The following is a 57,671-nucleotide window of genomic DNA, read 5'->3' as shown; positions in this document are numbered from 1 at the left end:
TTATGTCGACACACAAGAGGACCGTCTTTAGTTTCTACATAATAACGGGCACCCTGTCTTTTAAGAAGGAGATGCTGATTTCCAGGAGCAATCAATGCTCTTCCAGGATAAACAACATCATTATTCTCTGCTTCTTTAACCTCAATTCTGCAAAGAGAATTCAGTCTTTGTGCAAAAGATTTTGTAAAATGTTCAGGCATATGCTGAACTATTACGATTCCGGGAGAGTTTGCTGGCATCATCTCAAGAAAGATTCTGAGAGCTTCTGTACCGCCTGTGGATGCACCGACGGCTATAACTTTTTCAGTTGTAGCGATAGCCAGGGGTCTATTTGATTTTGAAAGAATTGCATCAGCTGTTAATTTTGGGGCAACGAGACCCTGGGAAACAGGTTTTCTGACCCTGGCTTTAGTTGTTGCGGCAGCACGTATAACATCGCATATTCTTATACTCGATTCCTGAAGGAATTCCTTGGTACCGACTTTAGGCTTTGTTACAATATCTACAGCACCCAGGTCTATTGCGGTGAGTGCATTCTGCCCGCCTTTATCTGTTGTACTGGAACAGATAATGGTGGGTATAGGGTTTTCCGCCATCAGTTTTTTCAGGAAAGTAAGTCCGTCCATCTGAGGCATTTCAATATCAAGGACAATAACATCGGGCTTCTGCGCGGCTATTTTCTTTTCACCGATAATAGGATTCGGCGCTGTGTTGATCACCTCAATATCTCTTTCTGCATCGATGATCGAAGACAATGTCTGACGTACAACCGCAGAATCATCAATTATAAGTACTTTTATTTTTTGTGCTGCCATAGGGATGATCCTTTAATCAGTTTTTTCTATAAATTGTCGGAGCCACCGACAGAAAGGGTAAATTCAATCCGGTTATAGTTTCCGAATGACCCAGAAAAAGGGTTCCGTCGGGTTTGAGATGACTGTGCAGATTAAGGAGTATCTTTTTCTGCTTCTCCTGGGAAAAATAGATAAGGACATTTCTACAGAATATGATATCAAATGTTTTTTTAATATCGTATTTGTCATGCATCAGATTCTGCTGAACAAAACTTACATTTCTTTGAATAATCGGTTTCACTTTGACCAGCTCTTCCGATTTATTTTTACTTTTCAGGAAGTATTTCTTTTTAAGATTCATAGGGATAGTTTCAATGCGGGAATTGTGATAAACCCCCTTTCTTGCTTTTGCAAGAACCTCCTGAGAGATATCAGAGCCGAGAATAGTATAATTCAATGCACCGAAATCCTCTCTGATCCCCTCCAGAACCATGGCCAGAGTGTAAATCTCTTCTCCCGTAGAACTTGCTGAAGACCAGATATCAAAGGATCCGCTTCCATGACTGCGGTCCAGATACGGACGTACGATACTATTCTCAAGATAGACAAAATGGTCGGGTTCCCTGAAAAAATCGGTCTTGTTTGTAGTTACAACATCAATCATAAAGGGGAATTCCTGGCGCATTCCCGTATCGCTGAACAGATAGTCACAGTATTCAGCAAAATTATTGAGTTTTAAGACACGCAGGCGTTTATGTAACCTGGATTCCAGCATGATCCTTTTTATCTCAGGCATACGGATACCAAGTTCCCGTTCTATGAAGTTACTGAGTTTTTTAAACTCCCGGGGCTCAAGTACGGGTCGCTCCAATGAGACATTCATTTCTTTAAGTCCTCTGTCCTGGCCAGTGTGGATATACGGTTTACATCCAGAATCAGGGCGACACTTCCGTCTCCCAGTATGGTAGCTCCAGTGATATAGTTCACATCCTTATACAGCTTACCCATATTTTTGATTACAGTCTGATGATCTCCGATAACTTCATCCACAACAAATCCTGTAACACTGCTTTCAGTCTGAATAACAACAAGATGCTCCCGATCAGGGACATCGCTCTGCTCTGTGAACATTTCACGAAGCCGTATATAAGGTATAACTGAGTCCCTGTACTCTATGAGTCTTTTCTTTCCATGACCTTCCCGCTGTTCTTTTGTCAGCTCCATACAGGCTTGAACCATAGAGAGGGGGAATACATATTTTTCATCGTTTATTCTGACAAGAAGACCCTCAATAATGGCAAGGGTAAAGGGCAGATGGAGAGAAAACTCGGTTCCAACACCCTGTTCACTCTTTATATGAATTGATCCATTAAGCGCATCGATCTGTTTCCGTACTACATCCATCCCCACTCCGCGGCCGGAAACACTGGTAACACTCTGTGCTGTTGAAAATCCAGGCATGAATATGAGACTGTAGATGTCTTCATCACTGAGCTGAGCATCAGAGGCGACAATTCCCTTTTCAACAGCCTTCTTCAGGATTGCTTCCTTATCCAGCCCCTGTCCGTCATCACGAATCTGCAGCTGAACATTGGCTCCAGTGTAATGAGCATCCAGTGTGATGGTTCCCATCTCGTCCTTACCGGTTCCCTTCCGTTTTTCAGCGGATTCGATACCGTGGTCAATTGAATTACGGATAACATGTACCAGAGGATCATTGAGCTTCTCTATTACATTTTTGTCCAGCTCCGTATCACCGCCTTTGGTGACAAGCTGAATATTTTTATCGAGACTGGATGACAGGTCCCGGACAAGTCTTTTAAATCTTGAGAACGTAGTTCCGATGGGAACCATCCTGAGACTCATGGTATTGTCACGCAGATCAGAAGTGAGTCTTTCTATCTGCTCTCCCAGAGACATAAGAGATGCTGATTTGGCCTGTACTGCCAGCTGAGTCAGCCTGGCCTGTGCTGTAACAAGTTCTCCCACAGTATCAACAAGACTATCGAGTTTGGCACTCTGCACACGGATTGTGGCGGTGCTGGTGGTATTTAAATTCTGCTTAATTGAATTGGAGATTTTCTGTTCTTCCAATGCAGATTTTACATCAGAAGCCTGTACTATCCCCTTTTCTACAAGTAGTTCACCTATTTTCTTTCTGGAGTCCAGAATTGCTTCAAGCTGTGAAGCCTCTATGAGTCCTTTATCAATAAGGATCTCACCCAGCTTCCGGTTTTCATCACTGCTTAGAATATTCTGCCAGTCGGATATAATGGAAACATCAACCATAGACTTGGAATCAAGGAAAATAAATACATCCTTAACTTCGTTTATGGCTTTCTTACTTGTCAGATAGATATCCCAGCTGATATAACAGACTTCGGGATTAAAATAATCAAAATCAGGAATACTTTCCTCATGACAGATACAGGCAAATTCGCCCATTTCAGCCAATTCATTTAAAAGCAGGATAGGGTTGGTTCCGGAGAGAAAAAGATTCTCATCAGGTTTGAACTGAATACGAAATGTCTTTTCTTCTTCTTCCTCTTTCGTCTCAGGTGCAGCCGCAACAGTTTCAGCGGGAGCCGGAGTTTCTGATTCTTCTCCGGTCAATGTCTTCATTTTGGAGATAATATCAGAAGAGATTGCTTCAAATTCTGGAGTTGAATCACTCTCGGAATTAAGCATTGCCAATATATGGTCACGGCTTAAAAGAGTCAGGTCAATAAGTTCTTTGCTGACCTGAACAGTTCCTTCCCGGACACCGTCCAGAACAGATTCAACAACATGTGTAAAAGAGGCGATACCTCCAAAATCAAACATGGATGCCGAACCCTTAATTGTATGTATGGCTCTGAATACAGCTGAAATGGAATCAGGATCTTCGGGATTTTCCTCCAGCTCCATTAACAGGTCTTCCAGATTACCGAGGAGCTCATAGGCTTCTTCTTTGAAGGTCTCTTTAAATTGATTCATCATATTCAGTTCTCCTGAAGAAGAGACTTAAAATCGCATAGAATAATTTTGGATTCTACTTTTTCATTCACATCTTTGAAAATGAGTTTCCGTTTCTGATCGGCAAGTGACTTTTTGAAACTGAAAAGCAGCTGTACTATAGCAAAATCAATATCTTCGGCCTTGGAAAAATCAAGAACAATATTTGTTTTTCCACTGCTTAGTTTTTTTAAGGTTTCATGTAAATCTTCTGCCTGTCTGATATCCAAATTACCACTCAGTTCAAGCACTTCCTGTTTTTTGGGAGGCATATTAATCTCCGATGACTTTTTTAATTACGGCCATTACCTTGTCATTATCAAAAGGTTTGACAATCCAGCCGGTAGCACCGAGTTCCTTTCCCTTGTCCATAATATTCTGCTGAGATTCTGTTGTCAGAACCAGAATCGGTGTGAACTTGAAATCTTTCATCTTCCGGAGTTCTCCTAAAAGAGTTAATCCGTCCATATTGGGCATATTTACATCGGTTATTACCAGATCACAGCTTTTACCCTCGATCACTTTAAGAGCATCCTGCCCGTCACATCCTTCGATAACCTGATACCCACCCTCAGTGAGAAAAAATTTTAGACTTTCTCTCACTGTTCGAGAGTCATCTACAATTAAAATTGTTTTCATTTATAGTTCCTTATTTTTAGTTCTATATTTTAGTTCATTCCTGTGGTTCCGCTTTTTCCTGTGGTTCCGCTTTTTCCTGTGGTTCCGCTTTTTCCTGTGTAGAAACCATTGAGATTTCACTTATAGTCAGGACTTTATCAATATCCAGAACAATCAGAAAATTATCATCTTTTTTTCCCATACCTTTTATAAAAGCTGTATCAATTTTTGTACCGATGTAGGGAGTAGGTTCGATTTCTGAATCATTGAGCTCTATTACTTCTTTAACAGAGTCTGTCAGGAGCCCCATGGTTACTGTTTCACCTTCCATGGTTACTTCTGTTACGATAATGCTTGTATCTATATCTTTCTCAGTACTGCCCATTCCGAACTTCATCTTGAGGTCGATAACAGGAACCACACTACCTCTTAAATTGATTATTCCCCGCATAAAGTCAGGCATCCTCGGTACTTTTGTTAGAGAGGTAAATTCCTGAACCTCTTTTACATTACTTACGTTGAGTGCATAACTTTCATTGCTGATTGTAAAAGTCAGGTACTGGGTCATTTCCTGAACGGTCTGTTCTTCCATAAAACATCTCCTTGATGAAGGTTAATTTAATTCTATCATTTTCTCATCGCCAATTCCACATATTTTCTAAATCGTTATTAAACTTATAATATTAGAAGCTTAAAACAGTACGATTTTATCTCCAACAGGTTTTTTAAGAATTGTCTCTCGAAGACCCTCATCCTGCTTTTTGATTTCCCTTATCTTTGTCCTTGAATGAATCTTACGCAACAGAATCTTGCCGGTTTTCGGAAAAAAAAAGATTTTCCTGCCCACATCTTCTCCTGTATTCGATGCAATGATGGGTATACCCTCTTTTGCCAGAAATTGAAGCGCAAACTGGGTGTTGATATATCCCACACCATTGTCTTTATTCATGGGCCCGAACATTGATGCACCTCCAAAGACCTTTGCCTTTAAAGCCGATTTTTGTGATCCCATTTTCATAATATCATTTATGAGGACTTCCATGGCATGCACGCCGTAGCGGGCACTTTTTTCCTCAATGATATTAAGTTGAGTAGATTTCCCTATCCGGGGGAGAAGGAAGTGATTTAAACCACCCTGGTGTTTGGATTCATCGTAGAGAACTACAGAGATACAGGAACCTAGAATTGTCGACATCACGATATCTTCATCGCTGCAGAAATAATCACCGGGATGGAGAATAACCTCTTTCTTATTGAATTTAATATTCTTAACGTTATACATCAGAGACCCATTCCTGTACGTCGCTGTTCCTGCAGAATTCATCGATTGATTCTGCCATTGTACTGATCAGCTTATCGCTGTCTGTGGCTGGATTTGATTCCTTCAATATTTCTTCTGTGGAGAGACACAAGTCATAGAGTAGTTCGGCCCCTACTGTACCGGCGATTCCTTTAATTTTATGAATCCAGACAGCTGCTTCATGATACCGTTTTTTCCTGATAAGATCACTGGCGCTGGAAAAAAACCCGGGTATATCCTTCAGGGCCATTGATAGGAGCTGTGCAGATAACACCCTGTCATCCTCTGTAAAATGGAGAAGGCTTTTTGTGTTGAAATTTTTAATCAGTCTCATTCTATAAGTATAATTCAGGATTTTTTGAATTGCTCTTTAATTATCAATTCTTTCTGCCAAAGGCATCTTCAAATTCTGTCCAGGCTCTATTGCGCTGTTTCAGATTATACTGCTTGGAATTAATCGGTGGAGTGTGCCGCCTTCTGCCGGCAGTGGTTTTCGAGCTGTCTCTTCTTCTGCTTAAAGGTTCGGCTGTGTATCGACTGCCCGAAGACTGTGCCCCCGAATTTCTGCCCTCTGCCTTTTTTTTATTTGGAAGAGCATTGTCCGGTAAGTCTCTGTCACCTAATCCTGAGTACTGACTATGAAAACCGTCCCTCTTTCCGGAGAGACGTAGAAAAAGCTTTCTCCACCATGAGAGAAATCTATAGGCCTCTTCAAATATCTCCAGCAGGTAAAGATCCAGCAGATGGTCTGGCTCCTTGAACTTGATCACACCCTTATCAAAGAAATTATTCATAAAATCCTTGATTTTGCTTACATCCCGGACCTTTTTAAGATTTTTAAAATAATGAACTATGGCCTCAGAGATGATACGGGGTTTCTTCAGTAACTCAGCCAATACAGGAGATTCAATGCGTATCATATCAATGATATCATCGTTAAATGTTTCCCTTGTATAAAAAGTTGTGATTCTATCCTTATTACCTGTACGAAGCATCCGCTCCATTAACTGAATGTAGTGTGATCTGAGCTCCCTGCCCTGCATGGAAAGCTCAGATCTGAAATAGGGATATACATGATCCCGGTGGATATAATGACCATTGATTCCCAGTATGGGAGGGAGTCCCACCTTGGTTGTGACTTTTACTGAGCGTTCAAAAAACAGATCCCTGAAACCTTCCCACTTTTTGGCCAGGGGCTTGATCATCTTGTTCAGTTCTTCTTCTGATACAATGAAATTTTCTTTTCTCAGAATCTCCATACACAACTCTTCCAGAGCCGCATCCCGGGCTGCATTCTCCTTACGTTCATTCGCTTCTTCAGAAGCTGAATTCATATAATAATGATGAAGTATTTCACTGGCCTGAAACAGAGAGGCTTCCAGATGTTTCAGTCTAAGCTGCAGGTCTTCACGGTTCTGAAGTACCTTGGTTGAAAGTCCCTGCCAGAACCGGGGATCCTTTCCGCTCATTTTTTTCTGAATATCAGAAATTTTTATTCCCATAAATCGGGAAACTATTGAGATGAAGGATGTGTTTTTAAGATATCCCCTGATTCTTATCTGACTCTGGGTCACAAGTGATTCAAGTCCCCCTGATGCTATTATCAGGGTTGCACCTGTTTTCAGTTTCATAGAGTAGATTTTTGCAACTTCCTTATTTTTCTTGATAAAGGCCGGACTCAATACCTCGGGGCCGATTGAATCTACAAAATCAAAGGGAACTGTAAGGTTCTGTTCCTCCAGCTCCTCCATCGCAAGAAAGGGCTTGCTTTCATCCAGAAGATTTCTCTGAATTTCATCATCTATGAGACTTGTATAGAACTCAATGGAGTCTCTGTTTGTAATAACTATTCTATTGGGCTTGAGTTCCCCGTCCACGACCTGAAACTTAAGAAGTCCATAATGGGCGTTCTTAATCTTTTTCATCAGGATTTCAATCTGATTATTCGCAAAAAGGATATCTTTTCCGGCATGCAGAACGAAGCGATTATAGTCCAGAGACGGATCAAAAAAATCACAGATTCTGTGAAATATCCTTCTCTGTTCCTGTGTAAAACTGCCTACCTGAGAAAGGAATTCCTCTCTTTTGGGCAGATCCATTTGAAATACAGAAGGAAGTTCCTTTGTTTCCTGAACTTCTGCATTTTCATTTGCTTCCGGCATCTTCGTCCTCTTTCCGCTTTTTCTCTCTGATCTGAGAAACCAGATTCATCAGGTTTCTTAAAACCAGAGCTACACCTACACCGAGCATCAATGCTGAAATAATACGTCTCCAGAACATACTAATCATCATATACTTAGATGTTTACTTATACAACGATTATTCTTTTACTTCGGCTCCGCGGATAAACCAGCAGCGGTGGCCGTTTTTCTTTCCCTGAAAATCGTCAGAGACGGTCCAGGAACTCTGCTCTTCAATTGTATATTCCTCCTCCAGAACCTTATCCATAACAAACTGTCTGTAATTATTTGAAAATATAAGAACTCCACCGTGTCTCAATCTCTTCATACAAAGATGAATCAATCCTGCGTGATCGTTTTGTAAATCAAATTCAGAGTTTCTGGATTTTTTGTTAAAAGAGTTTGGTGGATTCAAATAAATTATATCGTAATATTCTTTATTGTTTCTCAAATACTCAAAGCTGTCTGATTTTTCAAATTTATAATCTTCTGGTTCCAGTTTATTAAGAGTGAAGTTATCCTTTCCCCAGCTTAGAGAAGACCTGTAATTTTCTACAGATACAATTTTAGATGCTCCTCCAGCTGCAGCCATAAGACTAGCAGTACAGCTATAGGAAAAAAGATTAAGTACAGATTTTTCCTTGCTGTTCTCTAACAACCAACGACGGATATTCCTATGTTCCAGAAAAATTCCTGTATCTTGATAATCAGCAAAATTTACCCAGACTCTTTTATTCCATTCTTTTATAAGGAAACGTTCCCCTCTAGGTTCAGGCGTACTATACTTTTCCTTTCCGATCTGACGGTGTTTCTGCTTTAGATATATCTGATGCTTTGGTATTTCAAAGAGTGCACTGAGAATCTTTAAACTTTCACTGACTCTCTTTTGGGCTTTCACCTCATCAACTCTAAGGGGCGGTTTATACTCCTGCACATGAATCCATTTATCTTCGTATACATCAATGGCAAAATTAAAGTTAGGAAGGTCAGCGTCATAGACTCTATAACAACTTACATCTTCACGCTTCATCCATTTTTTAAGGTGTTTTCTTCTCTTTGAAAGGCGGTTTAAGAATTGACGACCCTCATCAGACCACTCCATTTCAGAGACAGGAAGGCGTTCAGTCTTAGAATTATCTTTTTTCTCTGTATGACTGAAAAGATCATAGTGTACCAGAAAGCAGGAAAGAGGACCGTTCATCACTTTATTTTCACGGGTGCTTCGTAGTCCTATGGACTTGATTAGAGGTTTTTCATCGGAGATTACAGTCAACTGCCAATTGCTGAACTCCTCTTTTTTAACAAGCTCTCCCAGTTCACGGTAGAGAGAATAGAGAGCCCCTTTATCACCAATCCTATGACCATAGGGAGGGTTTGTTAATAAGAGTCCCCTGGGGGATTTCGTCATAGCCTCTGTGAAATGAAAATCTGATAGCTCCTGTTTCTCTACATGGATATACTTTTCAAGTCCGGCTCTTTTTATATTCTCTGTTGCAGCGGCAATAGCATGACGGTCATTGTCGTATCCAAAAATCCGAGGGAGTTTTTCAAGGCCTGCCTTCCACTCCTGTTCTGCACGATCCATACACTCTTCCCAGAGATCCTGGTCATGCTCTGTCCAGTGGAGAAATCCGTAATGATTTCGATGAAGCTGAGCTGGTAATCCACCAGCGATCATAGCTGCTTCAACCAGGATGGTACCACTGCCACACATGGGGTCCAGAAATATAGAGCCTTCACTGCTCATCTCTTTCCATCCGGCACGCAGCAGCAGAGCCGCAGCAGTATTCTCACGAAGAGCCGCCTTTGCTGTATCCAGACGGTATCCCCGGTTTGAAAGACTGTCTCCAGAGAGATCGAGGTAGAGTTCGGCTGAATTATCTTCCTGCACATGAATCTGAAAGTTATAATCAGGGTTTTCTCTGTCTACATCAGGACGGCTTCCAGTTTTATCTCGCCAGAAGTCGGCAATTCCGTCCTTAAGTTTCAGGGCGACCATTTTCTGGTTCATCTTGCTTCTTTTCAGAGTTGAACGGCAGGAAAATGTTCCATCCTCCCTCATTATACTGTCCCATGGAAACGCGGCAGCCCCCGCAGTAATAGCGTCAAGACCGTCAATTTCAAATTCATGCAGACGCAGCAACAGATGCCCGGCGATTCTGGTCTTCAGAGAGAATTCATAGAGAAACTCCAGGGAGGCCGTAAAGGAGAGCCCTCCCCTTGTTCTCTTATCGATTGTCCCGCCCAGTGCCAGAACCTCCTCTTCAAGAAGGTCTTCCAGATACACCGGACAGGCGGCAAATAGTTTATATGTTTTCATTATTTAATGAGGATAAATTCCACTCTCCTGTTTTTCCATCTATTCTCCAGATCACTGTGGGGAACGATGGGATCCGTGCCGCCCTTACCGGCGACATCCATCCTGCTGTCCTGAATCCCAAGTTTACTCAGGGATTCCTTGACTACGGCTGCTCTGGAAAGGGAAAGTGGCTGAAGCTCTTCTTTCTCTTCCCGGGCTGCCCTGACAGGATTGTCATAATACTCGCTCACCGCATGGCCTTCAACCAGGATCTTGTAAGAACCGTACTTTTTAAGGACTTCCGCAAGACGTTTCAGAATCTCCTGGTTTTTGTCACCCTGTTCACCCGATGCAACAAGGCTGGCCTTATAGGGCTGGAAGGTTATATTGGATATTTGAACCTTTAGTCGGTTACCATCTCTGATTACAAGGATATCTACGGGTATCTTACCTGATTCAACTGTTGAGTGACCCAGGAAGTCTGTTACTCTGATCTCATAGGGGTAATCTTCTGCAGACTGTACCAGTTCACCCTGACGTGATCTTCCATCCCAGATAATTCTCTCGGAAGGTCTTCCTCTACCGCCGAAGCTGATAAAATCGTTACCTTTAGGATCCTTGATGGTCATCTGCCAGTCCCTGATGGGAGACAGATCCTGAACCGTAAGAGCAATCTTCAACTCATCGGACACATTATCATCATCCGGAGAGAAAGGTACGGGAGAGATCCCCACAACCACTGAGGGGGCTGAATTATCCACAAGAAACTCACGGCTCCTGGCCTGAGGTCTGTTTCCCTTCTTATAGTGAACTGTCAGTTCCCCGATAAAATTTCCTTCGAGAAGTTTACCGGCATCATCACGTCCGTCCCACTCCAGAAGCTCGGGAACAGAAGATTCTCCGTTGATGGTTCTGACTGCCTGACCTTCTGCTGTTTTAACAGCGAGATTCCAACCCTCTATACCCTTGGTATTACCTACATGTACCGTAAAGCTCTGTATACTGAACTCCTCTGACATAGGTGAAAAAATAGCATTCTTCGCTGTCAGATAAACGGGTGTGGAAGCCGTATCAATTTCAATGTTCCGCAGAGACTTTTCTGCACTGTTCCCTGCCGCATCAGATGTACTCAGCTTGTAGTGATATACTCCGTCTGCCGCAATATTACCGTTTTCATCAGTGCCGTCCCAATCAAAGTTTCCGGGAGTACCGCTCCAGAACCAGGTTCTTATTGTTTCACCGCTGTCATTCATCATAACTGCTGTGAGTTCTGCTTCCTTGCTGGTACTCTGACGGATCATAATAGAATCACCGGAACCGTCACCGTCTGGTGAAAAGAGAGTCTTATCCGCTTCAACTGTAAGTACAGGTGCAACGGTATCCTTCTCAAACACACCTGTGACAGCCTCGGGTCTGTCACCCTTTGCATAAACAACAGAAAGCCTGGCGGAATAAAAACCATCAGCAGCCTTGGCTCCTGATTCAGACTCACCCATCCAGCTGTAGTATTCTTTTATGGCTCCGCTGCCCTTCCAGCTCTTCACCACAGTACTGTCCGCTGCAGCAAGAACATCAAGGGTCCATGATTCAATCTCTGAAGGATTATCAATGATTGTATAGAATCTGACCTCATCCTTTGTTCCGTTATTATTGGGACTGAATGCATCATCACTTACTGTTATCTGTACAGACATTTCTCTTGTATCCAGGCTGAACCTGTGGGGAGCAGAGATTCCGCGGTTACCGGCCTTATCATAGGCTTCCAATGTAAAACTGTATTTACCGTCGGTAACGGGACGACCGTCCTGATCTCTTCCGTCCCATACCAGTATGGGATCGGCTTTGCCTCTCCAGAAGTAGGAACGTACAATCTGATTATCTCCATCACGGATAAAACCTTCCCAGTAATCCTCCTCTGAAGTTTCAAGGCTGAGAGTAAGTGAATCCTTGAACCCGTCTCCGTCGGGAGATAGAACAAGATCACCGCTGACCTTACCTACAGGTGCTGTGGTATCCACAGTAAAAGCAGGTGAGTAGGCTTCGGGGTTATATCCGTTCTGATACTTAATAGTAAGGAATCCTCTATATTTTCCTTCAGCAAGGCTGCCGTTCACACCGGCATCACCGTCATAGTTGATGGACTTGGGTACTTCGAGTACACCCTGTTGTCTGCTGTTATAAGACCAGAACATACGTCCAGTCAGGTCCTGAACCTGTAGTTCCCACTCCACAATCCCCGAAGTAACAGGAATATCCGGACCAAAGACTACATTATCGCTTCCTTCAGTATTCCCGGGGCTGAGCCATGCATTGTTTATCGTGAGATTGACAGGGGGCTGTTCTGTATTGATAAGTATATTCTCAAGACTGCCGGAACCATAGTTTCCTGCCAGATCTGTAGATTCAATAAAATAACGGTAAACACCGTCGGGAACAATCTTTTCATTATCATCTTTTCCGTCCCAGACAAAGTCTGCAGGGTATCCGTTTTCTATGATGTAATTTTTAAAAGCAGATGCGCTCTGATTCTCTATTTTAGCTTCCCAGAGCAGCTCCTCGGAACCGCTCTGTTTAATACCCAGACTGTCCTTGTTGCCATCACCGTCGGGTGAGAAAATCAGATCAAGACCGTCAGCCTGTACAACTGTAACTTCAGGGGCTACGGTATCAAGAATAAGGATCATCAGTTCTGATTCGGCCAGGTTGTCATTATCATCCCAGAAGGCCATCTTGAAACTGTATGTTCCATCTGCAGCTATCTCTCCTGAGTCCATAACACCATCCCATCGGAAGGTCTCCGGCAGTGTTGTACCGACCTTGGCGGAAAACATTCTGTCAAAAATATTTTTGAAGCTTTCGTTTTCAGGCCGCTCATCCTTGTTGTTAAACACTTTCACAAGAGTTCCCTCATCATCATAAATGGAGAAGGTATAGCCCATAATAAAACGCTCATCCTCTGCCAAATAGGGAAGATCAAGTTCATCCTGTACACCATTAAGATTGGGAGATATATAAATTGGCTCTTTGTACTCATGTGTGATAACCGGAGGATTCGCATCTCTGATGCCGAAAGGAATTGTTGCACCCACCCCGATGGCTCCTACTGAATTATAGAGGGGGGCTCCAGCTGCCTGAAATTCCACTTCACTGGTCTGCTGCCTGGTCTGCTCTTTATCCTTTGGTTTAAATGAAAAATTATAGGAAAGTCCTACAGATGGGATGATCGTCTGAAAATTACCGTTGATTGTATCAGATAGAATTACAGAAGATGATGTGAATATTTTAAGATTCTTCTGAATTGTGAATACCTGGCCCAGCTCAAATTTTATATCAGTAAATGTGGGGAATCCCAGATCTGAGTTGAGTGCCCAGTTGAAGTTTTCTTTATCAATAATATCAAAACCTGCTCCCAGCTGGAGTGTCAGGTTATTGGGAATTGCATTAAGATAGCTGCCGCCGTTGGTATATCCCTTACCCAGTTTATTTAAGGATGCTCCCCAGCGGAAATTTTTGAACTTACCAATAGTACCGGGTGTATGAATCACACCAAGATTGAGACCGAGGCCCCAGTCCATACCTGAGCCGATGGCTCCGGACAGTGAAAATCCGGTGTAAAGATTTTTATAGATCTCTTTGGAGAATCCGAAATCCATGGAACCGAATGTTCCGAAGTCCATGTCAGGAGCATCCAGACCGTCGGTAGTCAGAAAATGAAGATTTCCTGTAAACACCCCATATTTTGATGGAACAGCCAGGGCAGTATTGATAGCATGTCCCATACCGTTATCATCCCAACCTGCAAGATTTATATAGTTCAGGTCAAGAATGATTCTCTGGAAATTACCCGAGGCGGCAGGATTGATACCTGCTGACTGTGGAGAATCCATATTTGTCACCGAGGCTCCGCCTCCCAGAAACAGGGGGGAATACAAAGGATAGGCCAGCTCACCGCTGGACTCTGCAAATGCCCCGAATGGCATTATTAATAATAAAAGGATTATTAGACTTAACTTTATGGAAATCTTCACAGTTCACTCCTGTACAGCTGCAATATTAAAATCAGACATACTAATCTTAACCTAATATCAACACAATATCCTAATTGTAACAAAAAACTGCAAAGAGTACAGAAAAGAGTAAACGAATACTATTGAAATGTGCCATTCGGCCTATCAGGGGGGGCTTAATCACGGATCTGCATATTCCTCATTATTAATTTTTATGGAAAATTAAAACAAAAGTAGAATTATGTCGCCACTTTGAGTGTTCATTCATCAGTTTTCCCTAAGAATTTCAATAACAAAGTTCAGTTAAATATAAAAATACATATTTTTATTCCCTATAATATTTTATAAACTATGATTCTGTAACAACTACAAAACTTAAGCTGAACGACTGTACAGATAAATATTGATGTTAAAGAAATAATTCAATTTTACATCGGCCGGGAATGAAATGATCAAAGAAAATTTCAGTGTTAAAAGAACTTTATCAATTTTTTCCTCTATTACAGGACTGGGAATAGTCATGATGAATACGATTCTCTTTCTTTTTTTTAGAGGACTGTGTTTAAATGAAATAGATTTTAACCCGTCAGTTTTATATCTATTTATATTTTTGATCGTTTTATTTACCGGAATGGGATTTCTTATCCTGGCAGTCCTGTTTGTATATAAAAAAGAGATCAGGATTCTCAAGGATAATATTCAAGACAAAACTGAGCAGATCAGGTCTTTGGAACAGAAGATAAGTATGAAGAAGCAGGTTATTGATTTGGATAATTTCTCCATTACTTCAATGGAGACAAATGTAGTTAGAGAACTTTGTCTTCAGCCTAACCTTACAAATAAAGAGATTGGCAACAATCTTGATCTCAAAACAGGTACTGTAAAACAGTATATGAGTAAAATCTTCAAAAAACTCGCTATCAATTCCAGAGAGGAACTGGTAGACCGCTGTAAATTTAACTTCAGGAACTAAAACATCACAATAAATGATAGTAATAATGCCCCGGTCTTTTGCCAAGACATCGATAAAGGAATAGAATGATGAAAACTGATTTCTGGAGTAAGTATGTCTGAAGATTCCTGGTTTTCTGATGAGTGGTTCTGGAAGAACTATGGCCCTATTATGTTTGATGAGGAGCGTATGGCATCTTCGGCTTATGAGGCAAAAAGGATCAGGGAGATCTGCGGACTGAAAGAAGGTGCATCTGTTTTTGACTGCTGCTGTGGAATGGGACGGCATAGTGTTGAGATGGCTGAAGCAGGTTGTAAGGTTACAGCTGTAGATCTGTCACCAGGTTATATTGAGATGGCAAGAGACGCTGCAAAAAAGCACTCAGTGAATGTTGATTTTATAAATCAGGATATACGGAGTATAGATTATCAGGAGTGCTTTGACGCTGTGATAAATATGTTCAGCTCATTTGGATATTTTGATGATCCCCATGAAGATCTTGAACTGTTAAAGAAGCTGCATAGGTCCCTGAAACAGGGAGGCACCCTTTTCATGGAGATGTCGGGCAAGGAGGTTATTGCCCGGGATTTTGAAGAGCGTACCTGGTTTGAACGAGAGGGCCTAAAAATTCTTCTGGAATATTCAGTTGATCTGAACTGGACAGAACTATGCAATCACTGGCTCTTCTTCAAGGATGATAAGATGACTGAATACAGTTTTTCACATAGGATCTTTTCTGCAGCAGAGATGGCGGACCTTTTATGGAAAGCCGGATTCAGCACCATTGAAATTTACGGTGATTTTGAACAGTCACCCTATGATCATAAGGCAAAGAACCTGATTCTTGTGGGACGTAAGGATTGATTGCAGCTGCAAGCTGATTATTCAGAGATCAGTTTGAACTCAGTACTGGTCATCTTGAACTTATCTTTTATTCCTTCTGAGAGATAAACATGATCTTTATCATCAACAATGATGATATCAATATTGTCATGAGCTGCAGCATATTCCAATGCAGCTATACGGCCCATTGAAAACAGGGCTGTTGAAAATCCGTCAGCAGTCATACTCTCATGGGCAATCACTGTAAGGCTTTCTATTCCGTTGTCTACGGGGTATCCGGTTACCGTGTCCAGAATATGATGGTAGTGAATACCGTTTTCTTCAAAGAAGCGTTCGTAGATACCCGATGTGACAACGGCAGTGTCTGCAGTGGAGAGAATTCCAATATACTGACCTCTGCTGTCCCGGGGATTCTGTATACCGATTCTCCACTGAGATCCGTCAGGTTTGGATCCAATAAGCTGAACATTCCCCCCCAGGTTGATGATAGCCGATGTAACACCGGCTGCTTCAAGTTCCCTTTTTACAAGATCCGCCGCATGCCCCTTGGCTATACCACCAAGATCCAGCCGCATTCCGTCCTGCCCCAGAGTGATATTTCTGCCGTCTATCTGTATGGCGCTGTAATCCACGGTCTCGATGGTTTTTTCTATTTCTGAGCCTGGGGGCACTCTCTGATGAACACCTCCAATATCCCAGAGAGCGACAAGGGAGCCGATAGATGGATCGAAACGACCATCCGATTCATCTGCTATTTCAAGAGCTTTTTCAAGAACAGAGAGTGAATCACTGCTGAGTTGCCCCTCACCTTCTCTGTTGATTTTAGAGATTTCACTTTCAGGGATATTTACACTTAAGCGCTGTTCCATATCTTCTATACGGGCAAAGGATTTCTCCATTGCCATATCAACGAGGGATGGATTATCCATGGCGTGTATGGTGATAAAACAGGAGGTTCCTAAAAATATTTCAGATGAGGAGACCGGTTCCATACTACTTCCCTTACAGGAAGTGAAAAGTAAAAATATTGAAGCCCCAAGGGCGCTGTATTTCTTCATGATTTCTGATTATGTACAGCTGTCCATGAAATGTAAAGAGAGAAGAGTCAGGAGTTAAGAAGCAGTCTGTATTAGAAAAATTGCTGGATAATATGAATGCTTATATGGTATTGTAGTCTAATTCATTAAACAAAGAGAAAATCCTTTATGAAAATCCGAAATAAACTCTATCTGATTAATGCAGCCGTGTTTCTTCTGTTCAGTCTTATATTCACCTTTTTTATCTATTCCTCCTTTAAGCTCCTGGACTTAAAAGACCTTCAGAGAGATGCCGCTTCAGTAAGAAACAGCATCCTCAGGGTTGAATATGCCAATAGAGCTGTTCTCAATTCAAATGAAGCCCCCGTACATAACCTGAAATGGTCCGGAGAGGATTCTGCACAGAAACTTAGGGAGTTTTCAGAAAATATTGATCTCGCCTACCTTGATGATGAGACTGTAGAGAGTATCCGGGAAATTCAAAAAAACTTTCTCAGTCTGGATTTTGATCAGTATATGGAGGATCTCAGCGCAGCGATTTTTGAAATCAGACCAAAGATTTATGGTACCAGTCTTAATAAACAAATTGTTGATATAACTTCTTCTTCAGACATTAATGGGGAATTGTATTTTCCTATACTTGATATAACAGTGATGATAAAAAACTACATCCTCTGGCACCGGCCTCTGGCAGATGCCTATGTAACAATAACAAATGACATTATTCAGGAAGTTCAGGATCAGATCCGCCGTATTATGCTTCAGACTGCTCTTACCATGGCTGCTGGTATTATCTTGTCTATTCTGGTCATTTTCCTGATTTACAGAAATATGATCAGTAAGCTTCAGCATGTAAGGACTGGTATACAGAAAATATCTTCAGGAGACCTTCTGACCAGAATCAATGTGAACTCAAAAGATGAGCTTGCAACCATTGGTACCAATTTTAACCTTCTGACTGAAACTATCTGGCAGAAATTGAACAATATCGGAAGTATTATCCATGATATGGGACAGTCCCTTGAAGAAGAAGAGACCAGTCTTTCTCTGGAACAGACCATCCTTGATCTGGCTATAGAGAATACTCATGCCGACTCCGGCGCCTTTTACAGTCCTGATCACATTAATCGTAAAGTCAGATGTCTTTTAAAGAGCAGCAGATTTGCACTCCCTTTTGAGGATCAATCACTTGCAGATGAACTCCCCTTCGGCCAGACAATTATCGGTATGAGTGTACTGTCAGGAGAATCTCTGTTTTTGAAAAATCTTGATGGACAGAATCTGATTCCCCGGAAGAACATGTTTGAGAAGGGATATATTTCATCCTGTCTTATTCTGCCTCTTATAATAGATAAGGAAGTGAGGGGTCTGCTTTGTCTTGAAAAAAACAGTGAAAAGGATTTCTTTTCGGATATGGACTATGAGAATATTCAATCCTTTATTGAGTTCAGTGCTATTACACTGAATAATCTGGCTCAGTATAACCGACTGATTGAGAATTCCGGTCTAAATAGGGAAATGGAAATTGCCTCTGATATTCAGAAGAGTCTTCTGCCTCCCAGGCTGCCCAGGGTCAGCAATTTTGATCTCTCTGTAAAAACCTTTACACTCAAGGGAATCAGCGGTGATATCTATGATTTCTTCCCTCTTGGAAAAAACAGATGGCTTTTCTGTCTGGCTGAGGTTGAGGAGAAAGGGATTGCCTCTTCCATGCTTCTGGTTATTTTAAGAACCCTCGTCCGTATTCTGGTAAAGGTGGATCAGGAGCCTGCAGAAATGTTGAACAATATACTTGATAACTTTTATGAGACTACGGGTATCGAGACTGCATTGAAAATCAATCTCTGCCTGATGGAACCTGATATAAAAACCTTTCATTACTGCGGTACTCAGGGACAGAAAATGCTTCTATTTGATAAGAAATCCAATCAGGTAAAGATGATCAATGCGCAGCAGAAAGGGAATAATCGATTTATCTCAGTAAAAGGTTTGCTCCGAAAAGATGTATTTCTTTTACTGATGACTGACGGTTTTTATGCCGTTCGTAATGAACATGATGAAATATACGGGTGGGAACCTGCTCAAAATATTCTTCAGAAATATTCCGACAAGGGTCTGAGCTGGCTGCAGGATGCGGTGAATAAGGATCTCTCCTATTTTGAAAGAAATCTGGAGCAGAGGGATGACAGAACAATCTTTGTTGCAAGATACAAAGGAGCTAAAGGATGAAAATACAGACCCGAATCACCCTGACCAGTTTAATACTTATCCTAGGTCTTCTTTTATCTTCAGCCTTTCTGTTCCTCCGTTTTTCAACTGTCTATCAGCTAAAAAACTTTCAGCAGGACTGTGTAGATCTTAATATCTCCATGTCCCGTTTCACAGACAGGAATCTCAGTTTTTTTACAGAAGTAAATGACCCCCATGTTCTCAGTGACTACTGGATGACTGATCTTATTGAGTTTCATAATGACCTGAATACAGTTATCGGATCGGACCTGATTTCAAGGCTCAGTCCGGTATACAAAACACTTGTTAAAACAAGAGAACAGCAGTGGGATGTCACCTACAATGATGTAATTAATCCCTTCATTCTCGAACTGAACAGATTTAACGGTTCTGAAATGGCCGATGATGTTGAAAAAGGTGGTTTCTATACACTCCTCACTTTAAAAAAGTCTCTTAATGACCAGTCGGCAGTTAGACAGCTTGAGAAAATTCATGAATATCAGAAGACTCTTGATACCTTCCTGTCCATCTACCAGTATAGTGTTGAGGGATTAATTGATAAGCTCGATAATGAGGTCAGCAACTTTGTCAATGACAGTATTATTCTAATTTTTTCCATTATTTCAGCCATTCTACTGATCTCTCTTATCATTTCCTCAAGGTTTTCCAGGGTTCTGGTCCGGCGGATAGAACAGACCAATGAACAGGTAGAGATGATGAAGGACGGTTCTCTGGAGTTTGCAGAGGACAAGGAAAGTATAGATGAGTTTGATGAGCTGGTTCATGACTATCACTATTTCTCACGAAACCTCTCAGAACGTTTGAACTCACTCAAGATTTTGTTTCAGGATATAGGCAATTCTATCGGAGACCATACGGATATCGGAGCCTTTCAGGAGACTATTGTTGAACTGGGTATGGATTCTGTAAATGCCGACAGCGGTATACTCTTTCTGGTCGACAGCGAAAAGAATATTCTCAATATGGTTCAGCGGGTAGGATTCTGTCCCCCTCCATTTCCCCTGGAAAGGGAAGTGACCATGGTTCGAAAAAATGTTGAAGAGTATTTTGAGGCACACCCTCTGGATACAGATACTCCGGTATTCGGGCATCTCATGCAGAGTGGAGAGGCCCTTTTCATTAAAGATAATGAAGTAAGCGGCAACCTGCCCTACAATTCCAGCCCCGATGAGTGGCTTTTTATCTCATCGTTTATCTGTCTGCCCCTTATAGTCGGTAAAAAACTGATGGGGATTCTAACTTTTTATAATACAGAAGAGAAGAAAATCTTTTCAGATATGGACTTTACGTTTATCAAAGCCTATTCGGATTATACAGCCCAGTCCATTGATAATGTGTTCAAATATCAGAGTCTTCTGGAAAACAGAGAGATAGAAAAGGAGATTGATATTGCCGCTTCAATCCAGAAAAGGCTGCTCCCCGCAGAGATGCCTGATTTCTCAATCGGAAGTGCGAGAATCCACTCAAGGCCTGCCAGAGGAATCTCGGGAGACTACTTTGATGCCATACGTCTGGATGAGGATAAGATTATCTATACGGTGTGTGATGTTGCCGGTAAGGGTGTACCTGCCTCTATGCTGATGATCATGATCAGAACCATACTCCATGCTATCTGTCATAAACATAAATCTGCGGATACTCTGCTTAAGGAAATAAATTATCATATTGCGGGAAGAATCGGTGTAGATCAGTACGCCACCATGGCTGTATTTATTCTGGATGAGAAGAAAAGAGAGATGTCCTACTCCAATGCTGCCCACCACCCTCTCTATCTTTTTAGAAACAGGGAGATGGAGTTCAGAAGTTTTGATACCGAGGGACTGCCCATTGGAGTGGACAGAGATGCCGTATTCGGTCACAAAAGAATTAAGCTCCATGACCAGGATTATCTTTTTTTGTTTACAGATGGTCTTCCGGAAGCGAGAAGTCGCCATGGAGCAGAACTTTCTGTGGAGCAGCTTCTCCGCTTTCTGTCTGAAAACCTTGCAAAGATTCCTGAAGATCTGATTCCAGCTGTTCAGGACTATATTGCCCAATTTACCCGGGATGCCAAACAGCATGATGACCAGACCTTTCTGGCTCTGCAAATTCGCTGTTGAAAAAAGATAAGCGCCGGAATCGGCGCTTATCAAAATTTAAATACGATAGAAAGTGTTACTCCCTGTCTGAATCTGTTTTAGAAGTTTCAGGTTCAGACGCAGGTTTGTCCATATTACTCTGAACCCATTTCCGACTGTAGAAAGCCTGTATTCCCTGCAGAATGCCGCCGGCAAATACAGTGAATCCTAAAATACGGAAAATAATCTCCGCCGCTGCAGCTGAAGCCAGACAGAGGAGAACCCCTGTCAGAATCATGATGATACTGGATATTACATGATGAATACCGCTGCCGGGAAGTTTATTGGACAGAAGATCAACCACTCCGTAGAAGATAAGAAACAGCCCCAGAAGAATCAGGGGTATCCCTACAGATATATTACCAAAACTGATAGGAAAGGAGAGAATCACCAGACCGCTTATGAGCATGATTAATCCTCTGATTAGTATAATCCACCAGTTTTTCTGTATAGAAGAGAACTTGAACGACAATACAATCTGACTGATACCCAGCCATATCAAATAGAAACTGAATACCAGTGATACAAATACAACTCCGATTGTGGGGAATATCATCAGAATTAATCCGATAACAGCACTTATACATCCCTGAATAAAGGTGTAAAACCAGCTGTTTTTTAATATTGTGCTGCCGTTAGCATTTTCTACAGTACCTTCCATTCCTTTACCTACCTGTCTTTATAGCGTTATATGAGTATTATTCCTGTGAACGCAGGTTTATTCAAGTTCCAGAACTGACTTCAGCTGAGCTGGTTCCAGTCTGAAAGGAGATCCCTTACCCTCAAGGAAATGGTGTTTCTTCAGAAGATGTAGAGAAATCGTTGAGTACATTATGGACTCACCCTTCTCTATGTTTCTTACAACCGTAGTTATCTTCCTGTGAATACCATCCTCAAAAGGACAGGGAAGATGACCTCTGGCCTCGGTGGTCTGAACAATCCATTTTTCGTCTACAGTGATAGGTTCGCCCAGTCCGTTTCTCCCCTCTTCCATCATGTCTTTGAGAGTCTGGACTACAGTTTCGATGTCTATTCCCTCATGACGTAGAATCTCTTCTGATTCAACTATGATGTCCTGAAGTGGTCTTTTGTCATCACCCAGAAAGCCATCAGCCGTGATTACTCCCGGAGCCATGTTTTCCTGAGCTTTTCTCGTATTCGGTGTCATCTTCATATAAAATTTCCTCCGATCTAGGCGAATTTATCGTAATAAATATTCTCAAGAGCTATACCGTTGCCGGTCATAACATTATTACAGGCATTGATCATACCGGGGCTCCCGCAAAGGTAGCCTTCCATTTCAGTTTCTACGCCGATTTTGTCTTTGATATATCGATCGAGTACATCTGTAATGAGTCCAACGTCTCCTTTCCAGTTATCCTCTTCCTGAGGCTCTGACAGAGCGGGAATGAAATGGAACCATGGATTTGCCTTCTCCAGAGCCCTCATCTCATCCATATAGAACATGTCTTTCAATGAACGTGCTCCGAAAAAATACCAGAGATCCCGCTGTGTTATGTTGCTGTCAATCATCTCGTGAAGAATAGATTTAAAGGGTGCCATACCGGAACCACCGGCAACACAGACCATGGTAGCATCGGTTTCAGAGCGTCTGAAATCTCCGAATGGTCCTACAAGATCCATTGTGTCACCCTCTTTAAGCTGCTCATGAACGTAGGTTGTGGCAATTCCACCGGGAACCAGTCTGATAAGAACCTCAACCTTGTGGTCATCCAATGGTCTGGAAGACATGGAATAGGCCCGCTGAGTACCGCCCTTAACTTTTTTGTAGGGAGGAACAACAATCTGTATATACATTCCCGCCTTGAATTTGATGTCTTCATCACCCAGATCGAAGAGTACTTCCTTGATATCGTAGGTCAGGTCTTTGATACTGAGAACCTTTGCCTTGAACTGTTTTACATTAAACAGATCATCTGGAATATTTATTGCCAGATCTGCTTTTACTTTGATCTGACAGGAGAGGTGGATGCGCTCTGCAATCTCCTCATCCGTGAGATAAGGGGTTTCTGTCGGCAGGTGTTGACCTACATCACTTGTGATCTGACATTTACAGGCCCCACAGCTCCCCCTTCCTCCACAGGCAGAGGGTAGAAATATTCCTTCCGAGGCAAGCAGACCCAATAGAGGTTCTCCACCTTTTACAGTCAGTTTTTTTGTTCCGTTATTTATATCAATTTCACAATCACCGTAGTTGTTTACAATCTTATCGACCACTGCGATAAGAGCTGCCAGCACGGCGGCGATTGCTGCGATAGTTAATGGTGCAGTAATAAAACTCATGTACAAAAATCTCCTTTTTGCTAACTACTGAACATTCAGCATGCCGGAAAAACCGACAAAGGCCATGGCCATAAAACCAATGGTGATCAGGGTTATTCCCGGCCCCTGCAGACCTGCTGGTACTGGTGACTTCTGCAGCTTCTTCTGAATGGCTGCAAGTGCCATTATGGCAAGCCACCAACCCAATCCTGAACCGAGTCCATAAAACAGGGTCTGGAGAAAACTGTAATGTCTGATCTCAACAAAAAGTGCGACACCCAGGATTGCGCAGTTAACCGTAATCAGTGGAAGAAAGATTCCCAGGGACAAATAGAGTCCCGGTGACACTCGGTCAATCACCATCTCAAGAATCTGTACGGTTGCCGCAATTACGATTATAAATACGATATACCGGAGATAGAGAAGATTCATGGGAATAAGCATATAGTTAAGAATAGCCCAATTTATAACAGAGGTGAGAGTCAGAACTACTGTAACAGCCATTCCCAGGCCGTTTGATGACTTTATATCCTTGGAAATTGAGATAAAAGAGCACATTCCCAGGAAGTTTGCCAGCAGAATATTACTGGTGAAAATAGATGCAAATAACAGTACAAATGGATTTATATCGGGAGTCATCTGGCCGCTCCTTTTTTAAGCATTATTGATTTGACAACCCAGAGGAATGTTCCAAGCAGAAAGAAGGCACTGGGAGCCATAACCATGATTGTCCAACGTGTAAAACTTTCAGGCATTACAGGAAAACCGAAAAGAGTACCGAAACCAAGAAGTTCTCTTATAAAAGCGATAATCATCAAAACCCACATATATCCAAGACCGGATGTAATGCCATCCCAGAATGAAAGAAGAGGTCCATTGGCCTGTGCGAATGCTTCGGCACGTCCCATGATGATACAGTTTGTAATAATCAGACCGACATAAGGCCCCAGTGATTTACTGACTTCAGGCAGATAAGCCCTGAGAAGAATATCAACAATAATTACATAAAATGCGATGATCAGGGTCTGCACAATCATTCTTACCTTGCGGGGAATGAGTGATTTAATAATGGAGACAGTCACGTTTGTAAGAGCCGCCACAAAGATCAGAGCCACAGTCATGGTAAATGTATTGGTCAGGTTATTGGTGACTGCCAGGGTGGAACATATACCCAGTATTTGTACAAAAACTGGATTATTTGTCCACACATTATCCTTAAAAATGGCAGAGGGTGTAGCTTCGTTCATCTATTTCCTCCCCTCTGTTTTAAGATATTCAATCTCATTATTCACAATTGTCTCCATAGACTTGCTGGTCAGGGAGGCACCGGTGATACCGTCTACCCTGGAATTTTCAGAATCCTCATCTGAAGAGCCTGCTCCCTTGGCAACTGTGATGCCTTCTGTGGAGATTTTTTCACCTGAGAACTGCTTTTTGAACCACTCCTCATCGATGCGGCCGCCCAGTCCCGGAGTCTCATTATGACTGATGATATCAAGTCCGATGATCCGCTCGACTTTATCATCCACAGCGATAATACCTGTTATGGTTCCCCACAGTCCGCTTCCGGAGAAATAACGGATCAGAACACTCTGTCCTGCAACTTCAGTCTCGATCATTTCACCGGGCTGAGGGACTGAATCAAACTCTTCCGTATAGACTTCTGAAATTTTCATCTCATCAGCGGGCATTTTTCCGATTGATTTTAATACTGAACTCTGTACTGAGACGATTTTGTTCTGTTCAACCAGTTCAACGGTGGCATCATTTGCCAGGGCAAGAAAAAAAACAAAGAAAAAGGCGATGATAAAAGTAAAAATTATTGTATAGATTATCCCGTTTTTATTCATTTCCCGGCTCCTTTCTTCTTAGGAGTGAACCACTCATCAAAGAGTGATGCGAAGGTATTTCCCATAAGGATACCGAAACTGGTTCCTTCAGGGAAAAGAGAAAATACACGGACAAGACAGGTGACACTGCCAATCAGAATTCCATATAAGTACTGTGCCTGATTTTTCTTGGGTCCCGTTACGGGATCAGTTGCCATAAATACTATGACGAATAGAACAGAACCTGAAAAAAGTGCTTCCATAGGCGGAAATGATGCAGGCACGCCCATAAAAAAAAGAATGGATGACAGGGCTGTAAAGCTGACTGCCGTTGAAAGAATGATTCTCCAGCTGGCTGTTTTAGTATAAATAAGATAAATTGCAGCCAGTATAATCAGGATAACAGCTGATTCTCCCAGAGAACCCGCTCTGATGCCCGTCAGAAGATCCATAAGCTCAGGATTGGTTCCTGCTCTCATCAATCCAAGAGGAGTCGCTGTAGAGACCGCATCAGCCTGATTCATGCCGAAATTACCGGGCGTCATCCATCCGGTCGTCATAAATGATGGAAATGTAATGTAGACGAACAGACGTCCTGTAATAGCAGGATTGAAGATATTTCTACCGAATCCTCCGAAAATACATTTACCGAAGAGTACACCGAATATAATACCGATCGCTGCGACCCACAGGGGTACCATGGGGGGCATGGATAGGGCATATAATGCCGATGTAACCAATACGGCTTCGGAAACCTTTTTTCCTCTTGCCTTCATAAAAAAATATTCTGTAAGTGTTCCTGCAATAAAAACTACCGCATGGATCATTAAAGATCTCAAACCGTAGAGGTACAGGGAGAATATCATAATTGGAAGGAGTGAATAGACTACTCTTCTCATCATGATTTGTTTTTGAAACACAAACGACCTCCTGAAGTTGTCTGATATATTCTGCATCAGATCTGTTGTAGAATTGCTTTGCAAAATCTACTATTCAAATAATAATGTCTAATTGAGTAGAAATTCAAAAGAATCAATCAATTTTTATCAATTACTACTGGAATTGTAGTATATAAAAATGTAAATTAGTAGTATACGGAGTAAAAAAAATGTCTAAATATGCACGAATACTTGAAATAAATAATGGGCACGTTCTTGTGGGCCTGTTAAATGATAAGGGTCTCTGCGGCAGCGGAACCTGTGAAGGATGCAGCTGTTCCACAAAAATGCAGACCATGAAAGTAAAAGTACCCGGAGCCCAAATGACCGGCAGTATGCTGAAAGCAGGAATTGATGTTGAGATGAAGATCCCGAAAGGAACTGCATTGGACTGGTTTCTGCTGATTTTCCTACCTGTGATTTTGACTGTTTCTGCTGTATTCCTCCTTCAGGGACAGAGTGAGGCTCTCAGAAATATGAGCGCCCTCGCCTCTGGTATCCTGGGCTTTGTTCTTTCTGCACTGATCCTGAAGATTCTCAGGAAGGATCAGACCATAGAGCTGATACCTGTAAAAGCGGCAGCAGCGGGAGATCTTTAAGAATAGGGATAAATGTTTTCTCATGAGTGACAGCTGTTGGCATAAACAGACATATCGACCCAGTCGGCATCCAGATCTGAATGAGGAAGTTTCCCCCTTCTATAAAGACCGGGGTTTCCCATATCCAGATAGGGTTCTATCTTTTGCCAGGAAAGCTCTGTTTCCTCAGCACTTACAAAGAGTGTCTGATCTCCTTTCAGGGCATCCTGCAGAAGTTTCTGATAGGCATCAGGGATGTTTCCATCGTAGGATGAGGCAAAACAGAAATCCATATCTGTATTGGTTATCTCCATATCGCTACCAGGTATCTTGGTTGAATGATCAATTATGATTGAAGAATCAGGTTGTATCTGAATAAGGATTTTATTCTTCTGGAGATCCCCTTTTGCATTGAATAAAAGACGGGGAACACTTTTCAATGTGATAGCGATGCTGGTTATCTTCTCACCCACTGCTTTGCCGGTTCTGATATAGATAGGAACACCTGTCCAGCGGAAACTGTTAATTTCAAGCTTCATTTCAGCATAGGTTTCAGTTTCAGAATTTTCTAAAACCTTAGGTTCCGATTGATAGCCCTCATACTGTTTTATTCTGCACTCTTTAATTTCAAGAGCCTTTAACACAGCCATCTTCTGGATTCTGATCTCCTCGGGATCCAGAGAGACCGGAGCTTCCATAGTCAGCAATGCCAGGAGTTGGAACAGGTGATTTTGAATCATATCCCGGATAATTCCTGACTTGTCAAAATAATCACCCCTGGATTCTACACCCAGTTCCTCAAATGCAGATATCTGTATGGACTCTATAAAGCCGTTATTCCACAGAGGGTAAAAGATATTATTGGCAAAACGGAACACCAGAATATTCTGAATGCTCTCCTTGGCCAGGTAGTGATCTATACGGTAAATCTGTTTTTCGCTGTAGAATTCTTTGAGCTTTTTATTCAGTTCCCTGGCTGTCTTGAGATCACTGCCGAAGGGTTTCTCTATAATGAGACGGACATTGTCTCTGAATCCCTGATTATAGAGATGCTCGGCAGTACTTCCGTACACTCTGGGAGGAAGAGCCATAAAAACTATGATCTGCTGAAAATCACCAAGAGACTGAACCCTTTCATATAAGCCGTCCATCCCCTGATGATAATGAAACTTGGAACCATATTTGCTGTCAGTGAGTTTATTCAGCTCCCTGAAGCTCTCATCACTCAGTTCTGTCCGTCCATTCCCCAGTACGCAGCAGTTTTCTTTGATAATTCCCTGATCATAAAGTTTAATGATTGCAGGGATAAGTTTGCGCTGAGCAAGATCGCCCGAGGCACCCATGATGACTATTGCGGAACGTTGAATGGACTTATTCATCTATTATCCTTTTTTCTGTAACTTTGCCCAGGAATCCTTAAGGGCAACGGTTCTGTTGTATACAGGATGTTCGGGGCTGTGGTCCCTGGAATCGGCACAGAAATATCCCTGTCTCATGAACTGAAATCCCTTAGCTGCAGGAGCATCTGCCAGTGAAGGTTCAAGAATACAGTCAGTTTTAACTACAAGTGATTCACTGTTGATGTAATCCTTGTAATTCTTACCTTCTTCCATATCATCCATGTTTTCCAGGGTGAAAAGGTTGTCGTAGAGTCTGACTTCCCCTTTTATCCCCTTTTCGACTGATACCCAGTGGAGAGTTCCCTTTACTTTTCTGCCGTCTGGTGAGTCTCCGCCTTTAGTGGCAGGGTCATAGCTGCAGAGAAGCTCAACGACTTCTCCCGAGTCATCCTTGATGACCTCAGTGCATGTAATGAAATAGGCATGTTTCAGACGTACTTCCCGACCGGGGGCCAGACGGAAGAACTTTTTGGGAGCATCCTCCATAAAGTCATCTTTTTCGATATAGATTTCCCGGCCGAAAGGAACCATCCTTGTTCCGGCTTCGGGATTTCCCGGATTATTATCAGCCACAATATCTTCAATCTGACCTTCGGGATAGTTTGTGATTGTCACTTTAAGAGGATTGATTACGGCCATGGCTCTCTCTGCGGAAGCGTTCAGTTCTTCACGGATGATGTACTGAAGGAAGTTGATGTCCACCAGAGAATTCACCTTGGAGACTCCGATCTCTTTTGCAAATCTTCTGATTGATGCAGGGGTGTATCCTCTTCTTCTGAAACCGGACAGTGTGGGCATACGGGGATCATCCCAGCCGTTTACCATGTTTTCAGTAACAAGCTCGAGGAGCTTTCTCTTACTCATAATGGTATAACTCAGGTTCAGCCTGGCAAACTCGATCTGACGGGGATGACAGGGGGCTGAAACATTATCCAGGAACCAGTCATACAGGGGTCTGTGGTTTTCAAACTCCAGGGTACAGATTGAGTGGCTGATTCCCTCAATAGCATCTTCATAACCGTGGGCAAAGTCATACATGGGATAGATCTTCCATTTATCACCGCTTCTATGGTGAGACTCTTTACGGATTCTGTAGATGGCAGGGTCACGCATATTCATATTCTGATGAGCCATATCAATTTTGGCTCGGAGTATGCAGGAGCCTTCATCCAGTTCACCCTTTGTCATCTTTTCAAAGAGCGCTCTGTTTTCCTCTAAGGATCTGTTCCTGAAGGGTGAATCTACTCCGGCTTTTGTGGGGGTACCTCTGTTTGCACGCATCTCTTCGGCGTTCTGGCTGTCCACATAGGCTTTGCCGCTGTCTATCAGCTCCAGGGCCCAGGCATACATCTGATCAAAGTAATCAGAGGCATAGAAAACATCAGGGTTGAATCCAAGCCAGTTCACATCTTCAATGATGGAATCAACATATTCCTGATCTTCTTTGCTTGGATTGGTGTCATCAAAACGGAGGTTGCATTTTCCATTAAAATCTTCGGCGATACCGAAGTTGAGACAGATGGACTTACCGTGTCCAATATGCAGGTAACCATTGGGTTCCGGTGGAAAACGGGTGTGAACCTCACTGTTTTTTCCTGAAGCCAGGTCTTCTTTTATAAACTGCCGGATAAAATCCGGTCCTTTAGTCTTTCCGTCGTTTTCTTTTTCATTAATGTTGGGAGCCATATTTTCCTCTTGCTGATTGTTTTTTCATAAAACCAGATATTCCGGATATATTATCATAAAGTTTTTTTTACTGGTAGATACTACAGACAAATCACTCAGTATTATTGATGCCGCCTGAGGCGCCGTTCCTCACGGACAACACCTATGGGCTTGAGCATCTCCTCAAGCCAGATCTCCGCCTCTTCCTTGGAGACAAAATAGCGGGAATGTATCTTTCTGTTTGACTTATCTGCCAGAGATCTGTCGCTCTCCTCTATCTGGGAAGATGAAAAAACCCAGACACCTTTGTTCTGGTAACTCTTATAATGGATCGAAAAAATTTGAGCCAGATTCACATAGACACCGTCATCAACTTCAATAAACACAAATTGCTCCCTGTAAAAGACTGGGCATTGCCCATAAAATCAGTATTATAAGTAGTCTAATAGAATTATAAAATTACACAAGGATTGTTGGTAAATGAATATAAGTATTTTAGATTCCGCAAGTCTCGGTGCTGATATGGATCTATCGCTTTTCGCTGACCTGGGTCAATGCAGCATTTGGCCGCAGACCTCAAAGGCTCAGCTTGAAGAGCGGATAAAGGACTGTGATGTCATTATCAGCAATCGGGTCATACTGGGTGCCGAAGAGCTGGCATTGGCTCCGTCACTGAAGCTTATTGCCCTTACGGCAACAGGTGTAAATACAGTTGATCTTGAAGAGTGCAGCTCTCGGGGCATAGGCGTGGCCAATGTATGCTCCTACTCCACTGACAGTGTGGCACAGCACACCTTTTCAATGCTTCTGTATCTTCTGGAGCAGACCCGCTACTATGATGACTATGTCAGGAAGGAAGGATACCGGAGAGATCAGCGTTTTGCAGATGTCTCACGTCCCTGGACAGAAATATCCGGAAAGACCTGGGGAATTATTGGTCTGGGTGACATAGGCAGAAAGGTAGCCACCATTGCCTCGGCATTCGGTGCAGAGCCGGTTTATTACAGTACCAGCGGAATTGATCGGGATGAAGAGTACAGGAGACTTAATCTTGAAGAGATCTGTGCTCAATCGGATATTATTTCCATCCATGCTCCTTTGAATGAAAATACAAGGCTCCTTCTCGGGAGTGATGAGTTTTCCCTTATGAAGGATTCAGCCTATCTGGTAAATGCCGGACGGGGGGCCATTATAGATGAACCAGCCCTTGCACAAGCACTTAAGGATGGAAAACTTATGGGAGCATCACTTGATGTACTTACAGATGAGCCTCCCCATGAGGACAATCCTCTGCTTCCTCTGATCGGGGAAAAACTGCTGATAACCCCGCATAATGCCTGGGGCAGTATTGAATCGAGAAAAAGACTTATAAATGAAGTCTATGAAAATATAAAAGCCTTTTATGCTGGAATAAGAAGAAACCGCGTCGATTGACAGCCGGAAAAAGTGAGAGTAAAGATGAAGAAAATAGTTGTAAAATTCGGTGGTTCTAATCTGAAGACCAGAGAGGACATCCAGAAAATCGTCAGCACAGTCAAACTGTATAACCGGCCTCTGGTTATAGTTGTTTCCGCTTTCTACGGAATTACAAACTATCTGACAGAAGGTATCCGGACAGTACGCCGGGATGATAGTTATATCACCGAGATGATTTCCTACCTGAAAGAGATGAAACGGGCCACCATTGAAGAAAATATAGATAATGAGGAAGACAAAGAAGAGGCCTATAACCTGATCAGGGAACGACTGGATCAGGTGGAGAGGAATCTTCTGGGTATCCATTACATAGGGGATATCCCCAACTTTATAGAAGACAGGATTCTCAGTTACGGAGAGCGGCTCAGCTCCATGCTCCTGGCACTGATCCTCAAACACAAGGGATTTGACGCACAGGAGCTTCTCCCCGAAGATATGGGACTTATCACAGATGGTGAGTTCAGTAACGGCACAATAAATTTCAAAGCATCTGAAGGTCCTGTTGCAAAGGCTCTTTCAGCGGAAAAGATATTTGTTGTACCGGGGTTTTACGGTATCTCAGAAGAGGGAAAGGTTACCCTTCTGGGCCGGGGGGGAAGCGACTATTCAGCAGCCGGTATAGCCCGCTGTGTGAAAGCGGAGTCCCTTGATATATGGAAAGATGTAAACGGTTATATGACAGCGGATCCGAAGATGGTTCCTGCAGCCTCAAGAGTTGATTCACTGAGCTATACCGAAGCAGCAGAACTCTCCTACTTCGGTGCAAAAATACTCCATCCCAGAACCGTAGAACCCCTGGAGCATATGAATATCCCCATCAGGATCTTCAATATTGACGGCCCTAAGGATAAACTGACACCCCTCTCCTGTATCGGTACACCAAAGAACGAGCCCGACAATCGGCCCAAGTCTGTTACCTACAGTGATGATTTCTCCATTCTCAAGGTGAACGGACCGGGAGTGGGAATTAAACCCGGGATACTGGCAAAACTCACCGAGACTCTGGATCGTGAACAGATCAATATTAAATCTGTAGTCACTTCCCAGACAGCCATAAATTTCTACCTTGAATCAGCCGATCTGGATCGGGCAGTGAAAAGTATAAAGGCTATCGAAGAACAGGCCATAATCAAGGTACAGGGAATCTCTGATATGTCCATTGTATCTCTTGTAGGTTCGGGCATTGCCCATGAGCCGAGAGCTGCTTATAGAATGCTCAAGGCATTATCCGATGAAAATATTCATACACAGATTGTATCTCTGGGAGCTTCCGAAGTCGCCGCCTATGTTGTGGTCAAACAGGAAGACAAACAGAGAGCCGTTAAAGCTGTACACAAGGAGTTCTTCGAGTCATGAAATATAAACTGGAAACCATACCCGTCTGGGATGCCTTCAAAGAGGACTGTGAATGCCCATTCTGTAAGCTTCAGGCGAAAGCAGAGAATAGATATCTGAAATACTATCTTGGCAATTCCGCCATGAATCCCGAGACCAGGGTTGAGCTGAATAAAACCGGATTCTGCCCTGAACACTTCAGTAAACTGTTAACCGAGAGAAGTCCACAGCATCTGGGGCTGATTACTCATACTCACCTGCAGGACTGGATGGCTGACAGAGAGAAGCGTTTTCCCGGAGGCGGCAGGGAAGCTGATCCGGCTGCAGCGGAACCTAAGAAAGGTCTGTTCGGCAAAAAACGGTCTGCTGTACAGCGCTATAAAAACCATTGTGATGAAAGGAATGATGCCTGCCTGATCTGCGACAGAATCGCCAGGACTATTCAGCGCTACTCCTTTACCACCTGTTATCTATGGAAACGTGATGAAGAGGGATTCAGAGAATTTATGAAGGGGACAAAGGGATTCTGTATTCCCCATGAAACATCTCTTCTCCTTATGGCTGAAGAGATTCTTAAGAGTAAGGAACAGATTCTCTTTTTTCAGGATGTAAAAGATCTGCAGATGCAAAACTTCCAGCGCCTTGAAGAAGAGATCAACTGGTTCACACAGAAGTTCAAGGCAGAGAATAACAGCAAACCCTGGGGAACATCAGAAGATGCTCACTACAGAGCCATTCAGAAGCTCAGTGGACGCATGACGGCCCATTGAGTGTGACAATAAAAAATGCCGGAGTGGAGGAATCCACAGCCGGCATTTTTATTGTCAATTCTTTATGCCCCCCCGGGAAATCCGGGGGACAGGAAAATCAGCTTTTCAGCTCTGCCAGGTAAGTATTCATCTTTTCGATGGCATTTTTAAACTCTTCCAGCTTTTCCTTCTCTTTGGCAATAACTTCATCAGGAGCCTTTGATGTAAACTTTTCATTTCCCAGTTTCTTTTCTGTGGAGATAAACAGCTTCTCATTCCTGGCGATATTCTTTGTGAGTCTGGCGATTTCCTTATCCACGTCTATCATATCCCGGATATAGAGAAAGGCTTCAAAAGATTTACCAACGGCTGTTACGGAGCCAATAGTCTCATCTGATGCATCCAGAATATCAAAATCATTACAATGGATCAGTGAGGAAACCAGAGCCCCTTCACTCTTCATGAAATCGGTCATTGTCTTGTCAGCTGTTTTAATCCTGACTTTAATATCCTTTGAAGGTGGAATATTAAACTCTGAGCGGAAAGTTCTTACTGACTGTACAAAATCCTGAAGCTGAGCAAAGTTATTTTCCAGCTCAGGATTATTCAGAGCCTCATCCACAACAGGGAAAGAAGCAGTGATAAGCGGTCCGTCAACTCCGGGAAGTTTCTGGTAGATCTCTTCGGTGAGGAAAGACATAAAGGGATGAAGCAGGCGCAGCGACTTGTTCAGAACATCCAGCAGTACGGATACGGCTCTGTCCTTCTCTTTGTCATCCTTGCTGTAGAGATACAGTTTTGTAGCTTCCACATACCAGTCACAGAAATCATTCCAGAAGAATTCATAAACTGTATGGGACATGTCATCAAAACGATAAACCTCTACGGCCTTTGTTACATTTGCAATGGCGGAGTTCAGTCTGTGATAGATCCATTTGTCTGCTGCATTGAGTGTAATGTCAGGAGTATCCAGCAGTTCACGTCCTTCAAGGTTCATCAGGATGTAGCGCGATGCATTCCATACTTTGTTGCAGAAACGGCTTCCCAGTTTTATGTCTTCCATTTCAAGAGGAATATCCTGTCCCTGAGCTGAAAGATATGCCAGAGTGAATTTCATGGCATCAGCACCATACTGTGCAACTATATCAAGGGGATCAATTCCGTTCCCCAGTGACTTGGACATCTTACGTCCCTGTTTATCTCTTACCAGAGGGGTGATGTAGATGTCACGAAAAGGTGCCTGTTCCATAAACTCTTCGGATGCCATGATCATACGGGCTACCCAGAAGAATATAATATCGTATCCGGTTACAAGAGCTGATGTGGGGTAAAACTTTTCAAGATCTGCGGTCTTTTCAGGCCATCCAAGAGTTGAAAAAGGCCATAACCATGAACTGAACCATGTATCCAGAACGTCGGGATCCTGTTCAATATTTGTGCTGCCGCATTTTGAACAGCTGCTGGGGTCCTGTCTCTCAACCAGGATCTCACCACAGTCGGCACAGGTCCATGCAGGGATTCTGTGACCCCACCAGAGCTGACGTGAAATACACCAGTCCCGGATGCCTTTGAGCCAGTGAGTATAAGTATTTTCCCATCTTTTAGGATAAAAGCGAACCCTATCCTCTTCCCAGGCTTTGAGTGCCTTTTCGGCCATGCCGCTCATCTTTACAAACCACTGATCAGACATATAGGGTTCTATGACTGATTTACAGCGGTAGCAGTGACCGACCTGGTGGGGCTGATCTTCAATTTTCGTAAGGAACCCGCCCTCTTCAAGTGCTTTCACTGTGGCCTTACGGGCAGTCTTTACGTCCATTCCTCTGAATGCTTCTGGTACATTGTCATTGAGCGTACCGTCACCGTTGAGGATATTAACCTTTTCCAGATTATGTCTGTTGCCGATATCCCAGTCATTGGGGTCATGGGCGGGGGTTATTTTTACAGCACCCGAACCGAACTCGCGGTTACAGTATGTATCTGTAATGATTTTAATTTTCTTATCTGTCAGAGGAAGGTCCAGTGTTTTCCCTACAACAGAAGCATAACGCTCATCTTCGGGATGAACCGCAACAGCTGTATCACCAAACATTGTTTCGGGACGTGTTGTGGCTACTTCGATAGAACCTGACCCATCACTCAAGGGATATTTAACATGGTGGAGTACACCCTGCTCTTCTTCATGATCAACCTCATCGTCCGCCAGAGCGGTACCGCAGGAGGGACACCAGTTGACGAGGTATTCTCCTTTGTAGATGAGCCCTCGTTCAAAAAGAGTTACAAATACTTCACGAACAGCACCGGATAGACCCTCATCCATGGTAAAACGTTCTCTGGACCAGTCACAGGAGGCTCCGATTTTCTTCAGCTGTTTGGTGATAACGCTGTGATGCTCTTCTTTGACCTTCCAGGTTTCCTCAATAAATTTTTCCCGTCCCAGGTCATGCCGGCCCAGACCTTTCTCTTTGAGTCTTCTCTCTACAACATTCTGAGTGGCAATGCCTGCGTGGTCGGTACCGGGAACCCATAGAGTGGGACGTCCCTGCATTCTCTGATAGCGGATAAGAATATCCTGTAATGAATTATTGAGCCCGTGTCCCATATGAAGGACTCCGGTGACATTCGGTGGAGGAATGACTATGACGAAGGGCTCTTTACTGTCATCTCCTGCGGGTTTAAAATACCCGCCTTCTTCCCAGTACTGATAAATTCTGTCTTCAAATTCACCTGGATTATAGGTTTTTTCCAGTTCAATAGCCTTCATGCGCCCTTCCTAATCAAATCTTTTGTGCATAGTAACAAATATAAAGCGATAGTATCAATTGTTTTGAACAAGTAAAGAGCTCCCCAGCAGTTGATTTTTCTGTTTATCCGTTTCTGGAATTATGGTATATTTACTTCATTAACGAGGACTTTTGAAAATATGCATAATCAGAAACAATTTTTTAACTGCAGATCTGAATTAAGAGCCGTTCTTTCAAAGGGCAGATACACGACCCTGGCACTTACAGACGGAAATGATTCATACATACTGACTTTAAGTTACGGTCTGGATGAAGATGAAGATATCCTCTATTTTCACTGTTCAACGGAAGGGACAAAAATTGACTTTTTTAAAAGTAATCCCTATCTCTGCGGGACTGTTATTCAGGATGACGGATATCAGCATGGAAAGTGTAATCATTATTATCATTCAGTAGTCTATTACGGTCTTCTTGAAGTCATCCACAAGACAGATGAAAAGATGAAGGCATTGAGATGTATGTTCGCCCAGCTGGAAGATAATCCGGAGCAATGGACAAAGCCTTACGAGGCTAAACCTGAAGCTCTGTCTGATGTCCTAATTATGAAACTTTCAATAGATGAGATGAACGGAAAACGGAATCCCGGCTGAATGCCCCGGCTCTCAGCCGGAGCACTCTATCAAATATGTTTGATCAGAAGAGTGTCAGGGCTTCTTTTAGGAATATAATGAACTCCCTTACTGTCCCTGTAGTAGGCAGTTACTCCATCACCCTTTACATCCACCATAACCCTCTCTTCCATAGGATATCCCAGAGCCAGAATAAGCATTATCTCCTTTGAATCATCCAGAGACAGAAGAGATGTCACTTCCTTCTTCATAAATGCACCTATCATACAGGAGGCTATTCCCTTATCCATCGAAGCAAGCTGCATGGTCTGGGCAGCTATCCCGATATCAAGACCGGCTGATAAGCTGATATCCTTATCCAGGATGATTGCCACATATCCCGTAGGACGTTCCCCTTCTACGGGTCCATCCCAATCCTTTAAGGCACCGGCCCATCTTAAATGGGAATATAACTCTTTCATAAAATCCGAATTATCTATGGTGATATATTTCAGAGGCTGCTGATTCGCCGCCGAGGGACAGGCCCCGGCAGCCTTGACCAGATATTCCAGAAACCCCTCAGGTAGTGACTTTTGTTCAAATCTGCGGCAGCTTCTTGTTTTTACTACTAAATCAATAAAACTCATATTCACTCCATTTATATTTAAATTTAAGGTTCTCAGTTTCTATCAGGTTCAGCTTTATATTATAAACAAAAACAGCCCCCTGTTGGGAGCTGTTTTCAAAAAAAGCGAAAGTTTAAAAGAATTATTTCTTTTTCTTTTTCTTTTCTTTGCTTTTTCTTTTCCTCTCAGTAGCCTCTGCGATTTCATCAGCACTCTGCCGTACAGCAGGTTCTGAATCCTTTTCTGCAGGTTTGGCTGCTTCAACTTTCTTTACTTCAGCAGGTTTAGTGACGGTTACCTTGGTCTTAGCTTTCCTGGCTGCAGAATCATGCCATCCCAGAAGGATAGTAGATGCAATGTAGATAGAAGAGTATGTACCGACAATAATACCGACAATCAGGCTCATCGCAAATGTTTTGATGGTTCCTGTACCGATGAAGAAGATAAACAGTACGGCAATAAGTGTCGTAAATGATGTAATAAGTGTTCTGGAAAGAGACTGAGAAATAGAGATATTGATAACATCTTTAAAGGTTTTGTCTTTAATCAGTCTTGTATTCTCTCTTATTCTGTCAAAAATAACGATAGTATCGTTCAATGAGTAACCGATAATGGTCAATACCGCAGCGATAGTCGCTGTGGAGAACTCAAGCTGCATAACACCGATAAATCCCATAAGAAACAGAACGTCATGGATAATTGCCATAATGGCGGATACCGCATAATTCAGTTTAAAACGGAACCAGATGTAGATCAGAATCAGAGTCATGGCAACCAGTGTCAGAAAGATGGTCTGGCTGGTCAGGTTACCCGCAAAACGTGCTCCAACAAACTCAGTAGACTGAACAGTCACAGAACCGAAAGCGCTTGTGAGTCTGTCCTTGATAAGATCTTCAGTTACTAACTGGAAGTCCTTTACATTTTCATCAACACCTACACGAATCATGTAGTCTTTAGAATCACCCGCACCAACAGTTTGAACCTGAAGTGCTTCGATTCCGGACAGAGCGTCCTTGACTTCTGTAGTATTCGCTGCAGAGCTGATTGTCACACGCTGACTCAGACCGGCCCGAAAATCGATACCGAAGTTGAACCCGCCCTGGGCGAATGTACCGGCCCAGAAAGCAACAATAAGAACGCCTGAAATAGTCAGAAAGATAAATCTGCTTTTTGTAAAGTTAATCACTTTTTCCATTATTTGAGCCCCCAGGCAATGCTCATTTTGTCTTTCTTGAGAACATCGGAACCGAAGTCAAAGACAAGACGGGACACGAAAATAGCTGTAAAGAGTGAACAAACTATACCGACAGCCAGGGTAATTGCGAATCCCTGGATGGGTCCCTTCCCGAGTTGAGAAAGAAAAATGGCAGCAATAAAAGTTGTAATGTTGGCATCCATAACTGTCCAGAATGCCTTTTTAAATCCGGCTTCTACTGCAGCTGATCTGGATTTACCCACTCTCAGTTCTTCCTTGATACGCTCAAAGATAATTACATTGGCATCCACAGCCATACCGACAGTGAGGATAAGACCTGCAATACTGGTCATGGTGAGTGTCATGTTGAAAGAGGAGAGGATAGCCACAATAAATACAAGGTTGAGGACCAGTGCGAGGTCCGCAATGAGTCCGGCACCCTTGTAGTAGATGATCATAAAGACAAATACGCCAATAAAACCGAAGAGAATTGACTTCAGACCGGCATCGATTGCATCGTTACCCAGTGAAGCACCAACAGCTGTTTCATTAGTAACTTCAAGCTCTACAGGAAGAGCAGCAGTTCTTAGAACCAGTGCCAGATCGTTGGCTTCATCTGAGTCAAAACCTGTGATTCTGACTGAATTTCTAATAGGTTCTGAAATTCTTGCAGCTGCTTTTACCTTGTCATCCATTACCACGGCAAGAGTATTATTAGTATTGTCGGAAGTGAACTTGTAGAATATTTCTCCACCTTCACTGTCCAGATTGAATATGACATTGGGCTGACCGGTTACCTGGTCGGCTATAACGTTAGCCTGCTCGATGTGCTGTCCGTCCAGACCGATTTCTTCAGAAATAACAACATATCTCTGGAACTGATCGATTCCATAGCTGTCTTTTTTGTAGTGTCCGTATACCAGAAGTCCCGCTTCAAGAATTGAATTATCTGAAGGACGTCCGTTTTCAAAGGTTTCACTGGGATTCTGAAGAGCATATTGGGCGATACGGCTTGTGGCTGCATCGTCAACGATATGAAAGTTCAGATTACCCTTACCCATAAGGAAGGAGTTTACTCTCTCGGGGTCAACTTCTCCGGGTATCTCAATCAAAATCTGGTTGTTTGACTGTTTTCTGATCTGAGGCTCTGTTACACCGAACTTGTCAATTCTGTTGTTCAGAATCTCCATGGCCAGCGTGAGGGCTTCTTTCATATCTTCTTCAGTAGGTTTTCTTTCCAGTCTTTCTTCCAGACTGTCCATATTTGCTTCAACAACAACACTCATACCACCTGAAAGGTCCAGACCAAGCATAAGAGTCTTGTTCTTAAGTTCTTTCAGACTGAGAATATCATCTCTGTAGTAATCTTCCAGAGCACTGTAAACTTCAGTTCCAGATTGAAATCCCGCCAGAACAGACTGAACAGTCCATGAATCGGGCATATCACGTTTTTCAAGTTTATAGTTGTCTTTTGCAACTGATACAAGAAAATCGATATTTGCAGGAAAGTCCGCTTCGGGGCTGTCCTTTACGAGCTCAACCAACGTATCGAGGTCTTCTGACGCTTCGATTTTGGCATAATTTCTGATCTGTTCCTTGGAGCCGTTAGCAAGGGTTTTCTTTTCTTCGGGAGTGTTGAAGTACCACTGTACTGTTGGGTACAGAAAAAAGGCACCTAGACCCAGAAAGAAAAGAACAACGATGAATCTCAATCGCTTATTCATTAAATTCTCCGGTAGCTGTTATTTTTTTTCTTTGCTGTCTTTACTGACTTTTTTGCTTTCCTTGCTGTCTTTCTTGTTCTCGGGAGAGACATTCAAAACAGTAGAAATGGCAGATTTGTTGAATTCAAGCTTGCATTCATCATCTACCTTAACAATGACAGTTTCTTCTTTTACTGAAAAAACGGTACCCCTGATACCACCAATGGTAACGACTTTGTCATTCTTTTTGACAGCTTCAATCATCGATTTAGTATCTTTTTGCTTCTTATTCTGGGGTCTGATAATAAGAAAATAGAAAATCCCGATTACCAGAGCAAAGGTAACGAGACTTGTTGTCATGGAACCGGAGCTGGAAGATCCACCACCGGTCGGCATACCCATTAAGAGAGCTAGACTCAAAAATTCCATATAAGTTATCCTCGAATTAAAAAATGTTGGGTAAAATTAGCACAGAAAAACGTGGGCCGTCAAGAATCAATTAGATTCGTTTAACCTTGGTAATTTTGTCAGGTACGTGAAAAACACCAAATAGACGTTTCAGCTCTTCGATAGATTTATACTCCGAAGCACTCTGTCTGTTGTATGATTCCAGCACCTTTTCCTGATCAGCTATATTCTCTTCAAAGAGTGCTTTACTGAAAGCAGCCTTGAATAATCCATTTTCCAACAGCTTTTCTAAGGGAGTTCCCGGCTTCTGTAAATTCTTATCACAAATTGCCGAAATTCCGCTGTAACCGATGGTGCTGACAAAATCATCCTTTTTCATAAACAGTCTCCTGTATTCCTTAAAATCACTGATTTATTGCTAATTATTATCCTGTGTATTCAAAATGAATCCAAATTCCCCAAAAAAGGAGGGAAGCTCACGCCTCCCTCCTCTATCATGGGGACAGGGGATTGATTTACATCATTCCGCCCATACCACCCATTCCGCCCATACCGCCACCGGCAGGCATTGCTGGTCCAGCATTGTCTTCAGGAAGGTCAGTAATGGCACATTCAGTGGTCAGAAGCAGAGCAGCGATGGATGCCGCATTCTGCAGAGCACTTCTTGTAACCTTGGCAGGATCGATGATACCGGCTGACAGCATATCGGTCCATTCCATTCTATAGGCGTCAAATCCGATACCTTTCTTTTCATGTTTGGCTTTATCAGCGATGATAGCACCATCGACACCGGCATTTATAGCAATTTGACGGATAGGTTCTTCAAGAGCTCTCTTGACGATATTGTAACCGACAATTTCTTCATCAGTCAGATCATCAGGCTGATTCATTGATTTGCATATCTGCACCAGAGTCAAACCACCACCGGGGACAATTCCCTCGTCAATGGCTGCACGTGTAGCAGAAAGAGCATCTTCAACTCTGTGTTTTTTCTCTTTAAGCTCTACTTCAGTAGCAGCACCGACATTGATTATTGCAACTCCACCGGCAAGCTTGGCCAGTCTTTCCTGCAGTTTTTCTCTGTCGTAATCACTTGAAGTATCTTCTACCTGTACTTTAATCTGAGCAATTCTTTCTTTGATATCAGACTCAGCACCTTCACCGTTGATGATGGTTGTGTTTTCTTTTTCAATCTTGATCATCTTGGCTCTACCAAGCTGTTCAAGTTCTGCATTTTCAAGTTTCAGTCCGATTTCTTCAGAAATTACTTCACCACCTGTCAGGATAGCAATATCCTCAAGCATGGCTTTTCTTCTGTCTCCGAATCCGGGAGCCTTGACGGCACAAACGTTCAGAGCACCTCTGATTGTATTTACTACCAGAGTTGCAAGAGCTTCGCCTTCAACATCTTCTGCTATGATAAGAAGAGGTTTGCTGGACTGAGCAACTTTTTCCAGAAGAGGAAGAAGTTCTTTCATGTTTGCAATTTTCTTATCGTAAATCAGAATATAAGGATTCTCCATAACAGTAGTCATTGTGTCTCTGTTGGATGCGAAGTAAGGAGAAAGATATCCTCTGTCAAACTGCATACCCTCAACAAAGTCAGTTGTTGTTTCAATTGTTTTTGATTCTTCAACAGTAATAACTCCGTCTTTTCCTACCTTTTCCATTGCATTGGCGATTTCTTCACCGATTTCATGGTCATTATTAGCAGAAATAGCGGCAACCTGTGAAATTTCTTCTTTGTCTTTAATGTCTTTGGAAATCTTTTTGATCTCTTCAACTGCATCTTCAACAGCTTTGTCGATTCCGCGTTTGATTCCCATGGGGTTAATTCCGGCAGCTACACTCTTCAGACCTTCTTTTACAATAGAATAAGCCAGAACTGTAGCAGTTGTAGTACCGTCACCGGCAACATCATTGGTTTTGGTTGCAACTTCTTTTACAAGCTGTGCTCCCATGTTTTCGAAAGGATCTTCCAATTCGATTTCCCGTGCTACGGAAACACCGTCTTTGGTCACTGTAGGTGCACCGAACTTTTTGTCCAGAAGAACATTTCTTCCTTTGGGGCCCAGAGTAACTTTAACAGCGTCTGAAAGTTTTTCTACGCCTCCCAGAAGCTTTCTGCGGGCATCTTCATTAAACTTTAACTGTTTAGCCATAAATAATTCTCTCCCTAATTTCAGGTAATTTGATTTTTTTTATCTAAGAAGACTTAAAATCTTCAGATGTAAGATACTCATTCTATTTCGTTTCATCAAGAAATATTTTGCTAATTAATAAGGAAAACTATTTAAAAGCAGTGAAGCGTATTTCCCCGGCGCTGATTTGCCTGAGATTACCATCGGGTAGTTCCCTGACTATAAGAAATCCATCATCACTGAGATCCACTATCCTGAGTCTGGTAATTGTCTCATTTTCCGGAGGACCCTCGCAGACAGAAACTTCTTCATCTTTTTTATATAACAAAGAAAGAGCATCTTCCTTCCATTCAGAATTCTCAAGCCTCTTTTTAAGTACCATAAGGAATCCTTCAAGTATCTCAGGGGGGCTGCAGGAGCTGACCCCTTGTAGGCTCAGAGATGTTGTCTTTCCTGATATTTCTGCTGCAAACTCCTTCTGCTCACAGTTTATTCCCATTCCAAGGAGAAAATGACCTCCCCGGTATTCACAGAGAATACCGGCAATTTTTTTTTCATCCACCAGAACATCGTTGGGCCACTTCAGTACTGCATCAAGATTATGGGTTTCTCTCAGATATTCGCAAAGAGCAAGTCCGCAGATAAGGGGGATACGAAGAAGAGGATGTGATATTTTCTCAGGAGTAAGTATTACTGTAAATAAAAGATTCTTTCCTTTTGTGGAATCCCAGCTCCTCTCGCTGCCCCGCCCTCTGCCCAGGCTCTGAAAATCAGTTATTACAATAGAACCATGCTTAGTATTCTTTAAGGAGGCTGCATCAATCATAGTGGATTCTGTTTCTTCTTTATAATAAACAGCTTCCCCGAAGGGATTATTAAGATCTGTGATATTCATTTTATTATGATTATAGTTATAAGCTGTACATCCGAAAAGCTTGATTATTACGTAAACTTACTTTATATCAGGTATATATGTTTAGAAAGTTCATCCTTTTTATTATGCTAATTTCATCTTTCCCCCTATTTGCAGATGCGGAGAGAGACTTATTCAAGGCTATTGCCGATCAGAATATACAGAGTTTCCATTCATCCCTGGATCAATTGGACGATCCAAATATCTATGACTCCCGGGGAAGGTCAGCTCTTCATCTGGCTATTCTTTATAATAATGACCAGATGGGTGTTGCCCTGGTCAATGCCGGTGCCGGAGCAGATGAGTATGATAATGAAGGCGATTCAATACTCTATCTTGCAGTCCTCAGAGACATGGAACAAACTGCTGCCGCATTAATCAGATCCGGTGCGGATCCTAATTTCATAAATCAATACGGAAACAGTATACTTATAATGGCAATATCCCGAAATATGGAGCTTACTTCTCTTGAACTGGTTAAAAATGGAGCCGAACCCAATACTATTTCATCCGCAGGAGTACCTGCTCTACTGCTTTCTGTGCAGAAGGGGCTGAGGGAAACAGCAGAGGTTCTCGTAAAGCGTGGAGCCGAAGTAAATATAATTGATAAAAGGGGTTACACTCCCCTGATGTATGCAACATGGCGTCAGTATGAAACCCTTAAAGATCTGCTTATAGAGCACGGTGCTGAAGATTAAGAAGAAACTGATTTATTAATCTTGAACAAATACTCAATAGTATGTATATTTATTCATCTATAACGAATATATATTCATACGGTTGAGGGAAATGAACAGTAGAACAGCCAGATTAAAGTCAATAAAACGTATTATAAACGAGTATCATATAACCAGTCAGGAACAGCTTTTAGCCTTTTTACAAAAAGAGGAAGTAAGTGTTACACAGGCTACTCTTTCAAGGGATCTAAAACTGCTTAAGGTGGGAAAGGTCTCCGATGGAAATAACGGATATTATTATACCCTTCCCAGAAACAGAAAAGAGATGGAATCCACTCAGCAGTATCTAAGTGATATAACCAGGGGATTTCTCTCTATCAGCTTCTCAGCTAATCTCTGCATTATGAAAACTCTTGCGGGTCATGCTGATACAGTAGCCATTGCATTGGATAACCTGGAGCTTGATGAGATTCTTGGAACCATCGCAGGTGATGACACAATTCTTATTGTGATGAAAGAAAATCTCAGTTCTCAGCAATTTCTTGCAACAATCAAAAATATCATACCTGAACTGGAGCTGGAATAATGAAAGCCGCTGTACTGGGAGCAACCGGTTATACAGGACAGATCCTGCTGAGGCAACTCAGTACACATCCTGATATTGATCAGATAATTGCTGTATCGTCATCTATTGCAGGATCTTCGGTTATTGATTCAGATTCGGGGCTGCATCCCTCAATCAATAATAAAATGACATTGACTTCAGGTCTTTATGTTTCGGTAAAAGACGCTGCCGCGTTAAAGCCGGAAGTAGTTTTTTCAGCACTTCCCCATCTGGCATCAGCAGTGGTCTGTGATCCCTTTTATAAAGATTCGGTTGTAATAGATCTTTCAGCTGATTTCAGAATTGAAGATCCCCTCCTGTTTGAAAAAGCCTATGGAGAAAAACCGCCCAGAGAGGATCTACTTCCTTCTGCTGTTTTCGGTCTCTCTGAAATATATAAAGATAAGATTCAGACAGCTGATCTCATAGCCAACCCCGGATGCTACCCTACCGCGACTCTTCTTCCACTGATTCCTCTCCTTAAAAAGGGACTTATATCAGGCGGTATTATGGTCAATGCTCTTTCAGGCATTTCCGGGGCAGGAAGGAAAGCAAAAATAGGTAATCTACTTGTTGAACGCTCAGAAAATACCTGTGCCTACTCTCCAGGCACCAGTCACAGACACTCATGGGAAATATTGAAAGAGGCTCAGAAGGCCGACAGCAATACAACGATTCTTTTCGTCCCCCATCTTGTACCGATGAAAAGAGGTATGGCTGTCACAAGCAGCTGTGTTCTCAGCAAAGACATAAGTAACCATGAGATGAAAGCTTTGTACAATGATTTTTACAAAGATAAACCCTTTATTAAAACCGTATTTCCAGCAATACCCGAGACAAAGCAGGTTTGGGGTTCTAACCGCTGTGATATAAGTTGGCATATTGAAGGAAGAAATCTCATACTTTTCTCAGTGATTGACAATCTGATCAAGGGAGCCAGCGGACAGGCTATTCAGAATATGAATATCCGCTTCGGATTTGAAGAGAGTGCCGGTCTAAGACTGCACGGAGAGATCTGATGAAGACAATTGTAATAAAAGCAGGTGGAAAGGCAGCTGAGTCTTCTTCACTGATAACAGAGATGGCTCTGGAAATTAAAAGTCTGATATCAGAGGGTTACAGAATCGTTTTTGTTCATGGCGGTGGTGCGGCTGTCAGTTCAATTCAGAAACAGTATAATCTGGAGCCCCGTTTTATTGATGGAAGAAGGATGACTTCTGTTCCTGAAATGGATCTTGTTGATATGGGCCTTGCGGGTCTGATGAATAAACATCTTGTAAGACTGTTTCAGAAATCCGGCCTCAATGCAGTGGGACTCTCAGGAGCGGACGGCTCTCTTATTATCTCTGAGTCAGCTGAATTTACTGGAAGCGAAGAAAACAGAACAGGAACTGTTAAGGATGTAGATCCTTCCCTGTTGGAAATACTGATGAAAAATAATTTTTTCCCGGTACTATCCTCTGTCAGTACTGATTCTGACGGAAAGGGCATGAACATAAATGCAGATGAAGCCGCTCTTGCAGTAGCCGGAGCGGTCAATGCTGATGATCTGATTTTTATCTCGGATATACCGGGAATTCTTATACAGGGTGCTGTTGTGTCTTCAATGGATGAAAAATACATCGAAGACTCTATCAGTAATGGAGATATTCAGGGAGGAATGATTCCAAAAGTCAGATCTTCTCTGGCAGCTATCCGACAGGGCGTCAAAGAAATACAGATAACTAATTATGAAAACCCCGGAGATCTTGAAAAGATCATAGCCGGAACAAAGGGTACGAGTATTATACTCAGGAACCCTGCGGCCTTGATTAAGGACTAAGCATGAGTGAGAACACAATGACACCATATTTGATACAGAACCCGCCCCTACCAAAGAATTTCGCAGATACTTTCCTGCAGATTGATTATGGAAAAGGCTGCTATTTATATGACAAAGGCGGAAAGGAATACCTGGATTTTGGTTCCGGAATTGCCGTTAATGCCCTGGGATACGGTAGAGAAGATCTGGCGGAGGCCGCCTATAATCAGATGAAAAAACTGATTCATGTATCTAACGTCTATACAACCGAGCCCACAGTACAGCTGGCAGAGACTCTGACAGCTGCCGGTAACTTTGCTGCCGTTCATTTCGGCAGCAGCGGAACTGAGGCCAATGAGGCTGCCCTGAAATACGCAAGGCTCTATGGAAAAAAGATGAAAGGAGATAATGCAATCGGCCTGATCTCTTTCTCATCAGGATTCCATGGCCGAACCATGGGAGCTCTGAGTGTAACGGCGACTGAGAAGTATAAAACTCCTTTCGGCCCCCTGATTCCCGGTTGCACAATTCTACCCTACAATGACCCTGATGCTCTTAAAAGCTTTTCAGATGCTGCTGATACTGCAGCCATCATTGTTGAAGTTGTTCAGGGTGAAGGGGGACTGGTCTCTCTCAGTACTGAGATGATTGAAACTCTTAACAAGTTCTGTGCAGAGAATAATGTAATTCTTATTGCCGATGAAGTTCAGACAGGTCTGGGGAGAACAGGATCTCTTTTCGCTTCAGCCGCCTGCGGTCTCAATGCAGATATAATTACCCTGGCTAAACCTCTTGCTGCCGGCCTTCCCTTGTCAGCAACACTTATTCCAGCCAAAGTAAATGATCTTCTCAGTCCCGGAGATCATGGAACAACCTTCGGTGGAGGTCCCGTGACCTGCCAGGTGGCCCTGAAAGTACTGAAGCATATCAACAATAAAGATTTTTTAGATTCTGTAAGGATAAAAGGACAATTTTTAAGTTCTCTTCTACAGAAAACTATGAAAGAAGAAAACCTAAAGGGATCAGTACTTGGAAAGGGTCTGATGGTAGGACTTCAGCTTGACTCACTAACAGCAGAGAAGATTCCTGCTGTTATGAATGAATGCAGAGAGAATGGATTACTCCTGCTAAGATCAGGGAAAGCAGTTCTGAGAATTGTTCCACCCCTGGTTATCAGTGAAAAAGAACTCCAGGATGGAGTAAAGATATTATTTAAATCAATTAAGGAGATGTTATGAGCGATACAAAGATAAAAAAAATTGCCCTGGCTTATTCCGGCGGACTGGATACTTCAATAATTATTCAGTGGCTGAAAGAAAACTACGACAATGCTGAAGTCATTGCCATCTGTACCAATGTGGGACAGGATGAAGATTGGAAAGGAATGGAACAGAAAGCCCTCAATGCGGGTGCATCCAAATACTTTCTTGCCGATCTGAGGGAAGAACTGACAAAAGACTATATTTATCCAATGGTAAGAGCCGGTGCGATATATGAAGGTCAGTATCTACTGGGAACATCAATTGCACGGCCCATCCAGGCTAAATACCAGGTTGATATTGCCCTTGCTGAAGGCTGTGATGCGTTGTGTCACGGTTGTACAGGAAAGGGTAATGACCAGGTTCGTTTTGAACTGACCTACAAGGCCCTTGCTCCACATCTCAAGGTTATTGCCCCCTGGAGAATATGGGATATCCACTCAAGAGAAGATGCCATTGAGTATGCTGAAAAACGCAATATCAATCTTGGTAAGATATCCAAGAAAAATATCTACTCCAGAGACTGGAATGTATGGCATATGAGTCATGAGGGCGGCGACCTGGAAAATCCCTGGAACAGACCTCAGGAGCAGATGTTTCAGCTGACAACATCCCCCAAAGATGCACCTGATACAGAAGAAGAGATCATTATTGATTTCAAAGAAGGAATTCCTACTGCCGTTAACGGAAAGGAAATGGAAGCTTATGCACTCCTCCAGGAACTTAACAAAAGAGCTGCTGCCCATGGTATCGGCCGTATAGATGTTGTTGAAACAAGACTGGTGGGAATGAAAAGCCGTGGTGTATACGAAACACCCGGTGGAACTCTACTCCACACTGCTCTGAGGGATCTTGAGATGTTTACCATCAATAATGATGCCCTTCATCTTAAACACAAGCTGGCTCTGGACTATGCCGATCTGGTATATGCCGGTAAATGGTACACCACCAGCCGCTATGCCCTGGAAGAATTCATGAAGAAGACTACAGAGTATACAACGGGTTCAGTTAAACTTGTAATGTACAAGGGAAATGTCTTTGTAGCAGGAAGAAAGTCACCCTATGCACTCTACCTGGAAGACCTGGCCTCCTTTGGAGAATCCAGTTACGACCACCATGATGCAGAAGGTTTTATCAATCTCTATGGTCTCTCTACCGGTGTAACAGCCATGGTACAGAACAAACTGCAGGATGATTCCGGACAGGCCCTTCAAATCAAGGCAACTGCCGCATCTTTCCACGACAAATAATCATTAAAGATTACTGAGGGTCTGCTTTCTATGGAGCAGACCCTTTTTTTGTTCAAATCAGCTCAGCTATTGAAGATGCAGGCCAGTCCAATTATATTTAAGGAACCAATAACAGGGGGAATTATGTCTATTCAATATAAAAATCTTGATGCTCTGGAAAGCTATGAAGCACTCCAGGCACGTTCTGAAGATGTCAAACAGAACGCACTGCTAAATCCCGAGGGGATAAAAAAAGCAAATATCAATGCCGGAGGCGGTCTTAAGTACAACTATGCTGCCAAAAGAGTTGATGAAAAACTGATTGATCAGCTTCAGACTCTGGCTGATGATCAGCAGCTTATTGAGAAATATAAAGATCTATTAGCAGGATCCTTTATCAATACCGGTGAGAACCGTATGGTACTCCATCATCTGACCAGAGGGGAACTTGCCGGAACCGTTATGTATAAAGGCAAAAATCAGAGAGAGTTCTATCTGGAACAGCTCAAACGAATCGAAGCCTTTGTTTCGAGGGTTCATGCCGGAGAGATTAAAGGTTCAACGGGAAAGAAATTTGATACTGTTGTTCAGATCGGAATCGGTGGTTCAGACCTAGGTCCCAGAGCCCTCTATCTATCTCTTGAAAATGTATGCACCCCCGTAATGAATGCGGCGTTCATCTCAAATGTAGATCCCGATGATGCTAATGCGGTAATTGCGGCACTGGATCTTGAGACAACTCTTTTTATTCTTGTTTCTAAATCCGGTACTACTCAGGAGACTCTGGCCAACAGAAACTTTGTATTTGAAAAATCAAAGCAGGCTGGTATCAGTGGTTTGGATCCTTCAAAACATATGATTGCAGTTACCAGTGAAACAAGCCCTCTGGCAGGGTCCTCTGATGTTCTTGATTCGTTCTATATGGATGATTTTATCGGAGGCCGTTACTCATGTACCTCTGCTGTGGGTGGTGCAGTCCTCTCTCTGGCCTTTGGATATTCAGTCTTTGATGATATTCTTCAGGGAGCAGCAGAGGCAGATAAACTGGCTCTCAACGGTGATATTCGCTCCAATGCTTCCATGATGGACGCTATGCTGGGTATATTTGAACGTAATGTACTGGGTTATCCCACAACCGCGGTGCTTCCCTACAGCCAGGCTTTGTCCCGATTCCCTGCCCACCTTCAGCAGATGGATATGGAGAGCAACGGAAAGTCTGTAAACAGAGATGCCGGGGATGTAAATTATGCGACAGGACCTATCATTTTCGGTGAACCAGGTACAAATGGTCAGCATTCATTCTACCAGCTTCTGCATCAGGGAACAGATATTGTTCCTCTCCAGTTTATCGGTTTTCTGGATTCACAGATTGATTCCGACCTGGATTATGAGGGCTCTACAAGTCAGCAGAAACTTAAAGCCAACCTTGTTGCTCAGATTGTAGCCTTTGCCAAGGGCAGTCCCGACAACAATGCAAATAAGAACTTTAAAGGTGGACGGCCCAGTTCTGTAATCATCGGAAAACAGCTTAATGCAAAAGCACTGGGTGCACTTCTGGCTCATTTTGAGAATAAAGTTATGTTTCAGGGGTTTATCTGGAATCTGAACTCCTTTGATCAGGAAGGTGTACAGCTTGGGAAAAAACTGGCCGGACAGGTTCTGGCCGGCGGAGACGACATGGATACAGCTCTGAAAACTTTTTCAGAGATACTTGATATCTAAATTATCATTCCATATTTCTATGGCCTGCATTGGATGGTCATGGTTTCAGGGATAATAAAAAAGACCGGAAAAGCCCTGCTTTCCGGTCTTTTTATGGCCCTTTTAAGAGCATGGGAATTACCTATTTCTTTTTTTCATCTTTCATAACGATAGGTTGGTAAGTTGCCTCCAAAACATCACGCCAGAGAGGACTCTCCGGATCTACCTGATTCTTTTCATGTACGGCCATCTGTGTAGGTACATGAACAAAGCAATTGTTCCATTCGGAAACAAGCATACCAGTCTTACCTGCCATAGCCGCATGCACAGCATTGGCTCCCAGCCTGGCACAGTACAGTGAGTCATTTGGATTAGCTCTTGAAGCACGGATCATATAACTGGGATCGATATATTTAAGACTGGCATTCATATTAATATCTTTGAAGTACTTAATGATTTGATCCTTAAGAAAGAGACCAATATCTGCCATTTTTTTATTACCGCTGGGATCCTTCTCATTCGTTGCCGCAAGAAGTTCCTGTCCGGCACCCTCGGCGACAAGAATCACTGCATGCCCCCGATTCCTAAGTCTTTTTTCAAGTTGCCTCAAAAGCCCATTTTCACCTTCAAGATCAAAAGGGACTTCAGGAATAAGGCAGAAGTTTACATCACTTGTTGCCAATGTAGTGTGAGCCGCAATAAATCCGGCTTCACGGCCCATAACCTTCACAAGACCCATTCCATTCATAGCTGATTTTGCTTCAACATGTGCCGCATGCACAGCAGTCTCAGCCTTTGAGACTGCCGTATCAAAACCGAATGATTTATCAGTAAACTTAAGGTCGTTATCAACAGTTTTCGGAATACCTACAACTGCAATTTTCAGACCCCGTTTCTTAATTTCCTCTGTAACTTCCAATGCACATCTCTGTGTTCCGTCACCACCTATGGTAAAGAGCATATTCATATTGAGCTGTTCCAGGGCATCTACAATTTTAGTAACATCAGAACCACCGCGGGCGGATCCAAGAATCGTTCCACCCATATTATGAATATCATCTACGACATCAGGATTAAGAGTCATAGTCGGAAGATTCTCTTCCGGCATAAAACCTACAAAACCATAGCGTACTCCAGAGATACGGCGTACACCGTATCTCTGCCATAGAGTACGAACTATGGCGCGGATAACACCATTCAGACCGGGACAGAGTCCTCCACAAGTAACAATTCCAGCATGGACATGGCCTGGGTTAAAAAAAATCTTTGCCCTGGGACCTGACATTTCAAGGGCAAACTCATGAATATTCTTTTTTTCCTGATTTTCACCTTTAATAACAGAATGCAGAACATATTGTTCATCATTCACAAAGTTGGCGATACTATCACCGTGTATATTAGAAAAAGGCATGGGAGAAGGAATTTTACATTCTCCCAGAGTCTTTATTCTGAAATCAAAACTACCACTCACTTGATCCCTCCGAAATTTCTTTTATTTACAGTCATTTATATTCTATTAAAAATAGCATGAGTATACAATCTTTTCTTTATAAAAGGATTATTAGGTAACAAAAGGATATTTATGATCTAAACTCATTGATAAATAGCGCTCATTCTCTATAATTAAGATAGATTAGCAACGCAAATATCAGGAAAAAAAATGGATAAAAGCTGCAACGAAATTCTGGAAAGACTTCCCGAGTATGAAGAAGCTGTTGAAAAAATAAAAGAGACGCTTTTAACAAATCTTATCATGATCAGTGAGATTCCCGCTCCTACCTTTGAAGAACAGGACAGGAATAATTTTCTTCTGAACCGCTTTACAGAGTATAATCTTCTAAATTGTTCTTCCGATGAAAAAGGCAATGCTCTGGGGATTATTCCGGGTAAGTCAAGGGATAGCAATATTCTTGTTATTGCCCATATGGATACAATCTTCCCCTCCAGTATTGACCATACGATTACGGTTCAGCCTGATAAGGTTATCGGTCCCGGTGTCGGTGATAATGGACTGGGACTCGCCACCCTCGCCACCCTCCCGATGATTCTTGATAAACTTGGAATCGAATTTGAATCGAACCTGATCCTGATGGGATCTTCCAAAAGCCTCGGTAACGGTGATATCGAAGGTCTGCGCTTCTTCATGGATAATTTTAAGAAACCCATTACCGCAGGTATATGCCTGGAAGGTGTAAAACTGGGACGCCTCAGCTACTCTTCAATAGGTATGCTCAGGGGTGAACTGAACTACGAAGTTCCTGAAGAGTATGACTGGACCCGGTTCAACTCTGTTGGTGCGATTGTAAATATGAATGAGATGATCAACAAGATTCTTGAGATTCCCCTACCCCGCAAACCTAAAACCAGCATAGTGCTTGGTTCTATAAGGGGAGGAACATCTTATAATACGATTCCTACCAAGGCTTCTCTGAAATTTGAAGTCCGCAGTGAATCTGAAGAAATGGTAGAAGATCTTGCAGTAAGAATACGTTCCCTTGCAGATGAAATGACTTCAATGACCGGTGCCATGGTCAATTTCATTGAGATGGCCAGAAGGCGTCCGGGAGGTACACAATTCTCTCATTCTCTGAATAAGACCAGTCGTGCCATCCTTGAACGTCTGGGAGTAACTCCAAGGCTCTCTCCCAGTACATCTGAAGTTTCGGCATTTATAGATAAGAATATTCCTGCAGTAACCATAGGCCTTACTGACGGTGAACACCTGGGCGAAATGGATGAGATGATACAGATAGAACCGATGAAGAAGGGGATCGCCCAGCTTATAGCCCTTCTTCAGGCAGTAGACAAGGGGTATTGTAATGAAGATTAATAATTGGCTTAAAGACAACACTTACCATCATTCCAACTTTGAAGATCTTAAAGAGCTGATTGATGAAAAAGAGAAACAGGGACTGACAATTTCCCTGTGTATTCCTACACTTAACGAGGAAAAGACAATCGGTAAAGAGGTCATAATGTTCAAGTCAGAACTTATGAACCGCTATCCTCTTCTGGATGAAATTGCCGTAATCGATTCTGGTTCAAAAGACAGGACTCTTGAAACTGCAGCCTCCTTCGGTGCAGATACATATCTTGCCTCGGATATTCTCCCGGATCTTGAACCCATGAGGGGAAAAGGTGAGAATCTCTGGAAGGCCATATATCAGCTTAAGGGTGACATTATTGTCTATATCGATGCTGATATTAAAAATATTCATCCCCGTTTTGTATACGGGATGGTAGGCCCTCTGATAAAACGACCTGAAGTTCAGTATGTAAAAGCATTCTACGATCGCCCTCTGGCCTTTTCAGACAGTATACGACCATCCGGTGGCGGACGTGTAACTGAAATTTTAACACGTCCCCTATTCTCATTGTTTTTTCCAGAACTAACCGCTATAATTCAGCCGCTTTCAGGAGAGTATGCAGTAAGGAGAGAGGTACTGGACAGTATTCCTTTTCCAATCGGCTATGGTGTGGAAACATCCCATCTTCTGGATGTGTATCAAAAATTCGGTATGAGTGCTTTCGCCCAGACGGACCTTGATCAGAGAGTACACAGAAATCAGACCACCAGAGCTTTGGGAAAAATGTCTTTTGGAATACTTCAGACATTTCTTAACAGACTGGTTCAGTACGGAATGCTTCAGAAATTTGATGAATTACCCACTGTGTTCAGACAATTTCAGGTTAAAGATGAAATATTCGAGACTGTAGAGTTCAATATTCCTGAAGCCGAACGGCCCCCCATGAACACCATACCGGAGTATATAAAACTTAAACGGGGAAAATAATGAGCGGATCCATCGAGCTGATGAATGTGAACTTCGGCTATGAAGAATCAGAAACTGATATATTCAGTAATATGAACTTAAGTCTTCCAGGCGGAGTCACAACTCTTATCGGACAAAACGGAACAGGAAAGAGTACATTACTCCTTCTAGCTGGAGGACGGCTGATGCCTGATACGGGAGATGTTCTGATAAACGGAATGAATTCCAGGCAGATCAGTGATGAAGCTGTACGAAGCAAAATCGTTTCCATGATTTATCAGAACATGGAATTTGAGACTGAAGATTCAGTAGAATCTCTTCTTTATTATGTTTATGAACAGAATAAAGAGAGTGCAGACGGCCTTGTCGAGGAAATTATTAAGGTTTTCGGTCTGAAGGAGAGTCTTGGTAAAAAATTCCAGGAAAACAGTAAGGGAGATATGCAGAAAATCTGTGTCGCCTTCAGCCTGTTATATGGCTCACCCTACATCATGATGGATGAACCTGTATTTGCGCTGGAGTATAAATGGAAAGAGACTATTCTTGAATATATAATAGAATTCAGCCGCAGACGGAATGTTGCTGTCTACTACTCTATCCATGAACTGGATCTTTCTCAGAAGTATTCTGACAATACTCTGCTCTTCAATAAGGATCATTCCATCAGTATGGGACCTTCTTCCACTGTCTTGAGCAGGGAGCTCCTTGAAGAGGCCTATCAGGTACCAATGGAGCTTCTCTATCAGAGAGAATCTCTTTTCAGGGATCATCTGACAAAGCCTGTGGATACAGATTCCCTTTCCGGTCAGAATGTTAAGATTATTGACTAATAAAAATATTGATTGAACAAGACCGGCGGAATTTAAACTGCCGGTCCTTTTTTTCTTTTAAGCAGATAATTAAGAATTTGTCCTGCTGAAAAAATAATAAAAGTCAGCCATTTGATGCCTAGACCGGATGAGCTTTCAATATTATCCAGATGCAGTATTTTACCCACATCAAGCTGTGAACTGCTGATTCCGCTCAGGTTTACAAAAAGCATCTTTTCACGATCCTGAATATATCCAAGATTCCTTGATTGAATAGCGATACGCTCTGGATCAGAACTGAGTGAAACCAGATCTTCATTTAACTGTTGATTGATGTTGCTGAGTTCAGCAAGATTATATTCCAGCATCGTTTTCCGTACTTCCATTTCATGAACTGCATTAAGTCCGGTACTACCCCAGAGAATGCTGTAAATCGAGTAAAATAACAAAGCTGTAATAAGAGGCCAATAATAATTCAGGTTCTTCATCTTATTTGATTTACGGATATTCTTTAAAAAGCTTAACACCATAAATGCATAATCTGTTAAAATGCTTTAAAATGATTGTTAGATTCAACTTTATCAACTGGGTTTCCGATAATTCATTAAAGGTTTATTATTCTGGATACAGGAGCAGTAGATGGCCAGGGAAATAGATAACAATAATATTGAACTTGAAAATTATGGTACATGGGTCAAAAAAGACCTCAGTGATGCATCAATTAAATCTGAATCTGTTGCTATAGAAGAAGAAAGTCTTGATGATCTGAACTTTGATGACCTTGATATCAGTGACGGCAATGAAGATGATTTCAGTCTTAATGAAACTCCTATTGAAGATCTCGACAATGAGGTCTTTTCCGGTGATTTCAATGATGAACTGATTGATTCTGATGAGGAATATGAGCTACCGGATCTTGATGATTTCGGAGATGATCTCATTTCTCCTGAGGAAGAGGACGAGCTTATTTCCATGTCAGAAGATAATTGGTCTCCCGAAGATCATGATGATCTTGATGACGCACCATGGGATGAAACGGATGAACAGATGGATCTTGATGAAAATGACCTACAGGCGGCAGATGATTTCATGCCTTCCAATAATATAGATATTTCTGATCTTAATGACAGTCCCGAACCTGAAGTATCTGTCAACTCAGCGGCAGCACTCTCACTTGTTGAAAAACAAACTGAACTTCTTACAAAGATTGAAAAAGATCTCTCTTCAATAAAAGAAGAGATTTTCGATATTAGAAAACAACTTGATTTAGGAACGAAATCTGTTCAGACCGCTACTGATGAAGAAGAAGATAATCAGAACGGTGGTTTTTTTGACGAAGACGATGATGAGTCAATTGTTCTTACGGGTGATGAGCTTGATAATATTTTCAATACTGCCGAGATGACAGTTGAAGAAATTAAGAATAATGATCTAGAACAGGAAGATCCTGGTCTTTCCATGTTATCTGAAGCTGATGAAGCACCCCGGGAAGATACAGCAGAACTTAGCATTGATGATTTCTCTCTGGAAACTGAAGAATTAAGCTTGGACGACGATCTGTCACTGGATACTGAAGAGTTAAGTCTCGAAGATGATCTGTCACTGGATACTGAAGAGTTAAGTCTCGAAGATGATCTGTCTCTGGATACTGAAGAGTTAAGTCTCGAAGATGATCTGTCTCTGGATAGTGAAGAGCTAAGTCTCGATGACGATCTGTCATTGGATACTGAAGAGTTAAGTCTCGATGACGATCTGTCATTGGATACTGAAGAGTTAAGTCTCGATGACGATCTGTCATTGGATACTGAAGAGTTAAGTCTCGATGACGATCTGTCA

The 57,671-nt window shown here is 42.5% G+C and carries 53 protein-coding genes (1 of these 53 running past the window's edge); 20 read left to right on the top strand and 33 right to left on the bottom strand.

All coding sequences use genetic code 11. The annotated features are described in order from the left end of the window. The 12 genes from DV872_RS15070 to DV872_RS15020 form a co-directional block, all read right to left on the bottom strand. Positions 1-815, bottom strand: partial view of a chemotaxis response regulator protein-glutamate methylesterase gene (locus tag DV872_RS15070; RefSeq protein ID WP_114630781.1) — the 5' portion only. Its footprint begins 262 nt before the window's first position; 815 of the gene's 1,077 nt are visible here — the first part of the coding sequence; its start codon is at positions 813-815; the stop codon falls past the left edge of the window. A 16-nt stretch (positions 816-831) separates the two neighbouring features. Further along, positions 832-1,677, bottom strand: coding sequence for a protein-glutamate O-methyltransferase CheR (locus tag DV872_RS15065; RefSeq protein WP_114630780.1), 846 nt, complete (start codon positions 1,675-1,677; stop codon positions 832-834). Continuing rightward, a complete protein-coding gene (locus DV872_RS15060) occupies positions 1,674-3,773 on the bottom strand; it encodes a chemotaxis protein CheA (protein WP_230391500.1) in 2,100 nt (699 codons plus the stop codon). The genes DV872_RS15065 and DV872_RS15060 overlap by 4 nt, the downstream gene beginning before the upstream one ends. 2 nt (positions 3,774-3,775) lie before the next feature. After that, positions 3,776-4,060 (bottom strand): lipid asymmetry maintenance protein MlaB, encoded by a 285-nt coding sequence (locus tag DV872_RS15055; protein ID WP_114630779.1) that lies wholly within the window; start codon positions 4,058-4,060, stop codon positions 3,776-3,778. Position 4,061: 1 nt separating this feature from the next. Continuing rightward, a complete protein-coding gene (locus DV872_RS15050; RefSeq protein WP_114630778.1) occupies positions 4,062-4,427 on the bottom strand; it encodes a response regulator in 366 nt (121 codons plus the stop codon). A gap of 34 nt (positions 4,428-4,461) precedes the next feature. After that, entirely contained in the window at positions 4,462-4,998 is a 537-nt protein-coding gene (locus tag DV872_RS15045; protein WP_114630777.1) for a chemotaxis protein CheW, read from the bottom strand. 99 nt (positions 4,999-5,097) lie between these two features. Beyond that, positions 5,098-5,688 (bottom strand): chemotaxis protein CheD, encoded by a 591-nt coding sequence (locus tag DV872_RS15040; protein ID WP_158546992.1) that lies wholly within the window; start codon positions 5,686-5,688, stop codon positions 5,098-5,100. Then, positions 5,681-6,040, bottom strand: coding sequence for an Hpt domain-containing protein (locus DV872_RS15035; RefSeq protein ID WP_114630775.1), 360 nt, complete (start codon positions 6,038-6,040; stop codon positions 5,681-5,683). The genes DV872_RS15040 and DV872_RS15035 overlap by 8 nt, the downstream gene beginning before the upstream one ends. Before the next feature lie 43 nt (positions 6,041-6,083). Further along, positions 6,084-7,868, bottom strand: a complete 1,785-nt coding sequence (locus DV872_RS15030) for a hypothetical protein (protein ID WP_114630774.1) — start codon at positions 7,866-7,868, stop codon at positions 6,084-6,086. After that, positions 7,852-7,986 carry a hypothetical protein gene (locus tag DV872_RS27125; RefSeq protein WP_255525865.1) on the bottom strand — a complete coding sequence of 45 codons (135 nt, stop codon included), beginning with the start codon at positions 7,984-7,986 and terminating at the stop codon, positions 7,852-7,854. The genes DV872_RS15030 and DV872_RS27125 overlap by 17 nt, the downstream gene beginning before the upstream one ends. A gap of 39 nt (positions 7,987-8,025) precedes the next feature. Then, positions 8,026-10,206 (bottom strand): bifunctional 23S rRNA (guanine(2069)-N(7))-methyltransferase RlmK/23S rRNA (guanine(2445)-N(2))-methyltransferase RlmL, encoded by a 2,181-nt coding sequence (gene rlmKL, locus DV872_RS15025; RefSeq protein ID WP_114630773.1) that lies wholly within the window; start codon positions 10,204-10,206, stop codon positions 8,026-8,028. Next, complete coding sequence (locus tag DV872_RS15020) at positions 10,206-14,213, bottom strand: FlgD immunoglobulin-like domain containing protein (protein WP_114630772.1); 4,008 nt, start codon at positions 14,211-14,213, stop codon at positions 10,206-10,208. Before DV872_RS15020 ends, rlmKL begins: the two co-directional genes overlap by 1 nt. 427 nt (positions 14,214-14,640) lie before the next feature. Here DV872_RS15020 and DV872_RS15015 point away from each other — a divergent pair, with 427 nt between their 5' ends. Both DV872_RS15015 and DV872_RS15010 read left to right on the top strand, forming a co-directional pair. After that, complete coding sequence (locus DV872_RS15015; protein ID WP_114630771.1) at positions 14,641-15,165, top strand: helix-turn-helix transcriptional regulator; 525 nt, start codon at positions 14,641-14,643, stop codon at positions 15,163-15,165. A 93-nt stretch (positions 15,166-15,258) separates the two neighbouring features. Then, on the top strand, positions 15,259-16,008 hold the full coding sequence (locus tag DV872_RS15010) for a bifunctional 2-polyprenyl-6-hydroxyphenol methylase/3-demethylubiquinol 3-O-methyltransferase UbiG (protein WP_114630770.1): 750 nt from the start codon (positions 15,259-15,261) through the stop codon (positions 16,006-16,008). A gap of 17 nt (positions 16,009-16,025) precedes the next feature. Here DV872_RS15010 and DV872_RS15005 read toward each other — a convergent pair whose 3' ends face one another. Beyond that, positions 16,026-17,045 (bottom strand): FAD:protein FMN transferase, encoded by a 1,020-nt coding sequence (locus DV872_RS15005; protein ID WP_114630769.1) that lies wholly within the window; start codon positions 17,043-17,045, stop codon positions 16,026-16,028. 147 nt (positions 17,046-17,192) lie between these two features. Between DV872_RS15005 and DV872_RS15000 the strand changes: the two genes are divergently transcribed. Beyond that, positions 17,193-19,253 (top strand): SpoIIE family protein phosphatase, encoded by a 2,061-nt coding sequence (locus DV872_RS15000; protein ID WP_114630768.1) that lies wholly within the window; start codon positions 17,193-17,195, stop codon positions 19,251-19,253. Then, positions 19,250-21,373, top strand: coding sequence for a GAF domain-containing SpoIIE family protein phosphatase (locus DV872_RS14995; RefSeq protein ID WP_114630767.1), 2,124 nt, complete (start codon positions 19,250-19,252; stop codon positions 21,371-21,373). Before DV872_RS15000 ends, DV872_RS14995 begins: the two co-directional genes overlap by 4 nt. A 55-nt stretch (positions 21,374-21,428) precedes the next feature. Here the strand turns inward: DV872_RS14995 and DV872_RS14990 are convergent, their stop codons facing one another. The 7 genes from DV872_RS14990 to DV872_RS14960 are packed head-to-tail and all read right to left on the bottom strand — an operon-like array spanning position 21,429 to position 26,423. Then, entirely contained in the window at positions 21,429-22,052 is a 624-nt protein-coding gene (locus DV872_RS14990) for an HdeD family acid-resistance protein (protein WP_114630766.1), read from the bottom strand. Between the two features lie 57 nt (positions 22,053-22,109). Beyond that, entirely contained in the window at positions 22,110-22,565 is a 456-nt protein-coding gene (locus DV872_RS14985) for a hypothetical protein (RefSeq protein ID WP_114630765.1), read from the bottom strand. A 17-nt stretch (positions 22,566-22,582) separates the two neighbouring features. Beyond that, positions 22,583-23,695, bottom strand: coding sequence for an NADH:ubiquinone reductase (Na(+)-transporting) subunit F (locus DV872_RS14980; protein ID WP_114630764.1), 1,113 nt, complete (start codon positions 23,693-23,695; stop codon positions 22,583-22,585). A 24-nt stretch (positions 23,696-23,719) separates the two neighbouring features. Next, on the bottom strand, positions 23,720-24,313 hold the full coding sequence (locus DV872_RS14975) for an NADH:ubiquinone reductase (Na(+)-transporting) subunit E (protein ID WP_114630763.1): 594 nt from the start codon (positions 24,311-24,313) through the stop codon (positions 23,720-23,722). Beyond that, complete coding sequence (locus tag DV872_RS14970; protein ID WP_114630762.1) at positions 24,310-24,921, bottom strand: NADH:ubiquinone reductase (Na(+)-transporting) subunit D; 612 nt, start codon at positions 24,919-24,921, stop codon at positions 24,310-24,312. The genes DV872_RS14975 and DV872_RS14970 overlap by 4 nt, the downstream gene beginning before the upstream one ends. Then, the gene (locus DV872_RS14965; protein WP_114630761.1) at positions 24,922-25,524 is read right to left on the bottom strand and encodes an FMN-binding protein; all 603 of its coding nucleotides are present in this window, start codon (positions 25,522-25,524) and stop codon (positions 24,922-24,924) included. Then, positions 25,521-26,423 carry an RnfABCDGE type electron transport complex subunit D gene (locus DV872_RS14960; RefSeq protein WP_233516430.1) on the bottom strand — a complete coding sequence of 301 codons (903 nt, stop codon included), beginning with the start codon at positions 26,421-26,423 and terminating at the stop codon, positions 25,521-25,523. Before DV872_RS14960 ends, DV872_RS14965 begins: the two co-directional genes overlap by 4 nt. Before the next feature lie 188 nt (positions 26,424-26,611). On the opposite strand from DV872_RS14960, the gene DV872_RS14955 reads away from it, so the two are divergent. After that, the gene (locus tag DV872_RS14955) at positions 26,612-27,040 is read left to right on the top strand and encodes a SoxR reducing system RseC family protein (RefSeq protein WP_114630759.1); all 429 of its coding nucleotides are present in this window, start codon (positions 26,612-26,614) and stop codon (positions 27,038-27,040) included. Between the two features lie 20 nt (positions 27,041-27,060). Here DV872_RS14955 and zwf read toward each other — a convergent pair whose 3' ends face one another. The 3 genes from zwf to DV872_RS14940 form a co-directional block, all read right to left on the bottom strand. Next, the gene (gene zwf / locus DV872_RS14950) at positions 27,061-28,398 is read right to left on the bottom strand and encodes a glucose-6-phosphate dehydrogenase (RefSeq protein WP_114630758.1); all 1,338 of its coding nucleotides are present in this window, start codon (positions 28,396-28,398) and stop codon (positions 27,061-27,063) included. A gap of 3 nt (positions 28,399-28,401) precedes the next feature. Beyond that, positions 28,402-30,105, bottom strand: a complete 1,704-nt coding sequence (locus tag DV872_RS14945; protein WP_114630757.1) for a glutamine--tRNA ligase/YqeY domain fusion protein — start codon at positions 30,103-30,105, stop codon at positions 28,402-28,404. A 101-nt stretch (positions 30,106-30,206) separates the two neighbouring features. Further along, positions 30,207-30,470 carry a hypothetical protein gene (locus tag DV872_RS14940; RefSeq protein ID WP_114630756.1) on the bottom strand — a complete coding sequence of 88 codons (264 nt, stop codon included), beginning with the start codon at positions 30,468-30,470 and terminating at the stop codon, positions 30,207-30,209. A gap of 94 nt (positions 30,471-30,564) precedes the next feature. Here DV872_RS14940 and DV872_RS14935 point away from each other — a divergent pair, with 94 nt between their 5' ends. From DV872_RS14935 to DV872_RS14925, 3 genes are read left to right on the top strand one after another with little or no spacing between them, the layout of a single operon-like run. Continuing rightward, positions 30,565-31,518, top strand: coding sequence for a D-2-hydroxyacid dehydrogenase (locus DV872_RS14935; RefSeq protein WP_114630755.1), 954 nt, complete (start codon positions 30,565-30,567; stop codon positions 31,516-31,518). Positions 31,519-31,542: 24 nt separating this feature from the next. After that, complete coding sequence (locus tag DV872_RS14930) at positions 31,543-32,916, top strand: aspartate kinase (protein ID WP_114630754.1); 1,374 nt, start codon at positions 31,543-31,545, stop codon at positions 32,914-32,916. After that, complete coding sequence (locus DV872_RS14925) at positions 32,913-33,665, top strand: DUF6062 family protein (protein WP_114630753.1); 753 nt, start codon at positions 32,913-32,915, stop codon at positions 33,663-33,665. The genes DV872_RS14930 and DV872_RS14925 overlap by 4 nt, the downstream gene beginning before the upstream one ends. A 97-nt stretch (positions 33,666-33,762) precedes the next feature. Here the strand turns inward: DV872_RS14925 and DV872_RS14920 are convergent, their stop codons facing one another. Then, positions 33,763-36,408 (bottom strand): valine--tRNA ligase, encoded by a 2,646-nt coding sequence (locus DV872_RS14920; RefSeq protein ID WP_114630752.1) that lies wholly within the window; start codon positions 36,406-36,408, stop codon positions 33,763-33,765. A gap of 159 nt (positions 36,409-36,567) precedes the next feature. Between DV872_RS14920 and DV872_RS14915 the strand changes: the two genes are divergently transcribed. Then, on the top strand, positions 36,568-37,038 hold the full coding sequence (locus tag DV872_RS14915) for a pyridoxamine 5'-phosphate oxidase family protein (protein WP_147283180.1): 471 nt from the start codon (positions 36,568-36,570) through the stop codon (positions 37,036-37,038). 29 nt (positions 37,039-37,067) lie between these two features. Here DV872_RS14915 and DV872_RS14910 read toward each other — a convergent pair whose 3' ends face one another. The 7 genes from DV872_RS14910 to DV872_RS14880 all read right to left on the bottom strand — a co-directional run bounded on the left by DV872_RS14910 (position 37,068) and on the right by DV872_RS14880 (position 43,964). Continuing rightward, positions 37,068-37,643: a nitroreductase family protein gene (locus tag DV872_RS14910; RefSeq protein WP_114630750.1), complete on the bottom strand. Its 576-nt coding sequence runs from the start codon at positions 37,641-37,643 to the stop codon at positions 37,068-37,070. Positions 37,644-37,764: 121 nt separating this feature from the next. After that, positions 37,765-38,817 carry a protein translocase subunit SecF gene (gene secF / locus DV872_RS14905; protein WP_114630749.1) on the bottom strand — a complete coding sequence of 351 codons (1,053 nt, stop codon included), beginning with the start codon at positions 38,815-38,817 and terminating at the stop codon, positions 37,765-37,767. Next, positions 38,817-40,541 (bottom strand): protein translocase subunit SecD, encoded by a 1,725-nt coding sequence (secD, locus tag DV872_RS14900; RefSeq protein WP_114630748.1) that lies wholly within the window; start codon positions 40,539-40,541, stop codon positions 38,817-38,819. The genes secF and secD overlap by 1 nt, the downstream gene beginning before the upstream one ends. A gap of 18 nt (positions 40,542-40,559) precedes the next feature. Continuing rightward, positions 40,560-40,949 carry a preprotein translocase subunit YajC gene (gene yajC / locus DV872_RS14895; protein WP_230391497.1) on the bottom strand — a complete coding sequence of 130 codons (390 nt, stop codon included), beginning with the start codon at positions 40,947-40,949 and terminating at the stop codon, positions 40,560-40,562. Positions 40,950-41,019: 70 nt separating this feature from the next. Next, on the bottom strand, positions 41,020-41,307 hold the full coding sequence (locus tag DV872_RS14890; RefSeq protein WP_114630747.1) for a hypothetical protein: 288 nt from the start codon (positions 41,305-41,307) through the stop codon (positions 41,020-41,022). Between the two features lie 136 nt (positions 41,308-41,443). Then, positions 41,444-43,090: a chaperonin GroEL gene (gene groL, locus DV872_RS14885; protein ID WP_114630746.1), complete on the bottom strand. Its 1,647-nt coding sequence runs from the start codon at positions 43,088-43,090 to the stop codon at positions 41,444-41,446. Positions 43,091-43,217: 127 nt separating this feature from the next. Further along, a complete protein-coding gene (locus DV872_RS14880; protein ID WP_114630745.1) occupies positions 43,218-43,964 on the bottom strand; it encodes a biotin--[acetyl-CoA-carboxylase] ligase in 747 nt (248 codons plus the stop codon). Positions 43,965-44,068: 104 nt separating this feature from the next. Here DV872_RS14880 and DV872_RS14875 point away from each other — a divergent pair, with 104 nt between their 5' ends. From DV872_RS14875 to DV872_RS14845, 7 genes are all read left to right on the top strand, one after another. Next, positions 44,069-44,680, top strand: coding sequence for an ankyrin repeat domain-containing protein (locus tag DV872_RS14875; protein WP_158546990.1), 612 nt, complete (start codon positions 44,069-44,071; stop codon positions 44,678-44,680). Positions 44,681-44,771: 91 nt separating this feature from the next. Next, positions 44,772-45,245 carry an arginine repressor gene (locus DV872_RS14870; RefSeq protein ID WP_114630743.1) on the top strand — a complete coding sequence of 158 codons (474 nt, stop codon included), beginning with the start codon at positions 44,772-44,774 and terminating at the stop codon, positions 45,243-45,245. After that, positions 45,245-46,282: an N-acetyl-gamma-glutamyl-phosphate reductase gene (argC, locus tag DV872_RS14865; protein WP_114630742.1), complete on the top strand. Its 1,038-nt coding sequence runs from the start codon at positions 45,245-45,247 to the stop codon at positions 46,280-46,282. Before DV872_RS14870 ends, argC begins: the two co-directional genes overlap by 1 nt. Next, a complete protein-coding gene (gene argB / locus DV872_RS14860) occupies positions 46,282-47,085 on the top strand; it encodes an acetylglutamate kinase (RefSeq protein WP_114630741.1) in 804 nt (267 codons plus the stop codon). Before argC ends, argB begins: the two co-directional genes overlap by 1 nt. A gap of 2 nt (positions 47,086-47,087) precedes the next feature. Next, positions 47,088-48,302 carry an aspartate aminotransferase family protein gene (locus DV872_RS14855; RefSeq protein ID WP_230391496.1) on the top strand — a complete coding sequence of 405 codons (1,215 nt, stop codon included), beginning with the start codon at positions 47,088-47,090 and terminating at the stop codon, positions 48,300-48,302. Next, the gene (locus tag DV872_RS14850) at positions 48,299-49,573 is read left to right on the top strand and encodes an argininosuccinate synthase (RefSeq protein WP_114630740.1); all 1,275 of its coding nucleotides are present in this window, start codon (positions 48,299-48,301) and stop codon (positions 49,571-49,573) included. The genes DV872_RS14855 and DV872_RS14850 overlap by 4 nt, the downstream gene beginning before the upstream one ends. Before the next feature lie 129 nt (positions 49,574-49,702). Further along, entirely contained in the window at positions 49,703-51,274 is a 1,572-nt protein-coding gene (locus DV872_RS14845) for a glucose-6-phosphate isomerase (protein WP_171832110.1), read from the top strand. A gap of 121 nt (positions 51,275-51,395) precedes the next feature. On the opposite strand, the gene DV872_RS14840 is transcribed toward DV872_RS14845, so the two are convergent. Next, positions 51,396-52,724, bottom strand: a complete 1,329-nt coding sequence (locus DV872_RS14840) for an ATP-dependent 6-phosphofructokinase (RefSeq protein ID WP_114630739.1) — start codon at positions 52,722-52,724, stop codon at positions 51,396-51,398. Positions 52,725-52,913: 189 nt separating this feature from the next. Here DV872_RS14840 and DV872_RS14835 point away from each other — a divergent pair, with 189 nt between their 5' ends. From DV872_RS14835 to DV872_RS14825, 3 genes are read left to right on the top strand one after another with little or no spacing between them, the layout of a single operon-like run. Continuing rightward, positions 52,914-54,083: a peptidase dimerization domain-containing protein gene (locus DV872_RS14835; RefSeq protein WP_114630738.1), complete on the top strand. Its 1,170-nt coding sequence runs from the start codon at positions 52,914-52,916 to the stop codon at positions 54,081-54,083. Next, entirely contained in the window at positions 54,073-55,047 is a 975-nt protein-coding gene (locus DV872_RS14830) for a glucosyl-3-phosphoglycerate synthase (protein ID WP_114630737.1), read from the top strand. Before DV872_RS14835 ends, DV872_RS14830 begins: the two co-directional genes overlap by 11 nt. Continuing rightward, positions 55,047-55,856, top strand: a complete 810-nt coding sequence (locus DV872_RS14825; protein ID WP_114630736.1) for an ABC transporter ATP-binding protein — start codon at positions 55,047-55,049, stop codon at positions 55,854-55,856. Before DV872_RS14830 ends, DV872_RS14825 begins: the two co-directional genes overlap by 1 nt. A 32-nt stretch (positions 55,857-55,888) precedes the next feature. On the opposite strand, the gene DV872_RS14820 is transcribed toward DV872_RS14825, so the two are convergent. After that, entirely contained in the window at positions 55,889-56,365 is a 477-nt protein-coding gene (locus tag DV872_RS14820) for a septum formation initiator family protein (protein WP_114630735.1), read from the bottom strand. Positions 56,366-56,474: 109 nt separating this feature from the next. Between DV872_RS14820 and DV872_RS14815 the strand changes: the two genes are divergently transcribed. Beyond that, on the top strand, positions 56,475-57,671 hold a 1,197-nt coding region (locus DV872_RS14815; protein WP_147283179.1), incomplete at its 3' end, for a hypothetical protein.

The organism is Oceanispirochaeta sp. M1 (assembly GCF_003346715.1).
Lineage (GTDB): Bacteria > Spirochaetota > Spirochaetia > DSM-2461 > DSM-2461 > Oceanispirochaeta.
This window is presented reverse-complemented; position numbering and strand designations above follow the sequence as displayed.

Bases quoted from the DNA above. Each gene is read 5' to 3' on its own strand.
- groL (WP_114630746.1), bottom strand. From the start codon at position 43,090: ATGGCTAAACAGTTAAAGTTTAATGAAGATGCCCGCAGAAAGCTTCTG.
- DV872_RS14830 (WP_114630737.1), top strand. From the start codon at position 54,073: ATGAAGATTAATAATTGGCTTAAAGACAACACTTACCATCATTCCAAC.
- yajC (WP_230391497.1), bottom strand. From the start codon at position 40,949: ATGGAATTTTTGAGTCTAGCTCTCTTAATGGGTATGCCGACCGGTGGT.
- DV872_RS14945 (WP_114630757.1), bottom strand. From the start codon at position 30,105: ATGGCTCCCAACATTAATGAAAAAGAAAACGACGGAAAGACTAAAGGA.
- DV872_RS14825 (WP_114630736.1), top strand. From the start codon at position 55,047: ATGAGCGGATCCATCGAGCTGATGAATGTGAACTTCGGCTATGAAGAA.
- DV872_RS14910 (WP_114630750.1), bottom strand. From the start codon at position 37,643: ATGAGTTTTATTGATTTAGTAGTAAAAACAAGAAGCTGCCGCAGATTT.
- DV872_RS14935 (WP_114630755.1), top strand. From the start codon at position 30,565: ATGAATATAAGTATTTTAGATTCCGCAAGTCTCGGTGCTGATATGGAT.
- DV872_RS27125 (WP_255525865.1), bottom strand. From the start codon at position 7,986: ATGTTCTGGAGACGTATTATTTCAGCATTGATGCTCGGTGTAGGTGTA.
- DV872_RS14920 (WP_114630752.1), bottom strand. From the start codon at position 36,408: ATGAAGGCTATTGAACTGGAAAAAACCTATAATCCAGGTGAATTTGAA.
- DV872_RS15050 (WP_114630778.1), bottom strand. From the start codon at position 4,427: ATGAAAACAATTTTAATTGTAGATGACTCTCGAACAGTGAGAGAAAGT.
- DV872_RS14890 (WP_114630747.1), bottom strand. From the start codon at position 41,307: ATGAAAAAGGATGATTTTGTCAGCACCATCGGTTACAGCGGAATTTCG.
- argB (WP_114630741.1), top strand. From the start codon at position 46,282: ATGAAGACAATTGTAATAAAAGCAGGTGGAAAGGCAGCTGAGTCTTCT.
- DV872_RS14915 (WP_147283180.1), top strand. From the start codon at position 36,568: ATGCATAATCAGAAACAATTTTTTAACTGCAGATCTGAATTAAGAGCC.
- DV872_RS15060 (WP_230391500.1), bottom strand. From the start codon at position 3,773: ATGATGAATCAATTTAAAGAGACCTTCAAAGAAGAAGCCTATGAGCTC.
- DV872_RS14835 (WP_114630738.1), top strand. From the start codon at position 52,914: ATGGATAAAAGCTGCAACGAAATTCTGGAAAGACTTCCCGAGTATGAA.
- DV872_RS14820 (WP_114630735.1), bottom strand. From the start codon at position 56,365: ATGGTGTTAAGCTTTTTAAAGAATATCCGTAAATCAAATAAGATGAAG.
- DV872_RS14980 (WP_114630764.1), bottom strand. From the start codon at position 23,695: ATGAGTTTTATTACTGCACCATTAACTATCGCAGCAATCGCCGCCGTG.
- argC (WP_114630742.1), top strand. From the start codon at position 45,245: ATGAAAGCCGCTGTACTGGGAGCAACCGGTTATACAGGACAGATCCTG.
- DV872_RS14925 (WP_114630753.1), top strand. From the start codon at position 32,913: ATGAAATATAAACTGGAAACCATACCCGTCTGGGATGCCTTCAAAGAG.
- DV872_RS14995 (WP_114630767.1), top strand. From the start codon at position 19,250: ATGAAAATACAGACCCGAATCACCCTGACCAGTTTAATACTTATCCTA.
- secF (WP_114630749.1), bottom strand. From the start codon at position 38,817: ATGGAAAAAGTGATTAACTTTACAAAAAGCAGATTTATCTTTCTGACT.
- DV872_RS15010 (WP_114630770.1), top strand. From the start codon at position 15,259: ATGTCTGAAGATTCCTGGTTTTCTGATGAGTGGTTCTGGAAGAACTAT.
- DV872_RS14855 (WP_230391496.1), top strand. From the start codon at position 47,088: ATGAGTGAGAACACAATGACACCATATTTGATACAGAACCCGCCCCTA.
- DV872_RS14930 (WP_114630754.1), top strand. From the start codon at position 31,543: ATGAAGAAAATAGTTGTAAAATTCGGTGGTTCTAATCTGAAGACCAGA.
- DV872_RS14985 (WP_114630765.1), bottom strand. From the start codon at position 22,565: ATGAAGATGACACCGAATACGAGAAAAGCTCAGGAAAACATGGCTCCG.
- secD (WP_114630748.1), bottom strand. From the start codon at position 40,541: ATGAATAAGCGATTGAGATTCATCGTTGTTCTTTTCTTTCTGGGTCTA.
- DV872_RS15005 (WP_114630769.1), bottom strand. From the start codon at position 17,045: ATGAAGAAATACAGCGCCCTTGGGGCTTCAATATTTTTACTTTTCACT.
- DV872_RS15065 (WP_114630780.1), bottom strand. From the start codon at position 1,677: ATGAATGTCTCATTGGAGCGACCCGTACTTGAGCCCCGGGAGTTTAAA.
- DV872_RS15035 (WP_114630775.1), bottom strand. From the start codon at position 6,040: ATGAGACTGATTAAAAATTTCAACACAAAAAGCCTTCTCCATTTTACA.
- DV872_RS14870 (WP_114630743.1), top strand. From the start codon at position 44,772: ATGAACAGTAGAACAGCCAGATTAAAGTCAATAAAACGTATTATAAAC.
- zwf (WP_114630758.1), bottom strand. From the start codon at position 28,398: ATGAATAAGTCCATTCAACGTTCCGCAATAGTCATCATGGGTGCCTCG.
- DV872_RS14975 (WP_114630763.1), bottom strand. From the start codon at position 24,313: ATGACTCCCGATATAAATCCATTTGTACTGTTATTTGCATCTATTTTC.
- DV872_RS15040 (WP_158546992.1), bottom strand. From the start codon at position 5,688: ATGTATAACGTTAAGAATATTAAATTCAATAAGAAAGAGGTTATTCTC.
- DV872_RS15045 (WP_114630777.1), bottom strand. From the start codon at position 4,998: ATGGAAGAACAGACCGTTCAGGAAATGACCCAGTACCTGACTTTTACA.
- DV872_RS14965 (WP_114630761.1), bottom strand. From the start codon at position 25,524: ATGAATAAAAACGGGATAATCTATACAATAATTTTTACTTTTATCATC.
- DV872_RS15055 (WP_114630779.1), bottom strand. From the start codon at position 4,060: ATGCCTCCCAAAAAACAGGAAGTGCTTGAACTGAGTGGTAATTTGGAT.
- DV872_RS15030 (WP_114630774.1), bottom strand. From the start codon at position 7,868: ATGCCGGAAGCAAATGAAAATGCAGAAGTTCAGGAAACAAAGGAACTT.
- DV872_RS14955 (WP_114630759.1), top strand. From the start codon at position 26,612: ATGTCTAAATATGCACGAATACTTGAAATAAATAATGGGCACGTTCTT.
- DV872_RS14850 (WP_114630740.1), top strand. From the start codon at position 48,299: ATGAGCGATACAAAGATAAAAAAAATTGCCCTGGCTTATTCCGGCGGA.
- DV872_RS14875 (WP_158546990.1), top strand. From the start codon at position 44,069: ATGCTAATTTCATCTTTCCCCCTATTTGCAGATGCGGAGAGAGACTTA.
- rlmKL (WP_114630773.1), bottom strand. From the start codon at position 10,206: ATGAAAACATATAAACTATTTGCCGCCTGTCCGGTGTATCTGGAAGAC.
- DV872_RS14990 (WP_114630766.1), bottom strand. From the start codon at position 22,052: ATGGAAGGTACTGTAGAAAATGCTAACGGCAGCACAATATTAAAAAAC.
- DV872_RS15000 (WP_114630768.1), top strand. From the start codon at position 17,193: ATGAAAATCCGAAATAAACTCTATCTGATTAATGCAGCCGTGTTTCTT.
- DV872_RS14970 (WP_114630762.1), bottom strand. From the start codon at position 24,921: ATGAACGAAGCTACACCCTCTGCCATTTTTAAGGATAATGTGTGGACA.
- DV872_RS15015 (WP_114630771.1), top strand. From the start codon at position 14,641: ATGATCAAAGAAAATTTCAGTGTTAAAAGAACTTTATCAATTTTTTCC.
- DV872_RS14880 (WP_114630745.1), bottom strand. From the start codon at position 43,964: ATGAATATCACAGATCTTAATAATCCCTTCGGGGAAGCTGTTTATTAT.